The sequence below is a fragment of the Pseudomonas palleroniana genome (assembly GCF_003031675.1).
GTDB classification, from domain to species: Bacteria; Pseudomonadota; Gammaproteobacteria; order Pseudomonadales; family Pseudomonadaceae; genus Aquipseudomonas; species Aquipseudomonas palleroniana.
Window position 1 is genome coordinate 57,672 of record NZ_PYWX01000019.1, and the last position, 56,621, is coordinate 114,292.

Annotated in this window: 50 protein-coding genes and 3 pseudogenes (1 of these 53 only partly in view); 10 read left to right on the plus strand and 43 right to left on the minus strand. The window is 61.9% G+C overall.

From position 1 onward, the window contains the following. Positions 1–51 precede the first annotated feature (51 nt). Together C9383_RS06680 and C9383_RS06685 are read right to left on the minus strand one after the other, a co-directional pair. The gene (locus C9383_RS06680) at positions 52–1,761 is read right to left on the minus strand and encodes an amidase (protein WP_090370739.1); all 1,710 of its coding nucleotides are present in this window, start codon (positions 1,759–1,761) and stop codon (positions 52–54) included. Positions 1,762–1,816: 55 nt separating this feature from the next. After that, positions 1,817–2,605: a helix-turn-helix domain-containing protein gene (locus C9383_RS06685; protein ID WP_090370741.1), complete on the minus strand. Its 789-nt coding sequence runs from the start codon at positions 2,603–2,605 to the stop codon at positions 1,817–1,819. An 83-nt stretch (positions 2,606–2,688) separates the two neighbouring features. Here C9383_RS06685 and C9383_RS06690 point away from each other — a divergent pair, with 83 nt between their 5' ends. After that, a complete protein-coding gene (locus tag C9383_RS06690) occupies positions 2,689–2,997 on the plus strand; it encodes a DUF2834 domain-containing protein (protein WP_090370743.1) in 309 nt (102 codons plus the stop codon). Here the strand turns inward: C9383_RS06690 and C9383_RS06695 are convergent. After that, on the minus strand, positions 2,982–4,154 hold the full coding sequence (locus tag C9383_RS06695; protein ID WP_090370745.1) for a GGDEF domain-containing protein: 1,173 nt from the start codon (positions 4,152–4,154) through the stop codon (positions 2,982–2,984). The two genes, C9383_RS06690 and C9383_RS06695, sit on opposite strands and share 16 nt — an antisense overlap. A 110-nt stretch (positions 4,155–4,264) precedes the next feature. After that, positions 4,265–5,476: an MFS transporter gene (locus tag C9383_RS06700; RefSeq protein WP_090370748.1), complete on the minus strand. Its 1,212-nt coding sequence runs from the start codon at positions 5,474–5,476 to the stop codon at positions 4,265–4,267. A gap of 97 nt (positions 5,477–5,573) precedes the next feature. Between C9383_RS06700 and C9383_RS06705 the strand changes: the two genes are divergently transcribed. Then, positions 5,574–6,395: an AraC family transcriptional regulator gene (locus C9383_RS06705; protein WP_090370750.1), complete on the plus strand. Its 822-nt coding sequence runs from the start codon at positions 5,574–5,576 to the stop codon at positions 6,393–6,395. Here the strand turns inward: C9383_RS06705 and C9383_RS06710 are convergent. Next, on the minus strand, positions 6,352–7,530 hold the full coding sequence (locus C9383_RS06710; RefSeq protein ID WP_090370752.1) for an MFS transporter: 1,179 nt from the start codon (positions 7,528–7,530) through the stop codon (positions 6,352–6,354). The genes C9383_RS06705 and C9383_RS06710 overlap by 44 nt on opposite strands. A gap of 44 nt (positions 7,531–7,574) precedes the next feature. Further along, positions 7,575–8,597 carry an alpha/beta hydrolase gene (locus tag C9383_RS06715; RefSeq protein WP_090370754.1) on the minus strand — a complete coding sequence of 341 codons (1,023 nt, stop codon included), beginning with the start codon at positions 8,595–8,597 and terminating at the stop codon, positions 7,575–7,577. Positions 8,598–8,763: 166 nt separating this feature from the next. Between C9383_RS06715 and C9383_RS06720 the strand changes: the two genes are divergently transcribed. Then, positions 8,764–9,687 (plus strand): AraC family transcriptional regulator, encoded by a 924-nt coding sequence (locus C9383_RS06720; protein ID WP_090370756.1) that lies wholly within the window; start codon positions 8,764–8,766, stop codon positions 9,685–9,687. On the opposite strand, the gene C9383_RS06725 is transcribed toward C9383_RS06720, so the two are convergent. Together C9383_RS06725 and proP are read right to left on the minus strand one after the other, a co-directional pair. Then, complete coding sequence (locus C9383_RS06725; protein ID WP_060752679.1) at positions 9,662–10,168, minus strand: GAF domain-containing protein; 507 nt, start codon at positions 10,166–10,168, stop codon at positions 9,662–9,664. The two genes, C9383_RS06720 and C9383_RS06725, sit on opposite strands and share 26 nt — an antisense overlap. Positions 10,169–10,216: 48 nt before the next feature. Then, complete coding sequence (gene proP, locus C9383_RS06730) at positions 10,217–11,719, minus strand: glycine betaine/L-proline transporter ProP (protein ID WP_060752680.1); 1,503 nt, start codon at positions 11,717–11,719, stop codon at positions 10,217–10,219. Between the two features lie 323 nt (positions 11,720–12,042). On the opposite strand from proP, the gene C9383_RS06735 reads away from it, so the two are divergent. Then, positions 12,043–13,446, plus strand: coding sequence for an MFS transporter (locus C9383_RS06735; RefSeq protein ID WP_090370758.1), 1,404 nt, complete (start codon positions 12,043–12,045; stop codon positions 13,444–13,446). Between the two features lie 32 nt (positions 13,447–13,478). Here the strand turns inward: C9383_RS06735 and C9383_RS06740 are convergent, their stop codons facing one another. The 6 genes and pseudogenes from C9383_RS06740 to C9383_RS06760 form a co-directional block, all read right to left on the minus strand. Next, complete coding sequence (locus C9383_RS06740; RefSeq protein ID WP_090372399.1) at positions 13,479–14,396, minus strand: bifunctional helix-turn-helix transcriptional regulator/GNAT family N-acetyltransferase; 918 nt, start codon at positions 14,394–14,396, stop codon at positions 13,479–13,481. 68 nt (positions 14,397–14,464) lie between these two features. Next, positions 14,465–15,757, minus strand: coding sequence for a PQQ-dependent sugar dehydrogenase (locus C9383_RS06745; RefSeq protein WP_090370760.1), 1,293 nt, complete (start codon positions 15,755–15,757; stop codon positions 14,465–14,467). Next, positions 15,754–16,167, minus strand: a complete 414-nt coding sequence (locus C9383_RS06750; protein ID WP_090370762.1) for a DUF2231 domain-containing protein — start codon at positions 16,165–16,167, stop codon at positions 15,754–15,756. The genes C9383_RS06745 and C9383_RS06750 overlap by 4 nt, the downstream gene beginning before the upstream one ends. Positions 16,168–16,290: 123 nt before the next feature. Then, positions 16,291–17,058 (minus strand): methyl-accepting chemotaxis protein, encoded by a 768-nt coding sequence (locus C9383_RS28605; protein WP_372241657.1) that lies wholly within the window; start codon positions 17,056–17,058, stop codon positions 16,291–16,293. Between the two features lie 87 nt (positions 17,059–17,145). Next, positions 17,146–18,243, minus strand: a pseudogene (locus C9383_RS28610) (cache domain-containing protein); the annotation flags it as partial. Between the two features lie 205 nt (positions 18,244–18,448). After that, positions 18,449–19,009, minus strand: a complete 561-nt coding sequence (locus C9383_RS06760) for a cysteine hydrolase family protein (protein ID WP_090370766.1) — start codon at positions 19,007–19,009, stop codon at positions 18,449–18,451. Positions 19,010–19,132: 123 nt separating this feature from the next. On the opposite strand from C9383_RS06760, the gene C9383_RS06765 reads away from it, so the two are divergent. Next, positions 19,133–19,645: a GNAT family N-acetyltransferase gene (locus tag C9383_RS06765; RefSeq protein WP_090370768.1), complete on the plus strand. Its 513-nt coding sequence runs from the start codon at positions 19,133–19,135 to the stop codon at positions 19,643–19,645. On the opposite strand, the gene C9383_RS06770 is transcribed toward C9383_RS06765, so the two are convergent. Further along, positions 19,632–20,264 carry a TetR/AcrR family transcriptional regulator gene (locus C9383_RS06770; RefSeq protein ID WP_090370770.1) on the minus strand — a complete coding sequence of 211 codons (633 nt, stop codon included), beginning with the start codon at positions 20,262–20,264 and terminating at the stop codon, positions 19,632–19,634. The genes C9383_RS06765 and C9383_RS06770 overlap by 14 nt on opposite strands. Before the next feature lie 111 nt (positions 20,265–20,375). Here C9383_RS06770 and C9383_RS06775 point away from each other — a divergent pair, with 111 nt between their 5' ends. Further along, positions 20,376–21,032, plus strand: a complete 657-nt coding sequence (locus tag C9383_RS06775; RefSeq protein ID WP_090370772.1) for an O-methyltransferase — start codon at positions 20,376–20,378, stop codon at positions 21,030–21,032. Positions 21,033–21,206: 174 nt separating this feature from the next. Next, complete coding sequence (locus C9383_RS06780) at positions 21,207–23,405, plus strand: OsmC domain/YcaO domain-containing protein (protein WP_090370774.1); 2,199 nt, start codon at positions 21,207–21,209, stop codon at positions 23,403–23,405. Positions 23,406–23,559: 154 nt separating this feature from the next. Here C9383_RS06780 and C9383_RS06785 read toward each other — a convergent pair whose 3' ends face one another. Genes C9383_RS06785 through C9383_RS06805 form a run of 5 tightly spaced genes read right to left on the minus strand, consistent with a single transcriptional unit; the run spans position 23,560 to position 27,549 of the window. Further along, positions 23,560–24,726, minus strand: a complete 1,167-nt coding sequence (locus tag C9383_RS06785; protein ID WP_090370776.1) for a cystathionine gamma-synthase — start codon at positions 24,724–24,726, stop codon at positions 23,560–23,562. Continuing rightward, the gene (locus C9383_RS06790; protein WP_090370778.1) at positions 24,723–26,099 is read right to left on the minus strand and encodes a pyridoxal-phosphate dependent enzyme; all 1,377 of its coding nucleotides are present in this window, start codon (positions 26,097–26,099) and stop codon (positions 24,723–24,725) included. The genes C9383_RS06785 and C9383_RS06790 overlap by 4 nt, the downstream gene beginning before the upstream one ends. Before the next feature lie 32 nt (positions 26,100–26,131). Continuing rightward, entirely contained in the window at positions 26,132–26,614 is a 483-nt protein-coding gene (locus C9383_RS06795) for a VOC family protein (protein WP_090370780.1), read from the minus strand. A 52-nt stretch (positions 26,615–26,666) separates the two neighbouring features. Next, positions 26,667–27,053, minus strand: coding sequence for an ester cyclase (locus tag C9383_RS06800; RefSeq protein WP_090370782.1), 387 nt, complete (start codon positions 27,051–27,053; stop codon positions 26,667–26,669). 13 nt (positions 27,054–27,066) lie between these two features. Continuing rightward, on the minus strand, positions 27,067–27,549 hold the full coding sequence (locus C9383_RS06805) for a GNAT family N-acetyltransferase (RefSeq protein ID WP_090370784.1): 483 nt from the start codon (positions 27,547–27,549) through the stop codon (positions 27,067–27,069). A gap of 182 nt (positions 27,550–27,731) precedes the next feature. Between C9383_RS06805 and C9383_RS06810 the strand changes: the two are divergent. Then, positions 27,732–28,255, plus strand: a pseudogene (locus tag C9383_RS06810) (GNAT family N-acetyltransferase). 15 nt (positions 28,256–28,270) lie between these two features. Here the strand turns inward: C9383_RS06810 and C9383_RS06815 are convergent. Continuing rightward, positions 28,271–28,894, minus strand: coding sequence for a LysE family translocator (locus tag C9383_RS06815; RefSeq protein WP_090370788.1), 624 nt, complete (start codon positions 28,892–28,894; stop codon positions 28,271–28,273). Positions 28,895–29,058: 164 nt separating this feature from the next. Here C9383_RS06815 and C9383_RS06820 point away from each other — a divergent pair, with 164 nt between their 5' ends. After that, positions 29,059–29,529 (plus strand): GNAT family N-acetyltransferase, encoded by a 471-nt coding sequence (locus C9383_RS06820; protein ID WP_090370790.1) that lies wholly within the window; start codon positions 29,059–29,061, stop codon positions 29,527–29,529. 25 nt (positions 29,530–29,554) lie between these two features. On the opposite strand, the gene C9383_RS06825 is transcribed toward C9383_RS06820, so the two are convergent. From C9383_RS06825 to C9383_RS06920, 21 genes and pseudogenes are all read right to left on the minus strand, one after another. Next, the gene (locus C9383_RS06825; RefSeq protein WP_090370792.1) at positions 29,555–30,574 is read right to left on the minus strand and encodes an alpha/beta fold hydrolase; all 1,020 of its coding nucleotides are present in this window, start codon (positions 30,572–30,574) and stop codon (positions 29,555–29,557) included. A 135-nt stretch (positions 30,575–30,709) separates the two neighbouring features. Next, positions 30,710–33,310, minus strand: a complete 2,601-nt coding sequence (locus tag C9383_RS06830; RefSeq protein WP_090370794.1) for an autotransporter family protein — start codon at positions 33,308–33,310, stop codon at positions 30,710–30,712. Between the two features lie 248 nt (positions 33,311–33,558). Then, the gene (locus C9383_RS06835) at positions 33,559–34,320 is read right to left on the minus strand and encodes a PIG-L deacetylase family protein (protein ID WP_090370796.1); all 762 of its coding nucleotides are present in this window, start codon (positions 34,318–34,320) and stop codon (positions 33,559–33,561) included. A gap of 181 nt (positions 34,321–34,501) precedes the next feature. Then, complete coding sequence (locus C9383_RS06840) at positions 34,502–35,161, minus strand: glycosyltransferase family 2 protein (protein ID WP_090370798.1); 660 nt, start codon at positions 35,159–35,161, stop codon at positions 34,502–34,504. Beyond that, positions 35,158–35,757, minus strand: coding sequence for an SAM-dependent methyltransferase (locus tag C9383_RS06845; protein WP_090370799.1), 600 nt, complete (start codon positions 35,755–35,757; stop codon positions 35,158–35,160). The genes C9383_RS06840 and C9383_RS06845 overlap by 4 nt, the downstream gene beginning before the upstream one ends. Next, entirely contained in the window at positions 35,754–36,512 is a 759-nt protein-coding gene (locus tag C9383_RS06850) for a PIG-L deacetylase family protein (protein WP_060752708.1), read from the minus strand. The genes C9383_RS06845 and C9383_RS06850 overlap by 4 nt, the downstream gene beginning before the upstream one ends. After that, positions 36,509–37,507, minus strand: a complete 999-nt coding sequence (locus tag C9383_RS06855) for an acyl-CoA dehydrogenase family protein (RefSeq protein ID WP_090370801.1) — start codon at positions 37,505–37,507, stop codon at positions 36,509–36,511. The genes C9383_RS06850 and C9383_RS06855 overlap by 4 nt, the downstream gene beginning before the upstream one ends. A 1-nt stretch (position 37,508) precedes the next feature. Then, complete coding sequence (gene glgX, locus C9383_RS06860; RefSeq protein ID WP_090370803.1) at positions 37,509–39,668, minus strand: glycogen debranching protein GlgX; 2,160 nt, start codon at positions 39,666–39,668, stop codon at positions 37,509–37,511. Between the two features lie 132 nt (positions 39,669–39,800). Beyond that, positions 39,801–40,067 carry a DUF2934 domain-containing protein gene (locus tag C9383_RS06865; RefSeq protein ID WP_060752711.1) on the minus strand — a complete coding sequence of 89 codons (267 nt, stop codon included), beginning with the start codon at positions 40,065–40,067 and terminating at the stop codon, positions 39,801–39,803. Positions 40,068–40,091: 24 nt separating this feature from the next. After that, positions 40,092–42,842 carry a malto-oligosyltrehalose synthase gene (locus C9383_RS06870; RefSeq protein ID WP_090370805.1) on the minus strand — a complete coding sequence of 917 codons (2,751 nt, stop codon included), beginning with the start codon at positions 42,840–42,842 and terminating at the stop codon, positions 40,092–40,094. Next, complete coding sequence (malQ, locus tag C9383_RS06875; protein WP_090370807.1) at positions 42,839–44,923, minus strand: 4-alpha-glucanotransferase; 2,085 nt, start codon at positions 44,921–44,923, stop codon at positions 42,839–42,841. Before malQ ends, C9383_RS06870 begins: the two co-directional genes overlap by 4 nt. Continuing rightward, positions 44,920–46,665 (minus strand): malto-oligosyltrehalose trehalohydrolase, encoded by a 1,746-nt coding sequence (gene treZ, locus C9383_RS06880; protein ID WP_090370809.1) that lies wholly within the window; start codon positions 46,663–46,665, stop codon positions 44,920–44,922. The genes malQ and treZ overlap by 4 nt, the downstream gene beginning before the upstream one ends. Before the next feature lie 19 nt (positions 46,666–46,684). After that, positions 46,685–48,238: a glycogen synthase GlgA gene (gene glgA, locus C9383_RS06885; protein ID WP_060752715.1), complete on the minus strand. Its 1,554-nt coding sequence runs from the start codon at positions 48,236–48,238 to the stop codon at positions 46,685–46,687. 534 nt (positions 48,239–48,772) lie between these two features. Next, positions 48,773–49,726: a D-2-hydroxyacid dehydrogenase family protein gene (locus tag C9383_RS06890; protein WP_090370811.1), complete on the minus strand. Its 954-nt coding sequence runs from the start codon at positions 49,724–49,726 to the stop codon at positions 48,773–48,775. Between the two features lie 25 nt (positions 49,727–49,751). Then, the gene (locus C9383_RS06895) at positions 49,752–50,753 is read right to left on the minus strand and encodes an alpha/beta fold hydrolase (RefSeq protein WP_090370813.1); all 1,002 of its coding nucleotides are present in this window, start codon (positions 50,751–50,753) and stop codon (positions 49,752–49,754) included. Between the two features lie 44 nt (positions 50,754–50,797). Next, complete coding sequence (locus C9383_RS06900; RefSeq protein WP_090370815.1) at positions 50,798–51,241, minus strand: YqaA family protein; 444 nt, start codon at positions 51,239–51,241, stop codon at positions 50,798–50,800. Then, complete coding sequence (locus C9383_RS06905; RefSeq protein WP_090370817.1) at positions 51,238–51,684, minus strand: DUF411 domain-containing protein; 447 nt, start codon at positions 51,682–51,684, stop codon at positions 51,238–51,240. Before C9383_RS06905 ends, C9383_RS06900 begins: the two co-directional genes overlap by 4 nt. An 81-nt stretch (positions 51,685–51,765) precedes the next feature. Then, a complete protein-coding gene (locus C9383_RS06910; RefSeq protein WP_090370819.1) occupies positions 51,766–52,224 on the minus strand; it encodes an SRPBCC family protein in 459 nt (152 codons plus the stop codon). A 91-nt stretch (positions 52,225–52,315) separates the two neighbouring features. Then, entirely contained in the window at positions 52,316–53,161 is an 846-nt protein-coding gene (locus C9383_RS28615; protein ID WP_413037848.1) for a methyl-accepting chemotaxis protein, read from the minus strand. Positions 53,162–53,176: 15 nt separating this feature from the next. Next, positions 53,177–54,310, minus strand: a pseudogene (locus C9383_RS28620) (cache domain-containing protein); the annotation flags it as partial. A 142-nt stretch (positions 54,311–54,452) separates the two neighbouring features. Beyond that, positions 54,453–55,448 (minus strand): aldo/keto reductase, encoded by a 996-nt coding sequence (locus C9383_RS06920; RefSeq protein WP_090370822.1) that lies wholly within the window; start codon positions 55,446–55,448, stop codon positions 54,453–54,455. 117 nt (positions 55,449–55,565) lie between these two features. Here C9383_RS06920 and C9383_RS06925 point away from each other — a divergent pair, with 117 nt between their 5' ends. After that, entirely contained in the window at positions 55,566–56,477 is a 912-nt protein-coding gene (locus C9383_RS06925) for a LysR family transcriptional regulator (protein ID WP_090370825.1), read from the plus strand. Here the strand turns inward: C9383_RS06925 and C9383_RS06930 are convergent. Further along, positions 56,474–56,621, minus strand: partial view of an AraC family transcriptional regulator gene (locus C9383_RS06930; RefSeq protein ID WP_090370827.1) — the final stretch only. Its footprint extends 758 nt past the window's final position; the window shows 148 of its 906 coding nt (coding positions 759–906); its start codon lies beyond the right edge, outside the window — the gene reads right to left on this strand; the stop codon is at positions 56,474–56,476. The two genes, C9383_RS06925 and C9383_RS06930, sit on opposite strands and share 4 nt — an antisense overlap.

Here is a 56,621-nt window from a genome sequence, read left to right on the forward strand (position 1 = left end):
AGGAGAAACGCGTTATCGTTGACGTTTTTCGCGAGCAAGCTCGCTCCTACATCAGTCTACCGCCAGGGGTGGAGTACGCGGGGGAATCACGCGTTTGCTGCCGGTGGCTTCAAACGCCGAAGCGAAGCGCAGCAGTTGCGAGTCGTCATAGGCACGCCCGGCAAAGGTCAGCCCCACCGGCATGCCGATGTCCGCCATCACGCCCATCGGCACGGTGACCGTGGGCACACCCAGGTGGCGAATAGCGAGGTTGCCATTGGCGACCCAAACCCCGTTGCTCCAGGCGATATCGGCACTGGTTTCGTTCACATCGGCATCTGCCGGGCCCACGTCGGCCACGGTCGGGAACAGCACGGCGTCCAGCCCCAGGTTGTCCATCCAGTCTTCCAGGTCAATCCGCCGGGTTTGCTCCAGGCCCCGCAGGCCGTCGGGCACGGTGCTGATCTCATTCCACGGTGTGATGCCACGTTTGGCCATGCGCACGTACTCGTCCATGCCGGCGGCCAGGTCGTCTTCACGGTTGGGCAGGGTGCCTGGGTCGTGCGGGAAGATCTGCGGGCCGTCGACGTCCGCCAGGCGATTGAGGGTCGGGTCGCCATTGGCACGCAGGAAGTCATCGAAGGCCCAGGCCGACAGCTCCCACAGTTCGTCGTGCAGGAATTCCTTGGACACCAGGCCGCGGGTAAACACGGTCGGCGCGCCGGGGCGGTCGCCTTCGCAGTTGGACACCAGCGGGAAATCCACCTCGATCACCTCGGCGCCGGCGGCTTCCAACGCCTGGCGGGCAGCCTGCCACAGGTCGATCACGCTGGCACGGGTGTTGATCTTCTGCCCGGTCGGCCCGCCGATCCCGGGTTTTTCGCTGGTGCCGGCCTCGGGGTCGGCGTTGATGTACATGCGCGGCACGCCGAAGCGTTTACCTGCGAGCGACTCGCGAGGCGCTGCCAGCTCAGCGTAGGAAACCGGGCGCACCGAGGCCACGCTCGGGATCGGTACCCAGGGTTGCAGGCGCCACAGGTCGCCACGGGTGTCGGGGTCTTCGGCAACCACCACATCGAGCACTTCCAGCAGGTCGGCCATGGTGCGTGCATACGGCACCACCACGTCCATGGTCGGCGTCAACGGCCAGTTGCCGCGCACCGAAATCACCCCACGGGACGGGGTGTAGGCACACAGGCCATTGTTGGACGCCGGACCGCGCCCGCTCGACCAGGTTTCTTCGGCCAGGCCGAATGCGGCAAAGCTGGCGGCTGTCGCGGTGCCTGCGCCGTTGGAGGAGCCGGAAGCAAAGGGCGCGGTGAGGTAGTCGGCGTTGTACGGGCTCTCTGCGCGGCCATAAACGCCGCGTTGCATGCCGCCATTGGCCATCGGCGGCATGTTGGTCTTGCCCAGGCAGATGGCGCCGCCGGCCCGCAGGCGCTCGATGGTAAAGGCGTCGCGATGGGCCGTCAGCTTGGCGAAGGCCGGGCTGCCCGAGGCGGCCGTCAGGCCCTTGACCAGGTAGCTGTCTTTGGCGGTGTAGGGGATGCCATCCAGTGGTCCCAAGGTTTCGCCCTTGGCCCGACGCGCATCGGACGCCTTGGCTTCTTCAAGGGCCTGGGGGTTGCGCACGACCACGGCGTTCAAGGCGGTGGCCGTCTGCGGGCCGTCATAGGCATCGATCCGCGCCAGGTAGGCCTTGACCAGTTCAACGGCAGTGGTCTGGCCGGTTTCAAGCGCCGCGCGCAATTGGGCAATGGAGACTTCGGTAACTTGCATCACGTTTTTTTCGCCGCCTTCAGGTGGGAGGTATGGCGGCAGTCTACGGACAGATATTTCACAAAACCAGCGCCGCATAATCCGCGTAGGCGGCACGCATTACTTGCCATGTAGCCGCGTCAGCGGGAATCAGATGTTCGATCCGCAGTGAGGTCAGGGTGATGTCCTGGGGCATGCCGAAGGTGGTGAAGGTCGACAGGAAGTTCAGTTCGCCCCGCTTCGAACGGATACACGTCAGCACCAACGGCGGCATCGACCCGGGCAGTTCGGTGCCGGCCGGTGTCGGTAAACCCGCCAATAACGTAGCCAATCCGGGATTACCCAGTGCTTCGCGGGTTGCCCGTTGCCAGGCCAGGCTGCGGATTTCTTCGGCGTTGATCAGGTGATCGCCCAGGCCACCTGTCTGCAGCAGCGTGGTGAGCAGGTTGATGCCATCGGCCGCATCCGGCGGGATACCCACCAGTTCAAACAACACGCCGGTACTCGCGTTCGCCGCCAACACTTCCCACTGGCTGCCCAGCAGAATCGCTGGTGCAGGGTTGTTGGCATGCAACACATGGCTGACCGCCTCGCGAATCGCCGCCATGGCGGGCGATGCCAACGAGGTGGCGGCGTAGCGGGGGGCATAACCGGCGGCGAGGAATACACGGTTGCACAGCTCCAACGGGGCTTCCAACGCCGTCAGCAGATTATGCAAGGTGCCCGGGCTCGGCTTGGCGCGGCCGGTTTCGATGCAACTGAGGTGACGCTGCGAGACGCCCGTGATCAAGGCCAGGTCCAGTTGGCTCAGGTGGGCGTGGCGGCGCAGTTGGCGTAACAGTTCGCCGGCGCTGACTGTGATGTCCATGGCGTGGTCATGACCTCCGAGGTCATTGCGAGGGCCGCCACCTTATCACTAGGGTGGGCCTCGTTCACTGCAAGGAAGAGTCCATGTCCAGAAGACCTTATATCGCCCTGGCCGCTCTGCTCGGGTTTTCGCTGTACAGCCTGGCGGTGATGTTCACCGCCGAGCAATCGTTGCTGGCATTCGGCTGGGAACTGATGACGCGGCCGGACACGGCGCAGGTCGTGATCGACCTGTACCTGATGGCGGCGCTGGCATGTGTGTGGATGTATCGGGATACGCGGGCCCGGGGGCGCTCGGTGATTGGCGTGCTGCCGTATTTTTTGCTGACGGCGGTGTTCGTCTCGGTGGGGCCGTTGTTGTACATCGTTGTGAACGCCTACCGGGATGAATGAGCGTACGCGCCGGTACGGTCCACCAGGCGAATGCTGTCGCGCCCACCCCGCTTGGTTTCATAGAGTGCGCTGTCCCCCAGTTCAATCAACACCGCGAGGCTGTGCGGCGGTTGGTCGAACAGGTTGGCGCCGATGCTCAACGTGATCGGCGCGGGCGTGGTGAAGGACTGCGAGGCGAATTGGTGGAACTGGGCGCGCAGGCGGCTGCCCAGTTCCACGATCTGCTCGGTCGAGGTGTCGTTGAGCAGGATCACGAACTCATCGCCGCCCAGGCGGGCGGCCAGCGAGCCATCCGGGGCCACGGTGCGAATCATCTCGCTCAAGGTGATCAGCAAGCGGTCGCCGGCGGTATGGCCGTAGAGGTCATTGACCAGTTTGAAGTTATCGATGTCGATCAGCAGCAGCGCGCCCGGTTGTGCCGCTGAAACCTGGGTGAGCAGGGGCGGCGCGTGCAGGTCGAGGGCGCGGCGGTTGTAGAGGGCGGTCAACGGGTCGCGGGCGGCCAGGTGGGCAATCTGTTGTTCGCGGCGGTAGCGTTCGGAACCGGTCATCGACAATGCAATCAGCATGATCGCCATGGCGCCCTCGACCAGGGAGACCTGGATGATCTCGCCCTTGAACGCCGTCAGGTCGATCAAGGTGCCGGGGATCTGCACAGACAGGGCCTTGGCCACATAGAACGCGCCATGGATCAGCAGCACGTAACGCAGTTGCACCGCGCCGATGCTGAGGGATTTGCCATGGGGCCGCAGCAGGAAACTGGCGCACAAGGTGGGCAGTGCCACCAGCAATGACTGCACCGCCAGCATGATTTTGGACCATAGCAGGTCGGCCGGGAGCATCAGCAGTCCGAACCATATGGCCGGCATCAGTAGCCAAAACGCCGACAGTCGCCGCTGGGTAAAGCGTGCCACGCCCAACAGGAATAAAAAGTGCGCGCTGACCAGCAAACCGTTGGCGAACCAGATGCCGATCATCCAGAAGCCGCTGCTGCGCAGCAGGGCGAGGATGGAGCCGAAGCTGATGATGGCGAAGCCGGCGCTCCAGAACAGCAGCGAGGGTTCGCGCACGCTGCGCCATTCAACGGCTAGGTACAGGGCGGCAGCGGCTGCCAGGGCAACGGTGAGTGCCAGAATGGTCGGGGGATCGAGCGTCATTGGGTGCCGGGTCTGCCTGGGTGTGCGCTAAAAGCCAGGATTGTAAGCGCACACGCAGGTTTCTCAGAGCATTCATCGTGCTGGCGTACGGCCAGCCGATGATCGGCGGGTCAGGCGCCTTTGGTCGATGGCAGCAATATCGTCAGGATCCCCACCAGCGGCAGGAACGAGCACAGTTTGTAGACGTACTCGATGCCGTGGCTGTCGGCGAGCAAGCCGAGCAGTGCCGCGCCGATGCCGCTGAAGCCGAACATCAGGCCGAAGAAGATCCCGGCGATCATGCCCACATTGCCCGGCACCAGTTCCTGGGCGTAGACCACGATGGCCGAAAAGGCCGAGGCGATGATAAACCCGATCACCACGCTCAAGACCGCCGTCCAGAACAGGTCGACATAGGGCAGGGCCAGGGTGAAAGGGGCCGCGCCGAGGATGGAGAACCAGATGACTTTCTTGCGCCCGATCTTGTCGCCGATCGGGCCGCCCGCGAAGGTGCCGACGGCCACGGCGCCGAGGAACAGGAACAGGTACATCTGAGAACTGGCGACCGACAGCTGGAATTTTTCGATCAGGTAGAACGTGAAGTAGCTGGTCAGGCTGGTCATGTACCAGTATTTGGAGAACACCAGCAGGGCCAGCACCACCAGGGCGAAGGTCACGCGGCCTTTGGACAAACCATGGGTTGCCTGGCTGCCTTGCTTGAGTTTGAACAGGTTGAGGTGGTTGCGGTACCAGCGGCTCAAGCCATACAGCACCAGGATCGCGAAGACCGCGAACAGGCCGAACCAGGCGATGTGCGTCTGGCCGTAGGGAATGATGATGGCCGCCGCGAGCAACGGGCCGAAGGCGCTGCCGGTGTTGCCGCCGACCTGGAAGGTCGATTGCGCCAGGCCATAGCGGCCGCCCGAGGCCAGGCGTGCCACCCGCGAGGTTTCCGGGTGGAAGGTCGACGAGCCGACGCCGACCAACCCCGCTGCCAGCAGGATCGCCGGGAAGGAACCGACGAACGCCAGCATCAGAATGCCGATCAAGGTGCAGACCATGCCCGCCGGCAACAGCCAAGGCTTGGGATGGCGGTCGGTGTGGTAACCGATCCAGGGCTGCAGCAAGGACGCGGTCAGTTGAAAGGTCAGGGTGATCAGGCCCACCTGGGTGAAGCTCAGCCCATAGTTGGCTTTGAGCATCGGGTAGATCGAGGGCAGCACGGCCTGGATCAAGTCATTGATCAGGTGCGCCAGGGCGCAGGCACCGAGGACGCGCATGACCAGAGGGCTTATCTGGGGCGCAGGGGTTGCAGCGGCGGGTGACGCGGTCAGTGTCGACATGCAGGCATTCCATACAAGGCAGCGTTCCAGGGCTGCCAGTACTTGAGCTGGCTGCCCATTTCAAATTGTTTCGGCGTTCATGCTAGATTCGGCGTAAATGCCTGTCTCGCGAAAATCGGGAGGCAACTATCGCAAAAAGGGCGAAATGATCAAACCATTGGATGAATTTTTGCAGGAGATCGATGAGGGCGACTGGGCGGTGATCAGTTCCGCCACCGATTATCCTGAAAACTGGGTGATCCCGGATCACAGCCACGAAAAACACCAACTACTCTACGCCATCGAAGGCGTGATGGTGGTGCACTCGGCGCAGAACCAGTGGACGGTGCCGTCCAATCGCGGCTTCTGGATGCCCAGCGGGCAAGTGCATTCGCTGCGTTGCGTGGGCACGCTGAAGATGCGCAGCGTGTTCGTGCGCCCGGATGCCTTCCCGAATTTGCCCACCGAGACCAAGGCGGTGAGCATTTCACCGCTGCTCAGTGAACTGATCAAGGCATCGGTGAGTTTGAAGCCGCCTTATGCCGAAGACTCGCGCGATGCGCGGATCATGCACCTGATCCTCGACGAACTGGCGATTCTGCCGGCGTTGCCGCTGTCGTTGCCCCAGCCCGCCGACTCACGCATCAACCATATCTGCCAGGCGTTGCAACAGGATGCCGGTGACGCCTCGACGGTGGCGGACTGGAGCGACCGACTGGGCCTGGATCAGAAGACCATCCAGCGCCTGTTCCGCAAGGAAACCGGCCTGACGTTCGGCCAGTGGCGCCAGCAGGCGCGGTTGCTGCTGGCGCTGGAGCGCATTGCGGTGGGGGAGAAGATCATCGATGTGGCGATCGAGCTGGGCTACGACAGCCCGAGCGCCTTTACCAATATGTTCAAGAAACAGTTCGGCAAGACGCCGAGTCAGTTTTTCCGCTAGGGCGGCCGACCACGGTTGTCAACGAGGCGCGCCGTGCGGCCAGGCAAGCCAGCAGCGCGGCGATACCCAACGACGCCGCGCTCAGCTCAAAGGTCGCTTGATAGCCCCAGTGATCGAACGCCAGGCCGCCGACCGTGGCACCGGCAGTAATCGCCAATTGAATGATTGCGACCATCAAGCCGCCGCCAGCCTCCGCGTCATCGGGCAGCTCGCGCGACAGCCAGGTCCACCAACCCACCGGCGCAGCAGTGGCCACCAGGCCCCAGAAACCCAGCAATGCCGTGGTGGCGACTGGCGAACTGCCCATTACCAACAACGCCACGGCGATCACGGCCATCAACAGCGGGATGGCGATAAGCGCCGGGTAAAGAGCGTTTTTCAGGCACCGTTCTATCAGGAACGTCCCCACAAGGCCGGTGAGGCCGAGCACCAGCAGCATCAATGACAGTGTGGACACACTCACTTGAGTCACGTTTTCCAGGAACGGGCGCAGGTAAGTGAACAGCATGAACTGGCCCATGAAAAATACACTGACTGCGAGCATGCCCAGAGCCACCGAAGCCTTTCTGAGTAAGCGCAGCACGTTGCCGGAATGGGGTGCGGTCTGCATCTTTATCGATGGCAGGCTCACCAGCAGCCATACGCCCGCCAACACGGCGACCGGTACGACGCAAAAGAATGCGCCGCGCCAGCCGATCAATCCGCCGAGAAAGCTACCCAACGGCGCTGCAATGACGGTTGCCAATGCGTTGCCGCCATTGACGATAGCCAAGGCGCGCGGCACCTGGGCCGATGGCACCAGGCGCATGGCAGTGGCGGCCGACAGTGACCAGAAGCCGCCTATGGCCACGCCGATCAGCACGCGGCCGAGCATGAACACCCGATAGTCCGGCGCCAGTGCCACCACGGTTCCCGACAGGATCATCAGTAAGGTCAACCCCAGCAACAGGCGTTTGCGATCAACCCGTGCCGCGACAGCCGCAATGACCAGACTGGTGAGCAAGGCGAACAGTCCGGATACCGAAATGCCCTGGCCGGCCTGACCCTCGGAGATCTGCAGGTCGGCCGCCAACGGCGTCAGCAAGCTCACGGGCATGAATTCAGAGGCGACCAACGCGAACGCCGCCAGAGACATCGCGAACACCGCAGCCCAACCGTGCGTATGAGTGTTAGGGGAGGTCACTTCAAGTTGCCTTTGAAGAAGGCGGTGAGCTTGACGAACGGGATCAGATTGACTCGGTCGTACAGATCCACATGGCCGGCCCCCGGGATGATCACCAATTCCTTGGGCTCGGCGGCACGCTGATAGGCGTCCTCGCTGAATTCGCGAGAGTGGGCATCAGCGCCGGCGATCAATAACAGTGGGCGTGGGGAGATCGTCTCGATGTCGTTGAACGGATAGAAGTTCATGAACTTCACGTTGCTGGTCAGTGTCGGCTGCGTGGTGGTTTGCGCCGACGCGCCGGCCGGGGTGAATTCGCCGCGCGGGGTGCGGTAGAAATCATAGAACTCATCGCCTACCGCATCGCCGCTGAGGGCGTGCGGAGTGCCGCCGGTGTAGACGCTGTCGCCACCCTGAAATTCCACGTAGCGCTGGTTGGCAGCCTGAAGCAGCAGTTGTCGACGTTGCTCCAGCGTTACGCCGTGTTTGAGTCCGTTGCGGTTGGCCGCCCCCATGTCGTACATGCTCACGGTGGCGATGGCCTTGAAGCGTGGGTCGATTTTCGCCGCGGCAATGGCGAAGCTGCCACTGCCGCAGATGCCGATCACACCGATGCGTTCGCGATCAACCAGCGGGCGTGTGCCGAGGAAATCCACCGCGGCGCTGAAGTCTTCAACGTAGAGGTCAGGCAGCACCGCGTTACGCGGCGAGCCTGCGCTTTCACCCCAGAACGACAGGTCCAGAGACAGGGTGACGAAGCCTTGTTCGGCCATTTTGGTCGCGTAGAGATTCGCGCTCTGTTCTTTGACGGCGCCCATGGGGTGGCCGACGACGATGGCTGCGTTCTTGGAGGCCGGCGCAAGGTTTTTTGGCACGAATAGATTAGCCACGACCGGCATGCCATATTGGTTGTTGAAGGTGACTTTTTCGACGGTCACCTTGTCGCTTTTGTAGAAGTTGTCAGCACCGTTGATCATATCGGCTCCCAGTGAAGAAAAAGACGTCAGCAGCACGCTCAGGGCGAGCAAAAGGCTTTTCATGGCGTGATCCGTGAGAAGGTTGGTCCGTGCATTTTCCTGATGTGGCCTGTGGTTCTGTAGTGCGTTTCACTGGATTACTTGCCTGATCCTCTGAGTCTTGGCGTTTGCTGGGGACGTTCATGGGGCGTCCGGGGTAAAGTTCGATGAAGAGAGAAAAGAGCCTTTTATGAAGAACAACCCAACGCCTTTGGATAGCTTGATCCAAGCCATCGGTTCGCAGGTTTGCACGCCGGGTGACCGCCCCATGGCGATCCCGGGCCTGGGCTTTTATCGGCGGGAGCAGCCGGCGGCGCCGGTGGTCTGCATGGTCGAGCCCAGCATTGTGTTGGTCGCCCAAGGTGCGAAGCAGTTGTGGGTGGGCGGGCTGGGTTACGCCTACGACACCTCGCGATTTCTGGTGACCTCGCTGGACATTCCGGCCAACTCCGAGGTGCTGGCCGCCAGCCCGGCTCAACCTTGCCTGGGCCTGACCTTCAAGCTGGACCTGCAGATCCTGGCTGAACTGATCGCCCAGGGTGAGTTGCCGCCAACCCGAGAACGGGCAGCGCTGAAGGGCGTGGGTATCGGTACTGTTACCGAGGGCATGCTCCAGGCGTTCGCGCGGCTGGTGGCTCTGCTGGATGAGCCCGAGGCGATCCCGGTGCTTGCCCCGTTGATTCAGCGCGAAATCCACTACCGCCTGCTCAAGAGTGATCAGGCCGGGCGCCTGCGCAAGATCTGTGCGGTGGACGGTCAGGGCTATCGGATCGCCAAGGCGATTGACTGGCTGAAGCTTAATTACGACGAACCGCTACGGGTGGATGAGTTGGCCGCCCGCGTGCAAATGAGCCCGGCCACTTTTCATCATCACTTTCGCCAACTCACCGCAATGAGCCCGTTGCAGTATCAAAAATGGCTGCGTTTGAACGAGGCGCGGCGCTTGATGTTGAACGAACATCAGGACGTGTCCAGCGCCGCCTTCAAAGTCGGGTATGAGAGCCCGTCACAATTCAGTCGAGAGTACAGCCGGCTGTTCGGCGTGCCTCCCAAGCGCGATGTGGCCGTGTTGCGAGGCAAGCGTGTTGTTACTGTTCGGCCGCCGTTAAGTTAGCGAAGAAGATACAGCCGATCAGCCGCGCAAACAGGCTCAGGGTTTCCGACAGGTTGGGGTCGTCAAACAGCATCGCCCGTGAATCCAGGGCGCACAGCGCGCCGAACAGGCGGCCGTCCGGCAGGAAGATAGGTGCGCCGGCGTAGCTTTCAATGGCGTACTGCTTGACCACCGGGCGGGTTGAAAAACGGCCATCCTGGCTGACTTGCGGGATGAACAGTGCGTGGGGGTTGATGCAGAACTCACTGCACAGGGTGGTTTCCAGATCGAGCACGTCATCCACATGGATGCCCATGTTGGCGGTGTCGTACACGGAGCAGACTATCCACTCCACGTCGGTGAATTTGGCAATGCCGGCGAAGCGCATGTTGGTCAAGCGAGTCACCAATTGCAGGATGCTGGTGGTGGCCTCGATTTCCGCGATGGCGGCACGCTCCTCCGGGCTGAGAAACGAATGGGTCGGGTTGACGCTGGGGATCATGGCTGAACACTCCGATGGCGTGACGGCAGACGCCGCCACGCCAGCCGCTTAGTTGATACGTGGGTGCTGCTCGACCAGGCTCTTGCGCTTGGCTTCCAGCTCGGCAATCTCGGCGTCAATCGCTTCGATCTTCTGTTCGATACTGTCGTGGTGCTCCTGCAGCAACTCCTTGGCCTCTTCTATATCAGAGGCGGCCGGTGCGGCGCCGCGCAGGGGGCGGTTGGCGGTTTCCTTCATGGTCAGGCCGGTGATCAGGCCGATCACGGCAAACGCCATCAGGTAGTAGGCCGGCATGTACAGGTCGTCGGTGCTTTCCACCAGCCAGGCCGTGGCGGTAGGGGTGAGACCGGCGATCAGTACCGAGACGTTGAAGGCACTCGCCAGCGCGCTGTAGCGAATATGGGTGGGGAACATGGCCGGCAGGGTCGAGGCCATCACGCCGATGTAGAAGTTCAGCACGACGGCCAGGATCAGCAGGCCGCCGAAGATCAGGCCGATCTTGCCGCTGGTGATCAGCATGAACGCTGGAATGGCCAGCAACAGCAGGCCGATGCTACCGGCGATGATGAAAGGCTTGCGGCCAATCTTGTCGCTGATAAAGCCAATGAATGGCTGTACGAACAGCATGCCGACCATGATCGCGATGATGATCAGCACGCCGCTGTTTTCTTTGTAGTGCAGGTTGTGCGACAGGTAGCTGGGCATGTAGGTGAGCAGCATGTAGTAGGTCACGTTGGTGGCCGCGACGATACCGATGCAGGTCAGCAGGCTGCGCCAGTGCTTGGTGGCGACCTCCTTGAACGACACTTTGGGGCCGTGGGTCAGGCCCTGGCGATCACCTTGCTCGAGTTTGTCCATGTGCTGCTGGAAGGCCGGGGTTTCTTCCAGCGCATGGCGCAGGTACAGGCCGATGATGCCCAGGGGCAGGGCGAGGAAGAACGGCAGGCGCCAGCCCCAGGCTTCGAACTGTTCCTCGCCCAGCACGCTGGAAATCAACACCACCACGCCCGCGCCGAGCACGAAGCCGGCGATGGAGCCGAAGTCCAGCCAACTGCCGAGGAAGCCGCGCTTGCGGTCCGGGGCATATTCGGCGACGAAGATCGAGGCGCCGGTGTATTCGCCGCCCACCGAAAACCCCTGGGCCATCTTGCAGAGCAGCAACAGGATCGGTGCCCAGATGCCAATGGAGGCGTAACCTGGGATCAAGCCGATGGCAAAGGTACTCAGGGACATGATCACGATGGTGGCGGCGAGGACTTTCTGCCGCCCGTATTTGTCGCCCAATGCGCCGAAGAACAGGCCGCCCAGAGGACGGATCAGGAAGGGGACGGAGAAGGTAGCCAGTGCGGCGATCATTTGTACGCTGGGCGAGGCGTCGGGGAAGAACACTTTGCCCAGTACATAGGCGACGAAACCGTAGACGCCGAAGTCGAACCACTCCATGGCGTTACCCAGGGCCGCGGCGGTGATTGCCTTGCGCACCTTGGTATCGTCGACGATGGTGATGTCTTTCAATCCGATGGGTTTGACGCTTTTCTTGCGTAATTTCATGCGGGCCACTCTAAATCTGAACAGGGGAGGTGCCATCGTTGCGATGGCACCGCTCTGTCAGTTCAGATACAAGCGCATACGAAATAATTCACCACTGATTGGTTTTTTTTGCAGTGGGGATGGCCAGGCGTGCTCTTCGCGGAGTAATCAGCAGCGTCATCCTACAACTACGCCTGCCCGATTCTTCCGATCCCTGCGAGGACCTCAACAAAGCTGAATCTTTCAGATTGACAGCGCTCGGGCTGCTCGATATAAAAGTCATAAGTTGTACGACGACATATGACGTTACGTGTGTCTTACTAAAAACAATAAAAAGTGATGCCATGAACTTGAACGAGCCCCTCAACGCCCAGCGCGTGGGCCAGGCGGTAGGCAACTATCGCTGGACCATCTGCGCGATGCTGTTCTTCGCGACTACCGTCAACTACCTCGACCGCCAGGTGCTCAGCCTGCTGGCGCCACAACTGTCGACGCAATTTGGCTGGAGCAATACCGACTACGCCAACATTGCTGCGGTGTTCCAGTTCGTCTATGCGATTTCCATGCTGTTCGCCGGGCGGTTTGTCGACAGGATCGGCACCAAGGCGGCGTATGTCGTGGCGATCGGCATCTGGTCCACCGGCGCAATCATGCATGCATTCGCGGTACCGATGGGCGAGGGGATCGCGGCGCTCAGCGGGGCCATTGGCCTTGCGGTGATCCCGGTGTCGATTGCCGGCTTCATGCTGTCCCGCGCCGTCCTGGCCATTGGCGAAGCAGGTAACTTCCCCATCGCGATCAAGGCCACCGCCGAGTACTTCCCGAAGAAAGAACGCTCCCTGGCCACCGGCATCTTCAACTCGGGGGCCAACGTGGGGGCGATCCTGGCGCCGATCTGTGTGCCGTTGATTGCCGGGCTGTGGGGCTGGGAAGCGGCGTTCATCGTCATCGGCATGCTGGGGTTTGTGTGGGTCGCGGTGTGGGGCGTGCTTTACCAGAAACCGGAGGAGCAGAAGCGCCTTTCGGCCGAAGAACTGGCCTACATCCGCAGTGATCAGACCCTACAACCCTTTACCCCTGCACCTGCCGGCGCGCCGCAGAAAAAAGTCTCCTGGTTCAAGTTGCTGACCTACCGCCAGACCTGGGCATTCGCTTTTGGCAAGTTCATGACCGACGGCGTGTGGTGGTTCTTTCTGTTCTGGCTGCCGACTTACCTGTCGGCGCAGTACGGCATGAAAGGCGCGGATATCGTGATGCCGTTGGCGGTGCTGTACAGCATGACCATGGTCGGCAGTATCGGCGGCGGCTGGTTCCCCAGTTACTTCATGGCGCGGGGCGATGCACCTTACGACGGCCGGATGAAAGCCATGCTGGTGATCGCACTGTTCCCGCTGGTGGTGTTGCTCGCGCAGCCTTTGGGTTACCTGAGCTTCTGGGTGCCGGTGCTGCTGATCGGTATCGGTGCCTCGGCGCACCAGGCGTGGTCGTGCAATATCTTCACCACCGTGTCCGACATGTTCCCGCAGAAAACCGTGGCGTCCGTGGTGGGGATCGGCGGCATGGCCGGCGGTCTGGGCGGCGTGGTCATGACCAAGATCGGCGGCTGGGTGTTCGACTACTACAAGTCCGTCAATGATATTCACACCGGCTACATGATCATGTTTGCGATCTGTGCGCTGGCGTACTTGGTGGCGTGGAGCGTGATGAAAGCGCTGGTGCCACGCCACAAGGAAATCACCGACCTATAAGTGGTGCGGGGCTTGGGTGACCAGGCCCCGATCTACAGATCACGCGCCCAGGTCTGGCTGACCAAGGGCTTGCCGAAGCTTTGGGTGGGTTCTTCTTCGATCAACTCGAAACCGGCTTTCTGGTAGAGCCTGCAGGCGTCGGTCAGCGCACTCATGGTCCAGAGCACCATGCGTTGGTAGCCGGCATGCCGGGCAAAGCGCAGGCATTCGTCCACCAGGCGCTGGCCGATGCCCATGCCCCGCGCACTGGCGTCCACGTAGAGCATGCGCAGTTTGGCCGTGGTCTCGTCATGACGTATCACGAATACCGAGCCCACCACCTCGCCATCCTTTTCCGCGATCCAGCAGCGCTCGCAACTGGGGTCAAATTCGCGCAGGTACTTGGCGACAATTTCCGCCACCAAGGCTTCGAACTCCCAGTTCCAGTGGTACTCGCGGGCATACAGCGCCGCTTGCTGTTGCACCACCAGGCCCATGTCGCCGGGTTGCGGGTCGCGCAGCAGGTAGCTCGGTGCGCGACCTTGCAGCAGCGTCTGGATGCGCTGCATGGCTGCGGTCAGTTGCTGTTGTTGCAGTTCGGGCAGGCCTTGCAGCAAGGCGATGACTTCCAGCTGGGTTTTCTGTTCCAGGGGCGCGAGCACGGAGCGGCCAAGGTCGCTGAGATGCAGTTGCACCGCACGCGCATCAGTAACCGAGCGCACTTTCTCGACCAGGCCCTTCTTCTCGAATCCTTTGATCAGCCGGCTCAGGTATCCGGCATCCAGGCCCAGCATCTGGCACAGGTCGGCGCTGGTCAGATCGCCACGCGACGACAACTCGTACATCACACGGATTTCGGTCAGGGAGAAGTCGCTTTGCAGCAGGTGTTCCTGCAGTACACCGATCTGGTGCGTATAGAAACGATTGAAACCACGGATGATGCCGGCGCGTTCGGAAAGGGTGGTGGACATGATGGTGCTCAAATAGTTGCCTGAGGCAACAATATGGTTGCCTCGGGCAAGCATGTCAAACCCTTTGCTTACGGATTGCGCGTCACCCGCCAAACGGTGTTGGCCAAGTCATCGGCGATGATCAGCGCACCTTTCGGGTCCACCGTCACGCCCACCGGGCGCCCCCGGGTCTTGCCGTCGTCGCCGCGAAAGCCGGTGGCGAAGTCGACAGGTTCGCCGGCTGGCTTGCCGTTGCTGAACGGCACGAAGATCACCTTGTAGCCCACCGGGTTGTCGCGGTTCCAACTACCGTGTTCGCCGACGAACACGCCGTCGGCGAACTTCTCACCCATTGCGGGGATGGAGAAATCCACACCCAACGCTGCAACGTGGGAGCCCAGGCTGTAATCGGGTTTGACCGCCGCTGCCACTTTCGCCGGGTTCTGCGGCTGTGCGCGGCTGTCGACGTTCTGGCCCCAGTAACTGTAGGGCCAACCGTAGAAGGCACCCTCGCGCACCGAAGTCAGGTAATCCGGCACCAGGTCGGGGCCGAGTTCATCGCGCTCGTTGACCACTGTCCACAGTTGGCCGGTGCCCGGCTGCACCTTCAGCGCCGTCGGGTTGCGCAGGCCGGTGGCATAGGGTTTGTGCGCGCCGGTGGCGGCATCGATCTGCCAGACCATCGCCCGGTCGATCTCCACTTCCATGCCACGCTCGGTAATGTTGCTGTTGGAGCCGATGCCCACGTAGAGCTGGCGCCCGTCGGCGCTCACGGCCAGGGACTTGGTCCAGTGGTGGTTGATCTGCGCCGGCAGGTCAGTGACTTTGACGGGGGGCGCGCTGGCTTTGGTCTGGCCATCGGTGTAGTCAAAGCGCACCAGCGCGTCTTGGTTGGCCACGTAGAGTTTGCCGTCGGCGAAGGCCAGGCCATAGGGGGCGTTGAGATTGTCGGCAAACACGGTTTTCAGCTCATAAGTGCCGTCACCGTCGGTATCGCGCAACAGGGTCAGGCGGTTGCCGCCTTTGACCTGGGTATTGCCCTGGGCCTTGATCACACTGGCAATCACGTCTTTGGGCTTGAGCTTGGCCGCGCTGCCGCCACGGCCTTCGGCGACCAGAATGTCGCCGTTGGGCAGTACCAGGGTTTGACGCGGGATGGCCAGGCCGGTGGCGATGGCGGTGACACTGTAGCCTTCGGGCACTTTGGGTTTTTGCGAACCCCAGGGCGTGGGTTCGGCAATTTTCATGCTCGGCAACAGGCTGCTTTGCTGCTCCGGCAGCTTGGGGTCAGGGCCGTGAGGTTGCGGTCTATCTGCTTCGCCGCCACAAGCACTGAGCAACAGCGCTGCGCTTAACAGGGTCAGGGTGTGGGCAGTCTTCATTGGGCACCTCCCGAGCGCAGGCCGGTCCAGGTGGCGGCCAGCGTCAGCAGCGTCACGATCACCGACAGGACCAGCCCGGCAGGCATGGCGGCGTAGGCGTCTTTGGCGTGCTGGAACGCGTTGATCAGGCCCAGCACCCAGGTTGCCACGAGCAATAGCACGTAGACGGTCGGTTGCCCGGCTTTGTGTTCGGTACGCAGCAGGTTGATCAGTGCGCACAACAGCGCAAGACCACAAAACACCAGCGCGCCGGCGATCAGCCATGAGGCGAAGTTGGCCCACTGAATCTGGTAGGTCTGGGTGTAGGCGATATCACTGAGCAGGGCACCCAGAAACAACGGCACGGTACCGGCGAGCAGCGTCGTGTGCAGCGGCCCGGGGGCGTAGCGATAGGCGGGTAGGGTGGTCATGGGATGGCGGCTCCTTGTTATACAACGCCCCTGGAATCGGGGCAGCGCATAGGAAAGGAGCCCTGCGTTTGTCAGATAGTTCAGTGTATTTCGTATCGAAAGAATGACGGCACAGTGCCCGCGCTAGGACTTGAAGCGCCCGACCAGGCCATTCAGTTCCGCCGACAGGTTCGACAACCGCCCCGAATCATCCTGCGCCGAGTGGGCCAGGGTCTCGACTAAACGTGCCTCGTCATAGATCTGTTGGATATGCCGATTGATCTCCTCCGCCACACTGTGTTGCTCTTCGGCGGCGGCGGAAATCTGCAGGTTCTGGTCGCGGATCTCATTGACCGACAACTGAATGCCTTCAAAGCTGTCGCGCGCGCTCTCGATGGACGACACACTGGCCCGGGACAGGTCCAGGCAACTGCTCATCTTCTGCGTGACTTCCTCGGTCTTGCTGCCAAGGGTGCCGAGCAGGCTTTCTATCTCGCCGGTGGAGTCGGACGTGCGCTTGGCCAGCGCGCGTACTTCATCCGCCACCACCGCAAACCCCCGGCCTTGATCACCGGCCCGGGCGGCTTCGATGGCGGCGTTGAGGGCCAGCAGGTTGGTCTGTTCGGCAATGGCGCGGATGGTGCCGAGGATCTGGTTGATGCTGCGGCTGCCGGCTTCGAGTTCGACCATCGCCTGGGATGACTCGGTCAAGCGGCGACCCAGGCGGTTGACGTTATCGGTGGTCACCTCGATCTGCTGCTTGCCTTCGGCCACCCGGCGATGGCCGTTCTCGGCGGATTCCGCCGCGCCACTGCATGAGCGCGCGACTTCGTTGGCGGTGGCAACCATTTCGTTGAACGCCGTGGACACCAACTCCACGGCTTCACGCTGGCGCCCGGCCGCTTCGTTCATGTTGTGCGCCACTTCGCTGTTGACCTTGGACGCGTCGTGCAAGTTGGTCGAAGCCGCACCGATATGCTGGATCAGTTGCCGGATCGCGGCGAGAAACTTGTTGAACCAGCCGGCCAGCTCGGCGGTTTCATCCTTGCCCTGCACCTGCAACTCATGGCGCAGGTCACCTTCGCCCTGGGCGATCGACTGCAAACCGGTGCTGACCTGGCCAATGGGCTTGACGATCACCTTGGAAAACGCCGCGGCAATCAGCCCGAAGATCAGCACCAGCACCGCCACGATCACGGCGGTCAGGTAGGTCATGCGCGTGGCGGCTGCCATCACTTCGTTGTATTCGATCAAGCCCACATAACGCCAGCCGAGGCCCGGGGAGGTCCAGACGTTGGCCATGTAACGCACGCCGTCGATCACCACCTCGGTGGAACCCTGGGGCGTATCGGCCAACTGCGCATAAGGGGCGCCGAGGTCCTTGAGCGGCTTGAAGTTGTGCGCCGCATTGCGTGGGTCGACCAGCACCACGCCGTCCTCGATCAGCATCACATAGCCGCTTTCACCCAGCTTGATGCTCTTGAGCAATTCGGTGAGGTTCTTCAGCGACACACTGACCACGAACACCCCCTTGGGCTTGCCGGTGTTATCCAGCAACGCCCGTGCGGTGCCCACCAGGGCGACGTCATCCTTGTCGTAATAGTAAGCCGGGGTGCGCACGGTCTTGCCGGGGCTGGCCATCGCCGCCTTGTACCAGGGGCGAGTGCGCGGATCGTATTTGGCCAGTTGCGGGTCATCCGGCCATTTGGCGTAGGTGCCGTCTTCCAGGCCGATGGACAGGATCGCCGCCGACGGATGCGTCGAACCGAAACGCGCAAACTGCTCAATCACCTGCTGGGCCTGCGCCGGCATCGGCTGGCTGGGGGCATTGGCGGACTGGTAGTCTTTCAGCGTGTTCACGGAAGTGTATACAGGATCGGCGGCCATTTGATCGACGTTCTGCACCGTGCCATCGAAGAACTGCCGAATGTTGCCGTCGATCTGGCGGATCTCACGGGTGCTGCCATCAATGAACTGCTCGACCGCCTGAGTGCGCGTATTCATCACGGAGATCACCGCAACCAGGCTTACCGGGATAAAAGCGACGGATACGAAAGCAAGCACCAGCTTATTTTTTATTTTCATCGGGACGACCATCAGCGGGGAGGGCGGCCAAATCACCCTTCCCCAAACTGTGGGTAGGCGATTTGATATCACTGTCTGTTTCGGCTCGATGTGGATAAAGCTTTAGCGGTATTTTGTGTACAACAAGGAATAATTTTGTTCTGAAAAATCGGCTCGATAAGCGTTGTGCAAAGCAGCGATGCGCCGATGCACTTGCATCCGACTCCGACCGACCTTGTCAGCAGTGAGCCAGTAATTGAGTCGTCTCGGCGATCCTGGCGTAATCCATCGCCAGGTTACTCAGCGACAGAGCATGCACGTCCTCGGCCGGCCAGAGGTGGCCGCGCAAGTCGGTTTGATCAAAGGTGTAGCAAGCATCCTCGACGACGATGACATCGAAGCCCAGGTTACCGCCGGATCGCGCGGTGGCTTCGACAGAGTTGTTGGTAATCACCCCAGCAATCACCAATTGCTGGATCGAGCGCATGTGCAGCCAACGCTCCAGGCCGGTTGCAGTGAAGGCATCGGGAACGTTTTTTTCCACGACATGCTCATGTTGGAGCGGTGCCAGCGCGGCCTGGAATTCGCAGCCCGACTGGCCGGGCCAGAACACCGAGCCAGGGCTGCGGGAAATATGCCGGACATGCACGACGGGGCGCCGGGACTGCCGCCACGCGCTGAGCAGGTGCTGTATGTGCAATTCGGCGTGCGGGTTATTGCGTCGCCCAAGCTTGGCGTCATTCATGCCCTGTTGCATGTCGATGATCATCAATGCCGCGTTTGTCGCTAACGGTTCCATGGCATATCCCTTCAATGGAGTGGAGCGAAACATATCAGCGATTGCGCAAATCCAGACAGGGATTTGTTCGAAAGCACCCGGCATTGTCTTTACACTGCGATCGCCATCCCGAGTTGAGATCCTATGCCTGCCCACATCCGCTTCGCGCATCGAGAGGACGCGCCTTTGTTACCCGCCATTGAGCGGTCTGCTGCCCAGGTGTTCCGTGAGATCGACGGGTTGGGCGGGTTGGCGGACAGCGCCACCCTGACGGTCGAGCGTCATCAGCAACTGATCGCTTTATCGACCTGTTGGGTGGTGGTCGACGCCAACGATCAGCTTCAAGGCTTCCTCAGCGCAGAACCCCAGGATGGCGTTTTACATATCCATGAGATGTCAGTTGCGCAAGCCGTCCAGGGCCAGGGCTGGGGGCGCAAGCTGCTGGAGACCGCCAAGGACTATGCCCAATCAAATGCATTGCGTGCGGTGACGCTGACCACGTTCAAGCACGTGCCGTGGAACGCTCCGTTCTACACACGACTGGGGTTCAAACCCGAAACGGACCCGCGTCTGGCGCAAATCCTGGCGGATGAATATGCCCACGGGTTTGAGCCTGGCAGCCGCTGCGCGATGTCGTGGAGCATCAGCCTTGGTTGAGCGTATTCACATAAGCATGAAACATGTCCGCCATGCCGTCCGCGTAAACCGCAATCGCTGCCGGCGTACGCGGGCTGCCTGAAAAGTCCTTGCCCACCGAACTGAGGGTCGTGAGGATCAGGTCGCACGCCAGGGCGCGGGATTCGTCGCGTACCTCGGGCAGCAGTTCCAGCATGAAACGCTGGAACGCCTGGCGACCTGCCGCGCGCACTTGCACGGCTTCAGGCGCATCCCGATACAGTGGCGCTGCGTCGTGCAGAGCCCCGCGCATCTGCGCTTCCTCGCACTCGGAGTGGATGAAGGCATGCACCAGGGTCCGTAGACGCGTCAGTGGTGGCTCGTCGGCAGCGTCGAGGATGTCACACAGCATTTGCGTGGTCTGTTGCCACTCATCACTTTGCAGTCGAAACAGAATCGACGCCTTGTTGGGAAAGTACTGATACACCGAGCCCACACTCACACCGGCCTTTTCCGCCACCCGCGCGGTGGTGAAACGGGTGGCACCTTCTTTGGCCAAAACCTGAGTAGCGGCCTGCAGGATAGCCGCCACCAGTTCGGTGGAACGGGCCTGTTGCGGTTGCTTGCGCGAGGAAATACGCGGGGTCTGGCGGGTGGTCATGGAGAGCTCCGGCTGCTGGGCCAATGCGAATAGCGAAGACGATGAATCACTCGCATACTTTTAATGCGACGAATTAGTCGCATCCTAGCCCCAACCTGACGGAAAGCAACCATGACGACCCTCACCACCGCGCCATTGGCGCCGCTGATCGAACGCCTCTACACCCAAGCCAGTGCGGCCACCAGCCCGATCATCGACAGCGTCTCCCGCGAAGAGCGCGACCGCCTGATGCACAGTAAAACCGAATACCTGGCGCTCTACACAATGCTCAAGGACCTGTGGCTGCCGGTCTCCCGCGACACCGGCAACCTGCTTTACATGCTCGCCCGCAGCAGCCGGGCACGGGCCATCGTCGAGTTCGGCACCTCGTTCGGCCTGTCCACGCTGTTCCTGGCTGCCGCCTTGCGCGACAACGGCGGCGGAGTGCTGGTCGGCAGCGAATTCGAAGCGTCGAAGATCGCCCTGGCACGCGAGCATTTCATCGAAGGCGGGGTGAGCGACCTGATCGAAATCCGTGAAGGCGATGCACTGGTCACCCTGGCCACGGGGCTGCCGGAAACCGTCGACCTGTTGCTGCTCGACGGCGCCAAGTCGTTGTATGGCGATGTGCTGGGCCTGGTGGAAAAACACCTGCGGCCCGGTGCCCTAGTGGTGGCCGACAACACTGACTATTGCCCGGAGTACCTGGCGCATGTGCGTTCGGCGGATAACGGTTACCTGTCCGTGCCCTTTGCCGATGACATCGAACTGTCGATCCGCCTGCGCTGACACTCCGCGCTGGCTGAACGCCAGCCGCACGGCCCGAAGATCATCCCGGTGGTGGGGTCCATCCACCGGCTTGACCCACCGATCAGCAGTTGATCGGCAAAACCCTGAAACTTCCCGGCGAAAATCCTCATAATAGCGGCCATTTTGTTTAGCTCGTTATTCTGGTGTGCCCGCATGGAAATTAAGGTCAACTTTCTCGACAACCTTCGGCTTGAAGCCAAGTTCGATGACTTCACGGTGATTGCCGATCAGCCGATCCGCTACAAAGGCGACGGTTCGGCACCGGGGCCATTCGATTACTTCCTGGCTTCGTCAGCGTTGTGCGCGGCGTACTTCGTCAAGCTTTATTGCCAGACGCGCAATATTCCGACTGAGAATATTCGCCTGTCGCAGAATAATATTGTCGACCCGGAAAACCGCTACAACCAGATCTTCAAGATCCAGGTCGAGTTGCCGGCGGATATTTCCGACAAGGACCGCCAGGGCATCCTGCGTTCCATCGACCGTTGCACCGTGAAAAAAGTCGTACAGGCCGGCCCTGAATTCGTCATCGAAGAAGTGGACAACCTCGATGCCGATGCCCAGGCGTTGCTGATGCCCAACTCCACTTCCTCGACCGGCACCTACATTGCGGGCAAGGACCTGCCGCTGGAACAGACCATTGCCAACATGTCCGGCATTCTGGCCGGCCTGGGCATGAAGATTGAAATCGCTTCGTGGCGCAATATCGTGCCTAACGTGTGGTCGTTGCATATCCGCGACGCGCATTCGCCGATGTGCTTCACCAACGGCAAGGGTGCGACCAAAGAGGGCGCCTTGGCCTCGGCGTTGGGCGAGTTCATCGAGCGGCTCAACTGCAACTTCTTCTACAACGATCAGTTCTGGGGTGAGGAACTGGCCAACGCGCCCTTCGTGCATTACCCGGATGAGCGCTGGTTCCAGCCGGGCCCCAAGGATGAGCTGCCGCCGGAAATCCTCGACGCCTACTGCCTGAAGATCTACAACCGCGATGGCGAGCTGCGCGGTTCGCATCTGTTCGACACCAACTCGGGGAATGAAGAACGCGGCATTGTTTCGCTGCCTTTCGTACGCCAGTCCGACGGTGAAGTGGTGTACTTTCCGTCCAACTTGATCGAAAACCTTTACCTCAGCAACGGCATGAGCGCGGGTAACACCTTGGCTGAAGCGCAGGTTCAGTGCCTGTCGGAAATCTTCGAACGGGCGGTGAAGCGCGAAATCATTGAAGGCGAATTTGCGTTGCCGGACGTGCCTGTCGAGGTACTGGCCAAATACCCGAGCATTCTGGCGGGTATTCAAGGCCTGGAAGCCCAAGGCTTCCCGGTATTGGTCAAGGACGCGTCCTTGGGCGGTGAATTCCCAGTGATGTGTGTGACCTTGATGAACCCCCGCACCGGTGGCGTATTCGCCTCGTTCGGCGCGCACCCCAGCCTGGAAGTGGCGCTGGAACGCAGCCTGACCGAACTGCTGCAGGGCCGTAGCTTCGAGGGCTTGAATGACCTGCCGCAGCCAACGTTCGAAGGCCACGCGGTGACCGAGCCGAACAACTTCGTCGAGCATTTCATCGATTCCAGTGGCGTGGTTTCGTGGCGCTTCTTCAGTGCCCAGTCGGATTATGAATTCGTCGAGTGGGACTTCTCGGGCCATGGCGAAGACTCCAACGCCCAGGAAGCCGCGACCCTGTTCGGGATTCTCGAAGGCATGGGCAAAGAGTCCTATATGGCGGTGTACGAACACCTCGGTGCCACCGCGTGCCGCATCCTGGTGCCGGACTACTCGGAAATCTACCCGGTGGACGACCTGATCTGGGACAACACCAACAAGGCGCTGTTTTTCCGCGAGGACATCCTCAACCTGCACCGTCTCAGCGATGACGAACTGAAGGGGCTGGCCGAGCGCCTGGTGGAAAGCGAACTGGATGACTACACCGACATCACCACCTTGATCGGCATCGAGTTCGACGACAACACCGCGTGGGGGCAACTGACCATCCTGGAGTTGAAACTGCTGATTTATCTCGCCTTGCAGCAATATGAAGAGGCGAAAGAGTGCGTGGAGATGTTCTTGCAGTACAACGACAACACTGTCGACCGCGGGCTGTTTTACCAGGGGGTGAATGCGGTGCTGGAGATGCATCTGGATGAAGACCTGGAGCTGCAGGACTACGAGGCCAACTTCCGCCGGATGTTCGGTAATGAGCGTATGGACGCAGTGATTGGCTCGGTCAACGGCACGTTGCGGTTTTACGGCTTGACGCCGACCAGCATGAAGCTGGAAGGGTTGGACCGGCATCTGCGCTTGATCGACAGCTACAAGAAACTGCACGCGGCGCGGGCCAACATCACCTCAGCCTGACGCCTTTGTAGTGAGCGGGCTTGCCCCGCGCTGGGGGGCGAAGCCGCCCCAACAAGGACGCCGCAGTTTTTCAGGAAGACCGAGGCGCCTGGATTTGGGGCGGCTACGCCCCCCAGCGCGGGACAAGCCCGCTCACTACAGCCATTCGGGGTGTTTAGATGTATGACAGGGCATGGGCCAGGTCTGCGCGTAGATCTTCCACCTCTTCGACCCCCACCGACAACCTTACCAACCCATCGCCAATCCCCAGCTGCGCCCGCGTAGCGGCCGGGATGCTCGCGTGGGTCATGATTGCCGGGTGTTCGATCAGGCTTTCCACGCCGCCCAGGCTTTCCGCCAGGGCGAAGATCCTGACGTTTTCCAGAAAGCGTGTGGCGCCGGCCAGGTTGCTGTTCAAGTCGACTGAAATCATCCCGCCAAACCCGTGCATCTGCCGGCGGGCCAGCTCGTGCTGTGGATGAGACGCCAGCCCTGGGTAATACACCCGTGACACTTGCGGCTGTTGTTCCAGCCAGGTGGCCAGTTCCAGGGCGTTGCTGCAATGGCGTTCCATGCGCAGCGCCAGGGTTTTCACGCCGCGCAGGGTCAGGAAGGCATCGAACGGACCGGCGATGGCGCCGACCGAGTTCTGCAGGAAACCCAGGCGCTGCGCCAACTCCGGATTGTGACCCACAACGGCGATGCCACCGATCACGTCGGAATGGCCGTTCAGGTACTTGGTGGTGGAGTGCACCACAATGTCGAAACCCAGCTCCAGCGGGCGCTGAATCCATGGGCTGGCGAAGGTGTTATCGGCGACGCAGATAATCCCGCGATCCCGGCAGATACGCGCGATTGCACTCAGGTCGGTGAGGCTCAGCAGCGGGTTGCTCGGCGTTTCGACCCAGACCATGCGTGTGTTCGCCTGCAACGCCGCCTCAAACGCCGCGACATTGCTCAAGTCGACGTAGCTGAAGGTGTGCCCGGCACTGCGCTGGCGCACTTTGTCGAACAGGCGAAAAGTGCCACCGTACAAATCGTTGCCGGAGACGATATGCGCGCCGGCATCGAGCAGTTCCAGCACGGTGGAGATCGCCGCCAACCCCGAGGCGAAGGCAAACGCCTGGCTGCCACCTTCGAGGTCGGCGACGCAGCGTTCCAGGGCAAAACGCGTGGGGTTATGCGAGCGCCCGTAATCGAACCCCTGGTGCACGCCGGGGCTGCTTTGCCGGTACGTGGAGTTGGCGTAGATCGGCGGCATCAACGCGCCCGTGGTCGGGTCTGGAGATTGCCCGGCATGGATCACGCGGGTGGCGAAAGCGCTTTTATCGGACTGACTCATGCAAGGGATCTCCGTAGGTGGTTGAGCAGGTCGACGCGGGTAATCAAGCCGTGGAAGCCTGAGGCGTCGGCGATGATGGCGACCAGGCCGCGATCGAGTTCAGCCTGCAACTCAACCAGGCTGGCACTCGGCGACAAAGTGTGCAGGGTGTTGGTCATGGCGCTGGCAACGATCATGGTGAACTCCGCAGCGTCATGATGTAGCCCCAGTAAAATATCGGACTCGTCGATCACCCCGACCAGTTGCTGGCCATCCACCAGCACCGGCAGTTGCGAGACATCGGCCAGGCGCATGCGCTGGAAGGCGGTGAGCAAGGTGTCATCGGGGCTGACGCTGATCACCCGGCCGTCTTCGAAGCGCCGGGCGATCAGGTCGCGCAGGTCGCCATAATGCTTGTATTGCAACAGGCCGGCGTCCTGCATCCATTGGTCGTTATAGACTTTCGACAGATAGCGCGTGCCGGTGTCGCATACGAACGTGACCACGCGCTTGGGCACAGTCTGTTCGCGGCAATAGCGCAGGGCGGCGGCGAGCAGGGTGCCGGTCGAGGACCCGCCGAGAATCCCTTCGGCCTTGAGCAGTTGACGGGCGTGGTCGAAGCTCTCTTCATCACTGATGGAGTAGGCATGACGCACGCTGGAAAGGTCGGCAATCGACGGCACAAAGTCTTCGCCGATGCCTTCCACGGCCCAGGAACCAGGGGTTTTCAACTGGCCGCTGCGGCTGTATTCGGCCATCACCGAACCCACCGGGTCGGCCAGCACTATTTCCAGCTCCGGCTGCACGCGTTGGAAGAAACGGGTCAGGCCGGTGAGGGTACCGGCCGAGCCGACGCCCACTACGATCGCGTCGACGTCGTGCTGGGTCTGTGCCCAGATCTCCGGCGCGGTGCTGGTTTCGTGGGCCATGGGGTTGGCGGGGTTGTTGAACTGGTCGGCGAAAAACGAGCCGGGAATGTCCTTGGCCAGGCGTGCGGCCACGTCCTGGTAGTACTCGGGGTGGCCCTTGCCGACGTCGGAGCGGGTGATATGCACTTCGGCTCCCATGGCCTTGAGGAGCAGCACCTTTTCGGTGGACATCTTGTCGGGCACCACCAGCACCACGCGGTAGCCCTTGGCCCGGCCCACCAGCGCCAGGCCCAGGCCGGTGTTGCCGGCGGTGGCTTCGACAATGGTGCCTCCGGGGCGCAAGCGGCCGTCACGCTCGGCGGCGTCGATCATGGCCAGGCCGATGCGGTCCTTGATCGAGCCGCCGGGGTTCTGCGATTCCAGTTTGAGAAACAGGGTGCAGAGGCCAGTGTCAAAGCGGCTGACCCGGACCAACGGTGTGTTGCCGATCAGTTCGAGTACGGCGGGGCGGGGTTGTACGGGCATGGGGTCACCTGGGGGCTGAAGGGGCCTAGGGATCAACGTCCGGCTACGGCAGCCTCGATGGCGGCGACGTCGATCTTGGTCATGCTCATCATGGCGTCAAAGGCGCGCTTGGCGATGGCCGGGTCGGGATGGCTGATCGCTGCGCTCAACACTCGCGGGGTGATCTGCCACGACACGCCCCACTTGTCCTTGCACCAGCCACAGGCGCTGGCCTGGCCACCGTTATCGATAATGGCGTGCCAATAACGGTCGGTTTCAGCCTGGTCGTCCGTCGCCACCTGGAACGAAAACGCTTCAGTCTGCGGGAACACCGGACCGCCATTGAGGCCCAGGCAGGCAACGCCCATCACCGTGAATTCGACGGTCAACACGTCGCCTTGCTTGCCCGAAGGGTAGTCGCCCGGCGCAAGGTGCACGGCGTCGACGCGGCTGTCGGGAAAGGTCGCGGCATAGAAGGCCGCCGCCTCCTGGGCGGTGCCGTTGTACCAGAGGCACAGGGTATTTTTATGCTTCATCTCAACGCTCCACTGGGTTGATGGGTGCGTGGAGTTTAGACGACGCCAGCCATCACAGCTGTCGTTCGACCGCCGCCTTGTCGATCACTGACCAGACGTGCGCAAATCTGCCGTTGTCGACTTCGTAAAATACGTTCTCATCAAAGACCACCCGCTTGCCGTTGATCGGCAATCCGAAAAACTCCCCACGAGGGTGGACGTTGAAGTTAAGCCGGCTGGCAATCCTGGGCGGGTCGACCACCAGCAGTTGGATGCGAAACACCAGGTCGGGAATTTCGCGAAAGTCGTGCTCCAGCATGGCGCGATAACCCGCGAGCCCCACGGCGGTGGCGTTGTAGGTGACGTCAGGCGCGACGAAATCACCCAGGTGCGCCCAATCCTGTCGGTTGAGGCAGTCGATGTAGCCGTTGTAGAGATCGGTGAGTTCGGTTTTGGTCATCGAATGTTTCCTCTCAAAGGTCCAGGCCCATCTCGATTGCACGGGGCTCAAAGCCCAACTCTGTATATAGACGCTGGGCATGTGTATTGAACCCCCACACCATCAGCCGGATATCTTTAGCCCCACGATCAGCCGCCCAGGCTTTTACCTGCTGCATAAGCCCCCGTCCGATGCCTTTGCCCCAGAACGTTTCGGCAACGCATACCGACCCGACACGTACGAAATCCAGCGGCTGCATCAATGGCCCCGTCGCAGACGACAGGCTGGCCGTGATAAAACCTGCCGCCTGGCCACCCACCTGCGCGAGGAACACCACCTGGCCTGGCCGCTCAAAAAAGCCCAGCCAGTGCGGACGGTCACGGGAGACGTCGAGCGTGGCGCTGGCGTAGATATCGGGACGTGCGGCGTGGTGAACGGCATTGAGTAATTGGCCCAATTCGCAGATGGTCAGCAGGTCGTCTTCGGTGGCGGTGCGGTAGGTGATGGGGCTATCCATTGTGGGGTTTCTATCCTTCAAGCCTGCGTGTCATTTCAAACGACAAATCCTAAGCGCCTACCGATAGGTCGTCTATTGTTGAGCACTTCGGACCATGACTGTCATCAGTGTTTCGTCGTCAGGGGACATATTGAGACGTCAGACTACCTCAAGTTCTCAATGTCCAAACAAGGCATTCATCAATGATTCGCAAGGCATTACCTACCGACGCAAGGGCGATTGCCCAGGTTCATATCAGCAGTTGGCAACAGGCCTATCGGGACTTGATGCCTGCCGAATACCTGACCTCGTTGCAAGCCACTCTGGCTCAGCGTGAGGTGTTTTGGGCTCGCTCGATTGAAGCGGGTGAATCCAACGTATGGGTGGCTGAGCTGGGCAAGCAGGTCGTTGGCTGGATCTCGGTCGGCGCCAGCCGTGATGAAGATGCCGCCCAGGGGCAGGTGGGTGAGGTCATGGCGATCTACGTGTTAGCCGGGTGCTGGCACACCGGTTTGGGCTGGCTTTGTGGAAAGCCGGCGAGCAGTCCTTGAGGGAGCAGGGCTTTCAGCGTTTGACGCTTTGGGTCCTGGCCGGTAATCAAAGAGCTATCCGGTTTTATCGCCGGGCCGGGTGCGTTGAGGAAACCGGGAGCGAGCGCGATCTGCAGAGGGGCGGGACAGCACTGGTCGAGGTTAGATACGGGTTGTCCTTTACCCCACCCCGGTAGTGAGCCCCGACGGCATCATCCCGCCCGGCGTGCGGTCAACAGCACCGTCGCCGCAGCCGACAACAACCCTGCGCAGCAACGATTGAATAGGCGCTTGCCCCGTGGCTCGGCAAACCAGCGGCGCATGTGCAGGCCCATGTAGGCGTAAGCGCTGATGGCGATCCACTCCAGCGCCAGGAACAATGCACCCAGTAGCGCGAACTGTGGCGTGATCGGTTGGCCGGGTACTACAAACTGTGGAAGGAAGGCGGTGAAGATCAGGATGGCTTTCGGGTTGCCTGCCGCCACCAGAAACTCCTGGCGTGCCAACCCCCACAAACCCACCTTGGCCGTACTCGCCTGCGCCTCTGCCTGGGGATTGGCCCGCCACAACTGAAACGCCAGATAAAACAGATACGCCGCTCCCAGAATCTTGATCCCGTAGAACAACAACTCCGAAGTTTGCAGCACTACCGCCAAGCCCGCAGAGGCGAGGGCGATCATGCCGGCGAAGGCCAGCAGGCGGCCGATGCCGGCAAGGCAGGATATGCGGTAGCCGTAGCGTGTGGCGTTGCTCACGGACAGCAGGTTGTTGGGGCCTGGGGCCATGTTCAAGGCGAAGCAGGCGGGGAGGAAGAGGGTGAGGGTGGTGAGGTCCATGTGCACTCCAGTGTCGACTCGGGCAGAGGTGATCATTAGGGTAAGAGAGGGACGGGGGCCGTAACAACTGAACAACACAATTGCGCAGGGCTTGGCTTGATAAACAGATAGAGTTCGCCGTTCAGGGCGCGAGTTGTCTGCGCTGTAAAACGGAAAATCGACTCATGGATCATATTACCTATCGTACGGCCACGCCTGATGACGTTTCGTTGTGCATCCAAATCCGCGGGCTGACGAGAGAAAATGCATTTTCAGAAGAAGCGCTGCGTGCACTGGGCATCACGGTCGAGTCCTGGAGTGCAGACATCGTTGCCGGCAGTTCTATCGGCGTTGTCGCCTGTGTGAACGGCAGGATAGTAGGGTATTGCTTTGGTGAGCGGAGCACCGGCGAAGTCACGGTGCTCGCCCTCCTTGGGGAATACGAAGGGCAAGGGATCGGCAAGTCCTTGCTGGGACAAGTGACCGCTGAACTCCATCACGCAGGCTTTGAACGTTTGTTTCTGGCGTGTGCCAGCGACCCGAATGTACGCTCTTATGGTTTCTATCGGCACTTGGGCTGGACGTGGACAGGAGAGTGCGATGAAGAGGGTGACCATATTCTCGAGTTTGCGATTGCCGAGGGTGGTTTGAAATAGCCGGATTTTTTCCGGCTATCGAGCTTTACAGATGATCCGCATCCACCACGGCCTTGGCGAACGCCTCGGGCGCTTCCTGGGGCAAGTTGTGGCCGATGCCGCCATTGACCTGACGGAACTGGTACTTGCCGGTGAAACGCTTGGCGTAGTCCTCCGGTTGCGGGTGCGGTGCGCCGTTGGCGTCGCCTTCCAGGGTGATGGTCGGCACGCCAATCGACGGCGAGGTGGCGAGTTGCTGCTCCAGTGCCGCGTACTGCGCCTCTCCCTGCACCAGCCCCAGGCGCCAGCGGTAATTGAAGACGGTGATGGCGACGTGGTCGGGGTTGTCCAGGCCCTTGGCGCTGCGGTTGAAGGTGGCGTCGTCGAACTGCCATTGCGGAGAGGCGGTTTGCCAGATCAGCTTGGCGAAGTCGTGGGTGTTTTTCTGATAGCCCGCCGCGCCGCGCTCGGTGGCGAAGTAGAACTGGTACCACCATTGCAACTCGGCCTTGGGTGGCAGCGGGTTCTTGCCGGCGGCCTGGTTGCCGATCAGGTAACCGCTGACTGACACCAGCGCCTTGATCCGCTCCGGCCACAGCGCCGAGACGATATCCGCCGAGCGTGCGCCCCAGTCATAACCCCCCAGCACCGCTTGCTGGATCTTCAGGGCATCCATGAAGTCGATCACATCCTGGGCCAACGCGGCGGGTTCGCCATTGCGCAGGGTTTTATCCGACAGAAAACGCGTGTCGCCATAACCCCGGGCGTAGGGGATCAGTACGCGATAACCCTTGGCTGCGAGCAGTGAGGCAACGTTGGCGTAGCTGTCGATATCGTAGGGCCAGCCGTGCAGCAGGATCACCGCCTGGCCGTTGGCCGGGCCGACTTCGGCGTAGGCCACCTCCAGCAGGCCTGCCTTGATGTGCTTGAGAGCACCGAAGCTGGATTGGCTGACGGCGTGTGGGATATTGGTCTCAGGCATTTCGGCATTGGCCACGCCCACGGCGCCGAGTGGCGACAGGGCCAGGGCCAGGAACAGAGAGCGGCGGTTCAACTGAGTGTGCATGGCGAGCCTCCTACGGCTTGATGTGTGCCTGGCTCTCAGTTGAACGCCGGGTGGTATCTGGCGTGTGTCAGCGATGCGCCTCGGTTCAGGGGTTATGTATCGCAGTGGTCGCCATACACACTGCGATACAAAGACTCAGAAATCGACCTGCACACCCACGGTGCCTGATCGTCCGTTGACGGCATTGCTGTCGAGATTGCTGGTGTAACCCAACTCGCCGTAAACGCTGACATCCTGGGCGACTTTCAGCGTTGCGCCAACTTTCAGCTCCATCGTGGTGGATTTTTGTTGGATGTTGATATCGGTCACGCCGTTATACCTCACGGTACTTTTGCCATCGCCGGTGTGCCACACGTTGGCCCGCACATAGGGTTGCAGCGGCATGCCACGCACCTGGTAGTCACCTCGCAGCCGCGCGCCGAGGCGGGTGGTGACGTTGGTGTCGCTGTGGAACGTGATTGCGGAGGGGCCGTCATTTTGACTGTCCAGTGAGCTGTGCCCCACGATGAACTGGCCCTGGGGTTCAAGTTCCCAATGTGGGCTGATGGAAAACGGCCAGCCGACTTCGGCCGAGGCCGTCACGTCGCGCCCCTTGACCTTCATCTTGATGCCCCGATCAGACTCGCTATGCCCGTCGATCCAGGACTTCATCAGCACCAGGTCGAGGTAGGCACGGTTGGCCCCAATCAACGTCCAATAGACGCCCAGGCTCTTGTTGCGCAAGGTGACGTCGCCGGCATTGTTGTCCTCAAAGCCGTCATTGAAGCCTTTGATACTGCCTTGCAAACGACCCTGGCCAACGAACAGGCCGGCGCGTTGGGTCTGGCCGGTGTCGTGAGCGTGGGCATAGAGATCGGTGCCCAGTTGGTAGCCGCTCCGCGAGCTGTTCAATGTGGGGTTCACCGTCCCGGTAAAACCCTGGCGACCATTGCCGCCATACACCCTGGCCCAGCCGGTGGGGAATACACCGGTCTGTCGCGGTTGGGCCTGGTCACCCTGGCGCTCGTGATAGGTGCCGAGCATGCCTTGCACCATTTGTTGCACTGCGGGATACAACACGGAATAGACGGGCACTTCCTCGCGGTAGAGCGGGATCGGCTTGACGATGGGATTAATCGGGGCCGCCGGGTCTATGGGCGTGACGACAGGGTTCGGCGGCAGCGGCGGGGTGCCCGGTACCGGCTCCGGTAGCGGGGTGACGATGACCGGGTCAGGCGGTTGCGTGACAGGGACGGTGTTGCGCAGGTAATAGTTTTGCTCCGTGCCTGGGGTGACGCCGCCCTTGAACAGGTAGTAATTGAAGGCGCCTGCGGATACCCCGGAGGAGGTAAAGGCAGTGCCAGCGCCGGTCGCGCCGTTGATCGCCTGCACCACCAGAATACCGTCTTGCAAGGTCGCAGCGCCTTTGCCGCCGAGGTTGGTGACGCTGAGGCTGGTGGTGCCGCTGAGGGTGCCCTGGCTCACCACCAGCTTGTCACTGGGCGAACCGTCGCCGTCCAATACGCTACTGAGCGCGAGCCGGCCACCGGTGCCGTTATAGTTACCATTGACGGTCAGACTGTGGGTGGCCGTGGGGTTACCGGTCATGTCGATCAGCCCGCCGTTGTTCAGTGTGGCCAGTTGACCGCTGGTGAAGGGGCTGATGACACCCGTGTCCACCAACAGCGTGCTTGAGCCGTCGACTGTCATCGTGCCAGTTCCGGTGCCGCTGTCTCCCAGTACGAATGTGCCGCCCAGTTTCAGGCTGGAGTTGTTGTCCAGTCGCACCGTCTCCCAGTTGCTAAAGCGTTCCGGGTCGTTAGCCTGAGTGTTATCCAGGGTCAGCGTGTCGTTGCCGGGGCCACCATCGAGTTGCGACGTGGACAACGCCGTACTCTCGCTCAGGTTCTGGAGCAGCGCGGTATCGTTATCGGCCCCCAACAGGATCGCGCCATGAATGAGCCCGGCGTCGCGCCAGATGAAGGTGTCGTCACCCGTGCCGGCGAGAATCTGGCCCATGATCTCTCCGCCAGTGACCTGGATGAAGTCGTCGCCACCGCTGGTGCTGATATTGCCGCCGACATGGGCAGTGCCTGAAATCAGGATGGTGTCTTTGTCGAAGCCGGTGACTACGCTGCCGTCCACATCCCCACCGCTCATATCGAACAGGTTTTTTTCGAGGCGCATGTCCACCCGGCCGATACGGCCACCGGTCATTGTCGCGCGGTCGCCGCTGAGAAACGCTCCTTTGATCCAGCCACCACTTATGTTGAGCTCATCGCTGCCGTCTCCCTGGTCCACTGGTTCGACGATGCCGCCGCTCATAAAGAGCTTATCCGTACCGGCACCTTGGAAGATTGCCCGCGCCTGACCACCACTGATCTGCATCACATCGGCGCCCGCGCCTTGCGTCACGTCACCGTTGATGGTGCCCTTGTTCAGCCGGAAAATATTGGCGCCATCGCCCATATCCACTGAGGCATTGACCTGTGTGCCGGTTGCATCCAGTTGCACCAGATCGCCGCCTGGCCCCAACCGGATATTGCCGCTGATCACCGCATTACCACTGGGGAACAGCACCTGGTTATCGCCCGTCAAGGCGGTGATGCCAGGGGTGGTGCCGCTGGTGCAGGTGAAAATCTGGCCTGAAGGCCCGGGGCTCGTGGTACAGGCCCCTTGGGAAAGAAGGGGCCAGGTGGCGAGCATCGCTGATGTAGCAATGCCCAAGTAAAGCCTGGGTGAAGTTGGTGTGCGCATGATCCGCCCTCGCTCAAGAGGCTCGTTGTCCTGGTACCTGGGCAATCCAGGTAGGGTTCAGGCCATGGCAACGTGAAGCGCGATACGGATCAGGGAATACGGGTTACCTGTTCGAAAACACCGGCCAATGCAAAGGGTTGGCATGGCTTTCTCGACTGCACCTCAACATGTGCAGCACTTTGCGCACCTTAGTCGCAGTTCGCCAGGGTCACCACTGTCAGAAATAACAGGTATAGACGACTGCCCGGCTAGACAAATACGATCTCATAAGGCTCGCGCATCCGTTCGAGCAGCACCTGGGCCATCATCGGGGCGAGGCCAATTTGCGGGTCGCCGGCCAACTGGCTGGCGTAGGCGTGCGCGGCGTGCAGCTTGCGCGCCACGCTCCAGCTGTCCAGCCGTACCTTGCGCGCGCGCTGCCAGGGAATCACCACGCCTTCCCGTGCCGGCCAATGCCAGGCCCAGATGGGTAGTTCATACAACTGCGCACCTACCAGGCTGCACGCCTTGGCGCTGGCCCGGCCGACGGCATCGTGGTCTGCATTGCCGTCGCGGCGCCAGGTGGTGAAGACCACGTCGCCGGGTTGCAGGTAGCGGGCGATGAATTGGCTCATCGGCTGTTCGCGTGCAGGCAGCGCATTGTCGAGGAAGCCACCGCGAATCCATTTCAGGCTGTGCAACGGCATGCCCAGGCGGCGCAGGGCTTCGACGCTTTCCTGTGGCCGCACCACGCTCAGGCGCCTGGCCGGCCATACGTTCGAGCCAGGATGGCTGGCACTGCCATCGGTGATGGAGATCAACTTCAGCGGATGCTCGCGGGTGCTGAGCAGTTGCAGCAAACCGCCACAGGCCAGGACTTCATCGCCAGGGTGGGGCGCGATCACCACCACGCGGGCGCCGGGCGGCACCAGTGAGGTCAAAGAAATGATGGGTATTTGCGCCAGTTGCGGCGCGCTGTTCCAGATTTGCGCGGGGCCGCGACGGCCTTCGCTTAACGAGGCAGGCTTCATGGGGGGTCACATCCTTGTCGGTTGATGCGGGGTCGTGCCCGGTTGACGGGACGACTCCTTTTTATTCACCTCAGGCTCCTGCCTGTAGTGAGTGCGCGGCGTTCCAACCTTGGAACGCTGTGCAAGGCGTTATGAGCATAGACAAGGATCTAGCGCTTTTACATGTCGGCCAGGCGTTTTTTTACGCAAGCTGCACCAGGCTTTTCAGGTAGTCACCGAACCCGCCTTGGGCGCGACAATCCAGGCGTGCGCTGGTGATCACCTGCGGCGAATGGCTCCAGGCGATGGAGGCGCCGCAGCGTTCCAGGTTGCGCACCAACTGCACATCCTCATGGCACGCCAGCGGCTCGAAACCACCGGCCTGTACGTAGGCACCGGCACTCACGCCCAGGTTGGCGCCGTGGATATGCCGATGGCCGTCACGGGCCTCATACGCCTGGTGATAGCGAATTTGCGCCGCCGGGTCGAAACCTTCGCTCCAGGCATCCACCGTGACCGTGCCGCACACCGCATCCACGCCCAGCGCCAGTTGTGCCACCAACCAATCGGGGGCGACGCGGCTGTCGGCGTCCGTGCAGGCGATCCATCGCGCGCCCTGGTTGAGCAAATGTCGCGCACCCACACCGCGCGCCTGCCCCACATTGCGCGCCTGCACCTGCAGGCTGTGTACCTGGTACGCCTGGGCAATCGACGCGCTGGCGTCGCTGCAACTGTCGAGCACCACGAGGATGTGTACCGCCTCGCCGAGCAAGCCTGGGTGACTGGCCGCGATCATCGCCGCCTTCAAGCACTCGCCCAACAACTTTTCTTCGTTATGGACCGGGATCAAAATGCCGATCATCGCAGGCCCTCATGGCTTGCGACCGAGGTGCCATCGCGGCTCCACAGGTCGAGTAGAAAATCCTCTTCGTGATGCTGCACCACCGGGTGCATGCCCAGTCGCTGCTGGAGCAGGGCGTGCACCTGTTCAGCGGTCTGCGGGCAACCCTCGATAAGCGGCCGCCAGTGGCAGGCCAGCAGTTGGCCGTTGGGGGCCAGTGAGGCAAGGGCGCAGTCAATCAGGCGGCGCAGATCAGCGGCGTCCAGGTAGTAGCCCAACTCGCTGAGCACGATCAATTCGAACTGGCCGGTAGGCCATTGTTCGGGCAGGCGGCGTTGCTGCACCTGGGCATGGGGAAATGCCGATAGACGCGTCCTGGCCAGTCCCACAGCCGTCGCCGCGGTGTCGCAACACACCAGTTGATCGCAGCGCGTGGCCAGTTCGGCGCTCAGTTCGCCGTTGGCACAGCCGGGTTCGAAGATCGATGTGTAGTGCGCCCGTGTGAGCACGGCCAGGGTCAGGGCCCGCTTGCGCTGTTCATACCAGCGTTGACGAAAGGCCCAGGGGTCGTCGTTGCCGGCAAACAGTTGGTCGAAATACGGGGTGGCCACGCTCATACAAACACCACTTCAAAAGGTTGCAGCAAGCGTTCCACCACATAAGGCGCCAGCACCGGGGCCAAGCCCGCCTGCGGGTCGCCCTCCAGTTGGCTGGCAAAGGCGTGGATGGCGTGACGCTTGCGGGCGACCGCCTGGGGCGTCATCGGGATCTTGCGGGCTCGGTGCCAGGGCACCTGACTGTCTTCGGGGGTGGCCCAGTGCCAAGTCCACACCGGCAATTCGTACAAGGTCGCGCCCACGGCCTGGGCCGCTTGGGCGCTGGCACGACCGACCGCTTCATGATCGCAATGACCGTCCTCACGCCAGGTGGTAAACACCACGTCGGTGGCCTTGAGGTAGCGCTGGATGAACGCGGCCAACTGCGCTTCCCGCGCCGCGACCTGGCTGTCGGCAAAACCTGCCCGCAGCCATTTCAGGCTGTGCAACGGCAGACCAAGGCGGTGCAGGGCCTGGGCCGACTCCTGTGGGCGCACCACGCTCAGGCGTTCCACCGGCCAGCGGCGCGAGCCCGGATGACTGGCGCTGCCGTCAGTCACGGAAATCAACTGAATGGGCCGCTCCAACGTCGCGAGGACCTGCATCAGGCCGCCACACCCGAGCACTTCATCGTCCGGGTGAGGTGCGATGATCACGGCGCGATGGCCTTCGGGCACCAACTGTTCGACGCTGACCACCGGCAACTCGGCCAGGCGCGTCGATGCCTGCCATTGATGCAACGGCGTGCCTTGGCCGACGATCGGATTGGGTCTCATAACTGCCACCTTCCTGTGGGTTCGCCTGCGACCTGTTCACCCAGGGCGGCCAGGTCGCGTTCGGCGTGACTTTGACGCACATACACCGGCAGATCCGCGATCAACTGGGCGAAGTGCGGGTCCTTGCAATAAGGCCCCGCGCCCACGGCCCGGCCGACGTGGTGGATCACCTGTTCAACGGTGTCCTCAATGCAGGCGCGTGTCTGTTGAGCCAAGAGCCGCGCATCGGCGCTCGGCTGCCGGTCGATCTGTTCGGCACTGGCACGCAGTACACACGCGGCGCTGTTCAAGGCGCTGTCGACTGCGCCGAGATGGGCGAGGGCGTGAGGTTCGGGGCGTTTTGCACACTGCTCACGCAGTACCTCAGCCAGGCGTTGGGCGGCGCCATACCAACAGGCGGCGATCCCGATCCCGCCTTGCCAGAAACCCGGGCGTGACAGGTAATCGCCCGGGCCACCGACCGCGAGGCCGCGGGCCTCGTTGAAGACGATTTCGACACTGCCGGTAGCCGCCATGCCGACGGCATCCCAGCCTTCGTCGGTCACGGTGATGCCGGGTTGATCCATGGCCACCGCGACCAATTGCTGGCGATCTTGCTCATCCCAGGCCGTCAGCAACCCGTGGCTGACCACCGCCGCCCCGGAGCACCAAGCCTTGCGCCCGTCGATCAGCAACCGGTGCCCGTCACGCCGCACCCGCACCTTCGCGGTGGGCGGCTCGGCGGCCCACATGCCCCAGGTGCTGCCCAAGGGCGGCGCGGGGCTGTGCAGCTCGGCGATGATCGCCAAGGCATCGGTATGCCCTTCGAACAACTTGCACAGGCGCAAATCATGCCCAGCCACTTGGGCCAGGCGGCTGAAGCGCGCCAATGTCGCGCCGCTGCCGGGCAACGGCAGCTGGTCCAGGCCTTCCTCCTGCAGCGCCCTCAGCGCCCGGCCGAGGGCCTGCGTATCCGCATAGCCCTGATAGCCTTGAAGGAAATGATGCAACGCCATGTCACACCTCGTCGTCGCGCTGCAGTTCGAACAACAGCAGTGAACGCCCCGTCACCGCGTACTCGTGGTCGAAATCAAAGCGCTCCTGGCCACGTACCGCGGGTTGATTGGTGTCGAGCAGGCAGGTCCAGCATTCACCTTCAGGCACCGGCGGCAGACGGAAATTGACCATGTCGTGGTGCGCGTTGACCACCAGCAGCAAGGTGGCGTCGGCCCCGGCGCGGCGAATCCCGGTTTCCTGGGCGCGGCCATCCATCAGCATACCCAGGCAACGGCCGTGGCTTTCCTGCCATTGTTCGGTGCTCATCTCATTGCCGTCCGGCGCCAGCCATGTGACGTCTTTCACACCGATATCTTCGTTGTAGTCGCCCACCAGGAAGCGGCCCCGACGCAGGATAGGGTAGGCCAGACGCAACTTGATCAGGCGTTTGACGAATTTGAGCAGCGCCTTGCCGTCATCGTCCAGGTCCCAGTTGACCCAGCCGATCTCACTGTCCTGGCAATACGCGTTGTTGTTGCCGTGTTGGGTGCGCGCAAACTCGTCGCCGGCCACAATCATGGGCGTGCCCTGGGCCAGCAGCAGGGTGGCGAAGAAGTTACGCATCTGGCGCAGGCGCAGCGCGTTGATTTCCGGATCATCGGTGGGGCCTTCGACGCCATGGTTCCATGACAGGTTGTTGTTGCTGCCGTCCTGGTTGTTTTCGTCGTTGGCTTCGTTGTGCTTGTCGTTGTAGGAGACCAGATCGTGTAGGGTGAAACCGTCGTGGGCGGTGATGAAGTTCACCGAGCTGTACGGCCGGCGGCCCCGATGGTTGAACATCTCACCGGAGGCGGTCATGCGCCCGGCGAAATCCGCCAGTTGGCCATCGTCGCCTTTCCAGAAGGCGCGCACGGTATCGCGGAAGCGGTCGTTCCATTCCACCCAGCCCGGTGGGAAGTTGCCGACTTGATAACCGCCTGGGCCGCAGTCCCATGGCTCTGCAATCAGTTTCAGCTGGCGCAGCACCGGATCCTGACGGCAGGCGACCAGGAAGCTGTGGCGCTCGTCGAAGCCGTCACGGTAGCGCCCGAGGATCGTCGCCAGATCGAAGCGGAACCCGTCGACGTGCATCTCGTTGGCCCAGTAACGCAAGGAGTCGGTGACCATTTGCAGGACGCACGGATGGCTCAGATCCAGGGTGTTGCCGGTGCCGGAGTCGTTGATGTAGAAGCGCTTGTCGTCGGGCATCAGCCGGTAGTAGGAGGCGTTGTCGATACCGCGCATGGACAGGGTCGGGCCGCGTTCGTTGCCTTCGGCGGTGTGGTTGTAGACCACGTCGAGGATTACTTCCAGCTTCTGCTCGTGCAGGTGCGCGACCATCTCCTTGAATTCTGCGATCTTGCCGCTGGCCAGGTAACGCGGGTCGGGGGCAAAGAACGCGATGCTGTTGTAGCCCCAATAGTTGGTCATGCCTTTTTGCAGCAGGTGCTGGTCGTTGACGAACGCATGCACAGGCAGCAACTCGACCGACGATACGCCCAATTGGCGGATGTGCTTGAGCACATCGTCGTTCATCAACCCGGCGCAGGTGCCGCGTACCGAGTCGCCCACCGAAGGGTGACGCATGCTGATGCCGCGCAGGTGGGTCTCGTAGATGATCGTACGGTCCCATGGCACTCGCACCGGTTGGTCGTTGCCCCAGGTGTGGGCTGGGTCAATCACTTTGCACTTGGGCACGAAGGGCGCGCTGTCGCGTTCGTCGAAACTGAGGTCGTCGTCCGGATGGCCGATGGTGTAGCCGAACAGCGCCTCGGACCATTTGAGTTCGCCCACCAGCTGTTTGGCGTAGGGGTCGATCAGCAATTTGTTGTGGTTGAAGCGATGGCCGTTGGCCGGGTCATAGGGGCCGTACACCCGGTAGCCATAGATCAACCCGGGGTGGGCGTCGGGCAGGTAGCCGTGGAAGATCTCGTCGGTGTATTCGGGCAGTTCGATACGCTCAAGCTCGACCTCGCCTGTGTCGTCGAACAGGCATAACTCCACCTTGGTGGCGTTGGCCGAGAACAGCGCGAAGTTGACGCCCAGACCGTCCCAGGTGGCGCCCAGAGGGAAGGGCAAGCCTTCACGGATTCGCGACGGCTCATTGCCCGACGTCGATGGGGTCTTTTGGGGTTTGCTCATTCGATGTTGCTCCTGCAAGGGTCTTTTTCCGGGCCGAACGAAACCGCGCTGACGAGGGTTCAGCTGAGAAGTTTGAAAAGTGAGTGCACCTCCTGCCGGCGAGACCGGCAGAAGGCTTATGGCGTCACGGGGTTACGGCTTGGGCTTTTTCGGCGCCGCCGGTTTCTTGGCCGGCGGCGGTGCCGGTTTGCTTACCGCTGCCGGTTTGGCTTTTGTCGCAGGCGGCTTGGCAGCGGCCTTCGGTTTGGCGGCGGGCTTAGGTTTGCTTGGCGTCAGTGCTTCGGCTTCCGCCAACTTGCGTGCCATCTCCCAGTGGCGTGCATCTTCGCCGTGAGGCTTGCCTTCAGACTCCCAGATCTGATGCGCCAGTTCGCGTATTCGTTTGTCGTCAGTACTCATCACAATGCTCCTCGCAGAAAATTTTCAGCTTTCTTGATCATCAGGATTGATAAAGACATTGACTGGGCATTCCCCCAGGGCAGTGCTGATCAACAGCTCCTTGTTGGGTGTGACTGCGCCCGTTTGAAAAAGTCCCTTCCAGTTTTGCGTTATGCCGGTAAACGGTAATTTCACCCGCGTATCGCCCCAAACCCGCGCAGGAATATGCGGCCGTTCACTGTTTTCAAGCAGGCGATGGGGCCAGCGTGGCACCACCACCAGTACGCGTTTGCCCTGCTGTTCGCGGTAGAACGCGACCACGTGTTCGGCATGGGTGCCCTCGACCTCCAAGGGCGTGTAGCTGCCCCGGCTGAACACTTCGGGGTGGGCCTTGCGCAAGGCCAGTGCCTGGGCGATCACCGCTTGTTTGATACGCCCATCGCGCCAGTTGGACAAGCCTTCTTCGATGCCCGGTGGTGCCTGCAACGCGCGTTGCCGTGCGCTGAAATCCACCGGACGGCGGTTGTCCGGGTCCACCAGGCTGAAGTCCCAGAACTCATCGCCCTGGTATAGGTCCGGCACCCCCGGCACGGTAAGGCGAAGCAAGGTTTGCGCCAGACCATTCAAGGCGCCGGCCGGTGCGATGGCCTCGGCGGCTTGCGCCAGCGCAGTGCGTAATGGCTGGCCTTCAGGGCTGAGCAACAGGCGCGACAGGAACGTTTCAACCCCTTTCTCATAGGCTTCGTTCGGTGCGCTCCAACTGCTCTGCAACTTGGCCTCGCGCAGGGCCTTCTGTTGCCATTGCCAGAGTCGTTGCTGGTAGCCCTCAAGGTCAGGGTTGGCGTCCAGCGGCCAACTGCCGAGCAGTACTTGATAAAGGATCAGTTCATCGCCGGCCGAGGGGCTATTGCCATCCTCGCGTAACGGCGTCGCCAGGTGGCGCCAGTGCTGCACTTGTTCGGCGTACCACGGTGCGCACTCGCTGATCACCGCCAGGCGCGCACGACTGTCTTCACCGCGTTTATGGTCATGCGTGGCGGTGGCCAGCAGGTTATCGGGAAAGCTCTGCAAGCGTTGTTGGTTGGCGGCATGAAAGTCGGTCAGGGAGGCGCTGAACTGCTCAGTGCTGAAGCCCACATCGTTACGCGACAGCAACACCGCCGAACGATAAAACGCAGTGTCCTCCACGGCCTTGGCCGCGGCCGGCGAGGTCAACTGCTGGAAGCGCACGCAGGCATGCTTGAGTATCTTGCGCTCGCGGCCGCGCGGGCGATTGCGCCAGGGCTGGCCGCCCAACCAGTTTTCCAGGTGGTCGAGCACCGGCCAGTCACCTTCACTCAGGATCTCGCGGGCGCCGCTCATGGCGTGTTGGAAGACACGCTCATCGTCGGCACTGCGGCCCTGGGCGCTGATATAAGTGCGATACACCGGGAAATGCACGATCAGCGCCTGCAACGCACGGCGGATCGCGCCCAGTGTCAGGTCGCGCGTCATCACATCGTCGCGGGCCACTTGCAACAGTGCCTGGGCAACGCTTTCAAAGTCGCCGGCCAGGGAGCCGTTGAGGATTTGCTGGCGCGCCAGCCACGCCTCTTCGATGAATGCCGGGGGACGTTCGCTATGGTGCGTCCATAATTGCGCCAGCGGCTCAAAGCCTTGCGGGTCATGTTGCAGCAGTGACAGCTGGTTCATGAATTCATAGCCGGTGGTTCCGTCCACCTGCCAGTCCTGGCGCAGGGTTTCGCCTTCGCCCAGAATCTTTTCCACGAAGATCGGCACGTGCCGCCCGGGCGCCAGCGCATCCACTCGACGACGCAACTTGCGGCAATAGCCCCGTGGGTCGGCCAGGCCGTCGACATGGTCAATGCGCAGGCCGTCCACCAGACCCTGGCTGATCAGTTCGAAGATCTTGGCGTGGGTGGCCTCGAATACGGCGCTGCGCTCGACGCGCAGGCCACCCAGTTCGTTCACGTCGAAGAAGCGTCGCCAGTTGATGTCGTCGGCGGCGGTACGCCAGCTGGCCAGGCGGTAGGTCTGTTGTTCCAGCAACTGGTGCAGTTGCTCAAAGCCCTCAGGCGTGCGGCTGTCGAACGCCTTGAGCCGCTGTTCGATGGCCGGCGACACTTTGCTCGCGCGCTCGGCAAGCGCCTGCTTGAGCGCGGCCGCTTCGCGGTAGGCATCGTCCTGATAGGCGAGGGCGCTGAAACGGTCGGCCAATGGCTTGAGCGATTCATCGTGGCCGAGAATCACGCCATAATCTCTCGGGCAGATCGGAAAGCGATGTTCGTAATGCTCGACGTAGAAAGCGCCGTGTTCAGCATCGAAATGCAGGGTCAGCGTGCCGCTTTGCAAGGCTTCGCCGTAGTCGCTGCCCAGGAACGGCATCAACAGTTGGCCCTTGAGCAGCGGGTCGGGGGAGTGCCACTGGATATCGAAGAATTCGCTGTAGGGGCTCAGGCGGCCCCACTCCAGCAAGTCCAGCCACCAGGGGTTGTCGGCACCGCCGACGGCCATGTGGTTGGAGACGATATCCAGGATCAACCCCATCCCGTGCTCACGCAAGGTGGCCACGAGGCGGTGCAGGGCAGGCTCGCCGCCCAGCTCCGGGTTGATGCGGGTGGGGTCGACGACATCGTACCCGTGCATGGAGCCGGCCCGGGCGCAGAGCAGTGGTGAGGCGTATAGATGGCTGATGCCGAGCCGGGCGAAATACGGCACCAGCGGCACCGCATCATCGAGGGTGAAACCTTTATGAAATTGCAGGCGTTGGGTGGCGCGTAAAGGGAATGCTTTCATCGGTCACGCTCGTGGGCCTGGTTACGGGCTACGGCCAGCAGTTCGAGGCGGCGGGCGGCACCGGCATTGTCGAGTAGGCTGGACGCCTCGCCGGGCAGGCGGCGGCGCCAATTGGGGTGGGTGTCGGTAGTGCCGGGCAGGTTGGCCTGCTCTTCCAGGCCCAGCGCGTCCTCCAGGGGCAGCAGCACCAACGGTGCACGGGTGTGGCCCAGGTAGCGCACGCTGGCATCGATCATATGGTCGGTCTCATTGCGGATCTCATCGACGAAATTCTGCGGGTCCTGGCTCAACGCCTGACGCAACGCCTGGCGTTCACGCAGGCGGTGTTCGCTCCATTGCTCTACGGTGGGGGCATCGATCAGGCCCAGTTGGATATTCCATTCGATATCGCGGCTGTGCCACCAGCCGTTGAGGGTTGGCAAATCATGGGTGCTGGTGGTGGCCAGGGCGTTATCCGGCCAGTCGAGAATCGGTTTGAATTGGCCATCGTGATTCTGTTCGAACAACAGCACGCGCATGCCAAGGATCGAGCGGCCGCTGAGTTTTTCCCGCAGGCCGTCGGGCACCGTGCCCAGGTCTTCACCCAGCACAATGGCCTGGTGGCGGTGGGACTCCAGGGCCAACAGGCGCAGCATGTCATCCACCGGGTAATACAGGTACGCCCCGTCACGTGGCGACGCGCCGTTGGGGATCACCCACAGGCGTTGCAGGCCCATCACATGGTCGATACGCAGGCCGCCGGCATGTGCGAAGTTGGCCCGCAGCATCTCGATGAAAGCGCGGAAACCGTTGCGCTTGAGGCCCTCCGGGGAGAATGCGGAGATGCCCCAGCCTTGGCCCGCGCGGTTAAGGATGTCCGGTGGTGCTCCCACGGTGAGGTCGGCCAGCAGTTCATCCTGGCGGCTCCACGCCTGGCTGCCGCCGCCGTCGGCGCCGACGGCCAGGTCAGCGATCAGGCCAACGCCCATGCCGCTGCCCCGGGCGGCTTGCTGTGCCCGTTGCAGGCTACGGGCGATCAGCCATTGGCAGAAGGCGAAGTAGCCGATCTCGTCGCGGTGTTTCTCGGCGAACTGGGCCAGGGCCGGGCTCTGCGGGGTACGCCAGTCTTGTGGCCAGTGGCGCCAGTCGAGGTCTTCGCCGGCCGCGGCGCGCTGGGCTTGCACGGCTTCGAAGCGGCAGTGGTTTTCCAGGGCTTCACCGCCGGTCTGGCGGAAACTGAGGAAGTCGGCGTGTTGCGGGTGCTCGCCCTGGCGGAAATCTTCATACAGCGTGCGCAGCAAGCGTTGCTTGGCCTTGGCGGCGGCGGGCCAGTCGATCAGCGGCAGTTGTTCAAGGGCATGCAGTTCCTCTTCCAACCCGGCGGCGGCAACCGCGTTGCGTACTTCACGCTCGCCCAGGATGCACGCCGGGGAGGCATACAGGCTGTTGAGAAACAGGCGGCTGGACGGTGAATAAGGGCTGTAGCGCTCGGTGTCGGCGCTGAACATGGCGTGCATCGGGCTGATCGCCAGGGCGTCGGCACCGCGTTCGGCGGCGGAACGGACCAGGTGCTCCAGGGCCAGGGTGTCGCCAAAACCGCCGTCACCGAGGCGCCGCAGGCCATACAGTTGGGCGCTCAGGCCCCAGGCGCGGGCGGGACGGCTGTCGACCGCCTCGGCCACGCTGTAGCAGTGGTCGGGAGCCACGGCCAGGGTGAAGGTCTGGTCGGCGATATGCACACAGTGGTAGCCCAGGGCAATGATGCCAGGCAGCACGGCATTACCGTCGAGGCGCAACTCCAGGGTTTCACCCTGTTCCAGGCTGACCCGGCAGGGCGTGTCCGGCGCGAAGTAGCGCGCCAGGTCCAAGGGCTCACCGGAGTCGATGGTCATGAGGGGCGGCAGGTGCTTGTCTTGTTGCACCTGCTCAAGTTCCAGCAGGCTGGCGTCGATCTCGGCGTCGGTGTCGGCCGGGTGGCCCAGGCCTTTGAGCACCGCGCGCAGGGCGTCGGGTTTCACATGTTGCGGGCGGCCGTTGGCGTCGATCCAATCGACGGCCAGGCCCGCGCGGCTGGCGAGGATTTCCAGGTTCGCTTCGCTCAAGGGTGATCTCCAACAGGGGTTAGGAAGACGCGTGCGCTGAAGGGCGCCAGCAGCGCGCCCTGGTTGGCCGGCGTTTGGAAAAGACAGGCGTGCGGCGCTGCGTGTTCGAGGGGCTCGGCGCTCAGGTTGAGGTCGATTTGCAACAGGCTGCCGTTGCCCAGCCGCCAGCGGGCGCTGACGGCGCCGTCGGCCAGCACCCGCGCCCCGAGAGCCACGCAGCCGGGCAAGTGGGGCACGATATGTTGGTGACGCAGGCTCAGCAGTTGCCGGTAGAGCTGGGTGTGTTCGTTATCGCTAAACGAAGGGATCGAACGCTGGAAGGTTGTCAGGGCATTGGGATCGGGAATCCGCTCACGCTGTTCAGGGTCATTGAAGGCGGCGAAGTCGGCAAACTCATTGCGTCGGCCTTCGCGTACCGCCTCAGCCAGTTCGCCGTGATGATCGGTGAAAAACAGGAAGGGTTCTTCGGCCGCCACCTCATCGCCCATGAACACCAAAGGAATCATCGGCGACAGCAGCAATAACGTAGTGGCGGCTATCAGGGCCTGGGGTGAACACAACTGATGCAGGCGTTCACCCAAGGCGCGATTGCCGATCTGGTCATGGTTCTGCAAGAACAGTACGAAGGCACTCGGCGGCAGATGCCCGCTGGGCTCACCGCGAGGGTCGCCGTGGCGGTTGGCCTGCCCCTGGTAGATAAAACCTTCGCTCAGGCAGCGAGCCAACTGGGCCGTGGTGTCTGCGGCAAAGTCGCGGTAATAGGCATCGGTCTCGCCGGTCAGCAGCACATGCAGGGCATTGTGGCCGTCGTCGTTCCATTGCGCATCGAAATCCTGTTCCAGCAGGTTGGCCTGGTTGTGCTCGTTTTCCAGCACCAGCCACACCTGGCGGCCCAGGTCGACCTGTTCGCGCACACGCTGCGCCAACGCGTGCAGGAACCCGGGGTTATCGATGGCGTGCACGGCGTCCAGGCGCAAGCCGTCGAAGCGATATTCCAGCAGCCACATCAGCGCGTTATCGAGGAAGAAGTCGCGTACTTCCCGGCGATCGAAATCGATCCCGGCGCCCCAGGGCGTGTGCACGTCCTCTTGAAAGAACGCCTTGGCGTATTGGCCCAGGTAGTTACCGTCGGGCCCGAAGTGGTTGTAGACCACATCGAGAATCACCGCCAGGCCGTGTCCATGGGCGCTGTCGATCAGGTGCTTGAGTTGTTCGGGCGTGCCGTAGGAGGCCTGCGGTGCATAGGGCAGCACCCCGTCGTAGCCCCAATTGCGTTCGCCGGGGAACTGCGCCAAGGGCATCAGTTCGATCGCGGTGAAGCCCAGTTCAGCCAGGCGTGGCAGGTGTTTTTCAACGGCAGCGTAGCCACCCAGTGCCCCGACATGCAGCTCGTAGATCACCGCTTCATGCCAGGGCCGGCCTTGCCAGTGGCTGTTCTGCCAGGGGTAAGCGAGCGGGTCGACGACCCGGCTCCAACCGTGGACATCCGAGACCTGGGCCCTGGACGCCGGGTCGGGGACATCGGTTTCACCGTCGATGTTGTAGCGGTAGCAAGTGCCCGCCGGGCACTTGACCTCTACTTCGAACCAGCCATCTGCCTGGGGCAGCATGGCAATGGATTTTCCGTCTTTGAATTCAACGCTGACATAAAACGCGTCTGGCGCCCACAAGGCAAAACGCGTGTGTTGCGCGTCCAGCATGATTGCACCGTGGGGCCAGGTTTCCAGAGTCCATGACGGCATCTGTGAAGACCTCCCTTGATTACTTGGCCGATTTCCCTAAAGCCTTGGCCACCAGTTGTTCGTAGAGTTCGGCATAGGGTTCCACGGCCTGGCACCAGTTGAACGGTTGAGTCATGGCGCGGCTGCGCATCGCATTGAGCAAACCGGGGAAGGCAAATACCTTGAAGGCGCGGGTGAGAGCGGCTTTATAGCTGTCCACCGTGGATTCATTGAACAGGAAGCCGGTCACGCCATCTTCGATAGTGTCGGCCAGGCCGCCGGTATTGCGCGCCACCGGCAGCGAGCCGAAGCGCTGCGCGTACATCTGGCTCAAGCCGCAGGGTTCGTAGCGCGATGGCATCAACAGGAAATCGCTGCCGGCGAACATGCGGCGGGCATCGGTTTCGTTGAAGCCGATCCGCACGCCCACTTGACCGGGAAAGCGCAGGGCCAGCTCGCGCATGGCCTGTTCTTCTTCCGGCTCGCCACGCCCGATAATGGCGATCTGGCCGCCGTTTTCGACGATAAAGCTGGCCACCGCCTCGGTGAGGTCCAGACCTTTCTGATAGACCAGACGCGAGACCACGGCGAACAACGGGCCGGTGGAGTCGTGCAGGCCGAACAGTTCGCGCACGTGGGCGGCGTTGATGGCCTTGCCGTTCCAGTCACCGATATTGAAGTTGTGGACCAGGTGGGTGTCGGTGGACGTTTCCCAGCTTTCATCAATGCCGTTGGGAATACCGCTGAGCAGACCCTGTTGGGTCTTGCTGGCCAAAAAGCCATCCAGGCCGCAGCCGAATTCGGGGGTAGTGATTTCCTGGGCGTAGGTGGCACTCACCGTGGTGATATGGCTGGAATAGGCCATGCCCGCCTTGAGGAACGACATCTTGCCGTAGAACTCCATGCCTTCCTGTTGCAGGGCATGCGGCGGAATCCCCAGCTCCGGGGTGGACGCCAGGCTGACGACGCCCTGATACGCCAGGTTGTGAATGGTGAACAGGGTCGGCGTGCGTGACCCGCGCCAGTGCATGTAGGCCGGGGCCAGGCCCGCCGGCCAGTCGTGGGCGTGCACCAGGTCCGGGCACCAGTGGATCTGCGCGAGGTTGGCGGCGATGTCGGCGGCGGCCAGGCCCAGGCGGGCGAAGCGGATATGGTTGTCCGGCCAGTCGCGGCCGTTATTGGCGCCGTAGGGCGTGCCTTCACGCTCGTAGAGTTCGGGGCAGATCAGCACGTAGATGACCAGCCCATCCTTGAGGTCCATGCGTCCGATCTTGCACGGCGGCAGCGCGGCGTGACCGCCCAGCTCGCCAATGATATGAATCGGGTTGTCGCTCTCCATCACTTGCGGATAACCCGGGATCAACACTCGCACATCGTGCAGATGCGCCATGGCGCGGGGCAGGGCGGCAGACACATCGCCCAGGCCGCCGGTCTTCACCAGGTCGGCGAATTCGGAGGTGACGAAGAGGACTTTTTTACGATTGGGGTTGTGACTCACGACCGGCCGCACCGTGTTGATGTCAACTAAAGAGCTCGCCCCGCCAACTGGCTGACTAACACGTTCTCCCTGAATACTTGAAACGGCACTGATCATAGTTCTCTCCACGTGTAGGGTCGGTTAGTGGCCCGCTGCCACTAGCTCGATGACCGCATCCTGCGGCCACGCGCACAAGTGCAATACAATTCTGGCAAGGCTTATGCCAGTTGCACGGTTGGCAGAAATAGATTGGATGGGCGGGCATTGGGGGGTTAATCCAGTGTGCTCGCCCTACCTTAAAACTTGACCAGTGGCCGAGTTGGAAAGTTTAGATTTTTTGCGGGGTTTTTGTTTTGGAACGGACCCATCGGTCATGAGTCTAGGACAGATCCCAGAGCCTGTAGGCTTTCTAAGGAAATTTTGTAGGACAAAAAACTTCTAACCCCAAAACCGCAGGTTGTAGTGAGCGGGCTTGCCCCGCGCTGGGTGGCGAAGCCGCCCCAACAAAGACGCCACGGTATTTCAGAACGACCGAGGTGCCTGGGTTTGGGGCGGCTGCGCCACCCAGCGCGGGGCAAGCCCGCTCACTACAGATGACGGAAAACGCCCCACCTCAGTGCAAACCCGCTCCCAGCATTGGTGCAGGGTGCGTCAGCCCAATACGCGAATGGGCGTACCGGCCGCCCAAGCTTGAACATCCTCGATCATCTGCTGATAGAACTGCCGGTAATTCTGCTCGCTCACATAGCCGATATGGGGCGTGGCCAATACGTTGGGCAGGCGGCGGAAGGGGTGGTCCGCCGATAGTGGCTCTTCGCCGTATACGTCCAGGGCGGCCCCGGCCAAGCGACCACTTTCCAGCGCGGCCACTAGCGCCTGTTCATCCACAATCGGCCCGCGTGCGGTGTTCACCAAGCGTGCCGTCGGTTTCATCCAGCCCAGCGCCTTGGCGTCGACCAGCCCGCGGCTGCGCTCGCTGAGTACCAAGTGCACGCTGAGGATGTCGGCTTGTTCAAACAGCGCCTGTTTGCTGACCCAGGTTACACCGCATTGCGCGGCCCGTTCCGGGGTCAGGTTTTCACTCCAGGCGATGACGCGCATACCGAACACCTGGGCAAACTGCGCGACTTTCTGGCCAATACTGCCCAGGCCGAGAATGCCCAGGGTCTTGCCATACAAGTCGCCGCCCAGGCCGACTTGCCAACCGCCGGCACGCAACGAGTTGGCTTCGGCCAGCAGGTTGCGGGTGGCGGCCATGATCAAGGCCCAGGTCAATTCCGGCGCTGCCTGTTTATAGCTGTCGGTGCCGCACACCTGAATGCCCAGGGCCTGGGCGGCGGCAATGTCGATAGCGGCATTGCGCATGCCGCCGGTCACCAGCAGCTTGAGATCAGGCAGGCCCTGCAGCAGCGCCTTATCGAAGGTGGAGCGCTCACGCATCACGCAGATCACCTCGAAGCCCTTCAAGCGTTCGATCATCGTCGCGGTGTCTGCCGGGTAGTCGTGCAGGAAGTGCACCTGGCCAACTGGCGCCAGCCCTGACCAATCCACCACGCCACTGGCCACCTGCTGCCAATCATCAATGACTGCTATCTGTAATGACATTCACCCGTGCCTCGATCAAATGGGATTAAAGGGCGTTCAAACCCTGCAACAGTGCCGCGTGAAACTGGGCCGGCTCCTCCATTTGCGGTGCGTGCCCCAGCCCGGGGAACTCCACCAGGGTTGCGTGGGGGATCAACTGGGCCACCTGCTTGCCCAACACGGCGTAGTTGCCGATCTTCGCCTTGACCTCAGGTGGCGCAAGGTCCTTGCCGATTGCCGTGGTATCGGCGGTGCCGATCAGCAGCAGGGTCGGCATCTGCAAGTCCTTGAACTCGTAGTACACCGGCTGGGTGAAGATCATGTCGTAAATCAGCGCCGAGTTCCATGCGACCTGGGTATGCCCCGGGCCCTGGTTGAGGCCGGCGAGCATATCTACCCAGCGTTCGTATTCGGGCTTCCAGCGGCCGACGTAGTAGGTCTCCTGTTCATACTTGCGGATACCCTCGGCGCTGAGTTTCAACTCTCGCTCGTACCATTGGTCCACGCTGCGATAAGGCACGCCCAGCGCTTTCCAATCTTCCAGGCCTATGGGATTGACCAAGGCCAGCTGTTCGGTTTGTGCCGGGTAGAGCAGTGCATAACGGGTCGCCAGCATGCCGCCGGTGGAATGGCCGAGGATCGTGGCCTTTTGAATGCCGAGCTTTTCCAGCAACTGATGGGTGTTGATTGCCAATTGCTGGAAGCTGTACTGGTAGTGATCGGGCTTGCTGGAGGTACAGAAACCGATCTGGTCCGGCGCAATCACCCGGTAGCCGGCGTCGCTCAGGGCTTTGATCGAACCTTCCCAGGTGGCGCCGCAGAAGTTCTTGCCATGCATCAGCACCACGCTGCGGCCGTTGGCGTGGCCTTTGGCGGGAACGTCCATATAGCCCATTTGCAGGTGTTTGCCTTGGGACTGAAAGTCGAAATGTTGCACCGGATACGGGTATTCAAAGCCTTGCAACTGAGGCCCGTAGGTGGCGGCAAACGCCGGGGCGGTACCCAGGGCGAACAGGCCGGACAGACAGGCAGCGCGGACGAAAGACATGGGACGTGCTCCGAATAGGATGCCCGGATGCTGTTTGGAGGGGATTAAGTGGGGATTAACACCCAGTGCAACGTCAGCGCCGCGAGCACGGCGTAGCGCAGGCTTTTGGCCAGTGTCACCAGGAGCAGGAAGCGCCACAGCGGCTCGCGCATGACGCCTGCGACCAGGGTCAGCGGGTCACCGATAATCGGCACCCAACTGAGCAGCAGCGTCCAGTGCCCCCAGCGCTCATAGTGGCGCCGTGCCTTGTCCAGCTGTTTTGCGCTGACGGGAAACCAGCGCCGGGCCTTGAAGTGTTCAACCCAGCGCCCCAGCCACCAGTTCACCAGCGAGCCCAGTACGTTGCCCAGGGTGGCAATGCCCAGCAGCAGCCAGAGGCTGTAGTGCCCGCTGAGCAGCAGCCCGACCAACACCGCTTCGGACTGCAACGGCAGCAGGGTGGCGGCACCGAAGGCCGCCACGAATAAGCCCAGGTAACCTGCGATCATCGTGCGGGGTAGTCAGCCACCACCACATCGCTGCCGTCCCGGGTCAGGCCGATCACTTGATAGGCCTCGCTGTGACCGTCGACTTCCATGCCGGGCGAGCCCATCGGCATGCCCGGCGCGGCAATGCCGAGCAGATCGTCGCGTTTGCGCAAGGCCAGCACCTGTTCGGCGGGCACGTGGCCTTCGACGAACTTGCCGTCGATCACGGCGGTGTGGCAAGAGCCCAAGCGCGGTGCCACGCCCAGGCGCTGTTTGACGGCGCTCATATCCGCCTCGACGTGGTCGTTGACCTTGAAGCCGTTGCTTTGCAGATGGCTGATCCACTTTTTGCAGCAACCGCAATTTGCGTCGCGGTGCACATCGATCGGGATCAGGTCGGCCGCCTGGGCCAGGGTGCTGGTGAACAGGGCTGAAAGCAGGGCCAAGCGCAATGGGTTTTTCATTCGGGTGTCGTCCAATACCGGGCAGTAAGCCGGGCATTCTCCCTGCTTTTTTGGTTGGGACACTGTTGTAATGTTTCTAAATTATACGAAGGGCGGGTTTTCCAGCCTGCATTTAAGCCGGTCGAGGGCCGTAGCCGAAAGCTGGACCATGCGCTCACGCAAGCTGGTCAATTGCAATTCGGTTTCGTAGGTCAGCACGCGCTTGAACAACGTGCCGCCTTGGTGGGGCACCAGGAAATAGTGAATGGAGCCGTCAACGGCCAGAGACGTGAACACGGTCTTGAATTCGTTGGGCGGCCGGGCGACCTGCACGCGATAACTCATGGGCACCCGCACGCCCATGAGATCGATAATTTCCGTGAAACGAGTGCCGGCCGGCAGTGAACCGCTGGTGCCGGTCTCGGCGCTGAGTGAGGTCGGATGCCATTCGTGCCAGCGATCCGGCTGGGTCACGTAATCGTAGACAAGGTCGATGGGGGCCTGAATAAAACGTTCCTGACTGACCTGCTCCAAGCGGATCGAATGCTCAACAACGTGCATCACACACCTCCTGTGTGGCGGGAATTTGCACTAGGAACTGTCAGAATAGTCCCACTCCCGAGCATTGCACGGGAGTGTTCCGGTGTTTTTTTCAGCGCACCTTGAAGCGACTCATCAACGCAATCACTCGGCCATTAGCGTCCAGAAGACTCTGGGTATTGTTTTGCGTGGCATGCCCGCTATGCACCAGTTCCTCGACCATTTGTCGGATCTGCACCATGCTGCGGTTGATCTCCTCGGTCACTGCGCTTTGCTGCTCGGCGGCCGTGGCGATCTGGGTGCTGAGGTTGTTGATATGGCTGACCGAGCCGGCCATCTCATCCAGGCCGGTGTTGACCCGTGCCGTGGCGTCCGCTGCCGACTGGCAACTGGCCTGGGTGTTTTCCATGGCGGCCACCGACGAACTCACGCCGCTGGTCAAGCGGGCCAGCATCTCGTTGATCTGCGACGTGCTGGCCTGGGTGCGCGCCGCCAGCGCACGCACCTCATCGGCGACGACCGCAAACCCACGACCTTGCTCACCCGCGCGGGCCGCTTCGATGGCCGCGTTGAGAGCCAGCAGGTTGGTCTGGCCGGCAATCGCGCCGATCACCCCCAGGGTCTCGGTGATGCGCGCGGCGTCCTGGCGCATGTTCTCCACGGTATGGGTTGCGCTGGCGACTTCGTCGATCAGAGCGCTGACGCTACTGGACGCTTCGCCCACGACCACACGGGAGTGATCGGCGTGCTCGTTGGCACGCCGGGTGAACGAGGCGGTTTCAGCGGCGCTTTGCGCGACGGTGTCGGCGGTGGAACTCATTTCGGTGATCGCCGTGACGGTCTGGTCGGTCTCGCTGGCATGCCGCATCAGGATCTGGTTGGTGTGCGCCGAGGTTTGCTGCAACTGCTCAAGGCTCGACGACATCGCGCCGGTGGCCTGGGTCACTTCGCCGATCATGTTTTGCAGGTAGACGATAAAACGGTTTACCGAATGACCGATGGCGCCCAGTTCGTCTTCGGCGCGGATGGTGATCCGCCGCGTCAGGTCGGCATCCCCGGTGGACAGGGCGTCGATGTTGGTTTTCAGCGTCTTCATACGCTGTACCAGCTTGCGAATGGCATAGACGGCCAATATCACCAGCAGCAACACCATCGGAATTTGCAGCAGGGCCAGGCTGCTGAGTACGTCATCGCGTTGCGCCGTAATCAGCGAAGTCGGCAGGGCGGTGGCGAGGAACCAGGGCGTGCCCTCGATGGCGCGAAAGTAGAAGGTACTGGCCACGCCCTGGTTGTCGAACTCGCTGCGTTGCAGCGCCTGGTCGCGGTGGGCGAGGGCCTGGCTGACCTGGGCGGCGAACGCCGAGGTGGCGGCCAGTTCGCTGATGTTTTTCAAGACCACCGGGCCGCTGATGCGCGAGCTGTTGCTGATGATCTTGCCGTCGCCCTCGACGATCAGCATCTGCCCGCCGATGTCTTTTTCCTTGTTGGCCACCAGCTCATTGAAGAAACCCAGCGTCACGTCGATGGTGGCCACGCCATAGGCGGCACCGTCACGCTGGATCGCCATGGCGCAGTTGGTGCGCGGCTCCTGGCTGGCGTCGTCCTTGTAGGCGGCGGCCCAGGCACACTGGCCACGGGGGGAGGCGAGGCCGCCCTTGTACCAGCTCTGGTCGTAATAGTTGGGCGCGGCGTCACTGTTCCAGAAGGTGTTGACCGCCAACTTGCCAGAGGCGTCGCGGTGCCAGAACGTGCTGTGTTTATTGCGCCCCGGAGTACGCTGGTTGGGCAACGGCCAGATCCCGCCACCAAACACTTTCAGCTCACCATATTGGTCCACCAGGCCAGGCAGTACCTTATCAATGGCGTCACTGTCGAGCAGGGGAATGGTTTGGGTGATGGTGCGTTGCTGGGCCTGAACCTTGTTCAGCTCGCCCTGGATCTGTTCGGCGACTTCACTGATGCGGTTGAGTACGACCTGTTCTTCGGTATGGCGCAGCTTGGGCGCGACCAACTGGCCGATACCCACGACGGTCAATACAAATAACACCAGGACGAACAGCACCAGAAACAGGGTATAGCGGGCTTGGATGGAGCGCAGTGCAGGCATGGGACCGTCCTTACGAAGCGTTTATTGTCGACGCGGCTTTGTTGGAGCTTCGTAGGGCTATCGGCTTGGGATGACGGAGCTTTAGGTACTATCGTGCAAGAAAGTGGCAGCGCCGGCCGGCGGCGCTGCCAAGTGCTGCGGATCAGATATCCAGCATGGCCATGACTTCTTCCGGGTAGCGCGAACCTGCGGTTGCATCGGCCGGGAAAATCGCATTCAACGCGGCGCGCTCAGCCTCGCTCAGTACGATCGAAACCGCCGCGACGTTCTCCTCCAGGTACTTGCGTTGCTTGGTGCCCGGAATCGGCACGATGAAATCACCCTGCGCCAGCACCCACGCCAATGCCAGTTGCCCGGCGGTCACACCTTTGTCCGCCGCCAGGGTTTGCACCTGTTTGACCAGCCGCAGGTTTTTCGCAAAGTTCTCGCCTTGGAAACGTGGGTTGAAGCGACGGTAGTCATCGGCGGCGAAGTCGTCCGGGCTTTTCAGTGCGCCGGTGAGGAAACCGCGCCCGAGCGGGCTGTACGGTACAAAGGCGATGCCCAGCCGCTGGCAGGCGGCGAGGCAGCCGTTGTCTTCCTGGTCTCGGCTCCACAGCGAATATTCGCTTTGCAGGGCCGTGATGGGGTGCACCTTATGGGCGCGCTCCAGGGTGGCGGCGCTGGCTTCGCTCAGGCCCAGGTAACGGACTTTGCCCTGTTTGACCAACTCGGCCATGGCGCCGACGGTTTCTTCGATGGCCACATCCGGGTCGATACGGTGCTGGTAGTACAGGTCCAGGGTTTCAATGCCCAGCCGCTTCAGCGTGCCGTCGATGGCGTTGCGGATGTAGTCGGGGCGGCCATTCACGCCGCGCAGTGCCGGGTTGGCCGGGTCGCGCACGATGCCGAACTTGCTGGCCAGGAATACCTGGTCGCGCTTGCCGGCGATGGCGTTGCCGATCAGTTGTTCATTGGTATGCGGGCCGTACATGTCGGCGGTATCGAGGAAGTTGACCCCCAGTTCCAGGGCGCGGTGCAGGGTGGCGATGGCTTCCCGGGTGTCAGTGCCGGTCGTGTAGAAATCGGTCATGCCCATGCAGCCGAGGCCGATGGCGCTGACTGTGGGGCCGTTTTTGCCGAGTTGACGAGTGTGCATGGGTTCAGCTCCTGTGTGGGGAAGGTCGCCATTGTTATCCTCGACAAAACTTAGATAAACCGGCTAAAAGCACTATCAGTATTCGTAAAATCTAAATAATCCAGGAGCAACCGTCCCTTGGACCGTTTTAATGCAATGCGCGTGTTTACCCGGATTGTCGAACTGGGCGGGTTTGCCAAGGCGGCTGACAGCCTGCAACTGCCACGGGCATCGGTGACCATCCTGATCAAGCAGTTGGAAGCCCACTTGGGGGTGCAACTGTTGCAGCGCACCACGCGCCAGGTCAGCCCGACGTTGGACGGCGCTGCGTATTACCAACGCTGTGTGCAATTGCTGGCGGACCTGGAGGAAACCGAGGCGGTGTTTTCCACGCGCCGCCAGAACCCGCGCGGAACCTTGAGCATCGATATGCCGTCAGGTATCGGGCGTTTTATCGTGATCCCGGCGTTGCCGAGCTTTACCGCCCGTTACCCGCAGATCGACCTGGAAATCGGCCTCAACGACCGCCCGGTGGACCTGATCCGCGAGGGCGTGGATTGCGTGCTGCGCGGCGGCCCGGCCCTGGATGAATCGCTGGTGGCGCGGCCTTTGGTGATGCTCGATCAAATGACCTTGGCCAGCCCGGATTACCTGGCGCGCATGGGCGTCCCGCAGTGCATCGACGACCTGGCCGGGCATCGGATGGTCGAGTACATCTCCAGCGCCAGCGGCAAACGGTTTGGCCTGGAGTTCCAGATCGGCGATGCACTGCGTCCGATCAACCTGGCCAAGACCGTTGCGGTCAACAGCGCTGACGGTTATTTCGCCGCCTGCGAGGCGGGTTATGGCTTGATCCAGGCGCCGCACTATCATGCAATGGCGCGCCTGGCGCAGGGCACATTGGTGGAAGTGTTGCCCCAGTTGGCGGTGCCGCCGATGGCCTTGACGGCGCTGTACCCACCGCACCGCCAGTTGTCGCTGCGGGTGCGGGTGTTTGTCGATTGGCTGGTGGAACTGTGCGCTCGACCGGGCAATGGCTTGCGGCGCTAGGCTTGTGCCCGGCGATAGGCGCCCGGTTGCTGCCCGGTGACTTTATGGAAAGCCCGGGTAAAGGCGGCGACCGACTGGTAACCCACCGCCAGCGACACGTCGGCCACGGTCTGGTCCTGCTTGAACAACTGGCAGGCATGGCGC

What these genes read in the sequence shown, in the direction of transcription:
- C9383_RS06890 (WP_090370811.1), bottom strand. Translation starts at nt 49,726, where the DNA reads ATGTCATTACAGATAGCAGTCATTGATGATTGGCAGCAGGTGGCCAGT.
- proP (WP_060752680.1), bottom strand. Translation starts at nt 11,719, where the DNA reads ATGAAATTACGCAAGAAAAGCGTCAAACCCATCGGATTGAAAGACATC.
- C9383_RS06795 (WP_090370780.1), bottom strand. Translation starts at nt 26,614, where the DNA reads ATGAAGCATAAAAATACCCTGTGCCTCTGGTACAACGGCACCGCCCAG.
- C9383_RS06770 (WP_090370770.1), bottom strand. Translation starts at nt 20,264, where the DNA reads ATGACCACCCGCCAGACCCCGCGTATTTCCTCGCGCAAGCAACCGCAA.
- glgA (WP_060752715.1), bottom strand. Translation starts at nt 48,238, where the DNA reads ATGATCAGTGCCGTTTCAAGTATTCAGGGAGAACGTGTTAGTCAGCCA.
- C9383_RS06815 (WP_090370788.1), bottom strand. Translation starts at nt 28,894, where the DNA reads ATGGACCTCACCACCCTCACCCTCTTCCTCCCCGCCTGCTTCGCCTTG.
- C9383_RS06715 (WP_090370754.1), bottom strand. Translation starts at nt 8,597, where the DNA reads ATGAAAAGCCTTTTGCTCGCCCTGAGCGTGCTGCTGACGTCTTTTTCT.
- C9383_RS06820 (WP_090370790.1), top strand. Translation starts at nt 29,059, where the DNA reads ATGGATCATATTACCTATCGTACGGCCACGCCTGATGACGTTTCGTTG.
- C9383_RS06910 (WP_090370819.1), bottom strand. Translation starts at nt 52,224, where the DNA reads ATGCACGTTGTTGAGCATTCGATCCGCTTGGAGCAGGTCAGTCAGGAA.
- C9383_RS06780 (WP_090370774.1), top strand. Translation starts at nt 21,207, where the DNA reads ATGGAAATTAAGGTCAACTTTCTCGACAACCTTCGGCTTGAAGCCAAG.
- treZ (WP_090370809.1), bottom strand. Translation starts at nt 46,665, where the DNA reads ATGCCGTCATGGACTCTGGAAACCTGGCCCCACGGTGCAATCATGCTG.
- C9383_RS06825 (WP_090370792.1), bottom strand. Translation starts at nt 30,574, where the DNA reads ATGCACACTCAGTTGAACCGCCGCTCTCTGTTCCTGGCCCTGGCCCTG.
- C9383_RS06835 (WP_090370796.1), bottom strand. Translation starts at nt 34,320, where the DNA reads ATGAAGCCTGCCTCGTTAAGCGAAGGCCGTCGCGGCCCCGCGCAAATC.
- C9383_RS06705 (WP_090370750.1), top strand. Translation starts at nt 5,574, where the DNA reads ATGCCTGTCTCGCGAAAATCGGGAGGCAACTATCGCAAAAAGGGCGAA.
- C9383_RS06805 (WP_090370784.1), bottom strand. Translation starts at nt 27,549, where the DNA reads ATGGATAGCCCCATCACCTACCGCACCGCCACCGAAGACGACCTGCTG.
- C9383_RS06785 (WP_090370776.1), bottom strand. Translation starts at nt 24,726, where the DNA reads ATGAGTCAGTCCGATAAAAGCGCTTTCGCCACCCGCGTGATCCATGCC.
- C9383_RS06685 (WP_090370741.1), bottom strand. Translation starts at nt 2,605, where the DNA reads ATGGACATCACAGTCAGCGCCGGCGAACTGTTACGCCAACTGCGCCGC.
- C9383_RS06710 (WP_090370752.1), bottom strand. Translation starts at nt 7,530, where the DNA reads ATGTCTCTGGCGGCGTTCGCGTTGGTCGCCTCTGAATTCATGCCCGTG.
- C9383_RS06760 (WP_090370766.1), bottom strand. Translation starts at nt 19,009, where the DNA reads ATGGAACCGTTAGCGACAAACGCGGCATTGATGATCATCGACATGCAA.
- C9383_RS06905 (WP_090370817.1), bottom strand. Translation starts at nt 51,684, where the DNA reads ATGAAAAACCCATTGCGCTTGGCCCTGCTTTCAGCCCTGTTCACCAGC.
- C9383_RS06750 (WP_090370762.1), bottom strand. Translation starts at nt 16,167, where the DNA reads ATGACCACCCTACCCGCCTATCGCTACGCCCCCGGGCCGCTGCACACG.
- C9383_RS28605 (WP_372241657.1), bottom strand. Translation starts at nt 17,058, where the DNA reads ATGAACGAAGCGGCCGGGCGCCAGCGTGAAGCCGTGGAGTTGGTGTCC.
- C9383_RS06870 (WP_090370805.1), bottom strand. Translation starts at nt 42,842, where the DNA reads ATGAAAGCATTCCCTTTACGCGCCACCCAACGCCTGCAATTTCATAAA.
- C9383_RS06740 (WP_090372399.1), bottom strand. Translation starts at nt 14,396, where the DNA reads ATGTCCACCACCCTTTCCGAACGCGCCGGCATCATCCGTGGTTTCAAT.
- C9383_RS06765 (WP_090370768.1), top strand. Translation starts at nt 19,133, where the DNA reads ATGCCTGCCCACATCCGCTTCGCGCATCGAGAGGACGCGCCTTTGTTA.
- C9383_RS06720 (WP_090370756.1), top strand. Translation starts at nt 8,764, where the DNA reads ATGAAGAACAACCCAACGCCTTTGGATAGCTTGATCCAAGCCATCGGT.
- C9383_RS06745 (WP_090370760.1), bottom strand. Translation starts at nt 15,757, where the DNA reads ATGAAGACTGCCCACACCCTGACCCTGTTAAGCGCAGCGCTGTTGCTC.
- C9383_RS06865 (WP_060752711.1), bottom strand. Translation starts at nt 40,067, where the DNA reads ATGAGTACTGACGACAAACGAATACGCGAACTGGCGCATCAGATCTGG.
- C9383_RS06895 (WP_090370813.1), bottom strand. Translation starts at nt 50,753, where the DNA reads ATGTCTTTCGTCCGCGCTGCCTGTCTGTCCGGCCTGTTCGCCCTGGGT.
- C9383_RS06845 (WP_090370799.1), bottom strand. Translation starts at nt 35,757, where the DNA reads ATGAGCGTGGCCACCCCGTATTTCGACCAACTGTTTGCCGGCAACGAC.
- C9383_RS06690 (WP_090370743.1), top strand. Translation starts at nt 2,689, where the DNA reads ATGTCCAGAAGACCTTATATCGCCCTGGCCGCTCTGCTCGGGTTTTCG.
- C9383_RS06850 (WP_060752708.1), bottom strand. Translation starts at nt 36,512, where the DNA reads ATGAGACCCAATCCGATCGTCGGCCAAGGCACGCCGTTGCATCAATGG.
- C9383_RS06920 (WP_090370822.1), bottom strand. Translation starts at nt 55,448, where the DNA reads ATGCACACTCGTCAACTCGGCAAAAACGGCCCCACAGTCAGCGCCATC.
- C9383_RS28615 (WP_413037848.1), bottom strand. Translation starts at nt 53,161, where the DNA reads ATGATCGGCGAAGTGACCCAGGCCACCGGCGCGATGTCGTCGAGCCTT.
- C9383_RS06800 (WP_090370782.1), bottom strand. Translation starts at nt 27,053, where the DNA reads ATGACCAAAACCGAACTCACCGATCTCTACAACGGCTACATCGACTGC.
- C9383_RS06695 (WP_090370745.1), bottom strand. Translation starts at nt 4,154, where the DNA reads ATGACGCTCGATCCCCCGACCATTCTGGCACTCACCGTTGCCCTGGCA.
- C9383_RS06855 (WP_090370801.1), bottom strand. Translation starts at nt 37,507, where the DNA reads ATGGCGTTGCATCATTTCCTTCAAGGCTATCAGGGCTATGCGGATACG.
- C9383_RS06900 (WP_090370815.1), bottom strand. Translation starts at nt 51,241, where the DNA reads ATGATCGCAGGTTACCTGGGCTTATTCGTGGCGGCCTTCGGTGCCGCC.
- C9383_RS06700 (WP_090370748.1), bottom strand. Translation starts at nt 5,476, where the DNA reads ATGTCGACACTGACCGCGTCACCCGCCGCTGCAACCCCTGCGCCCCAG.
- glgX (WP_090370803.1), bottom strand. Translation starts at nt 39,668, where the DNA reads ATGAGCAAACCCCAAAAGACCCCATCGACGTCGGGCAATGAGCCGTCG.
- C9383_RS06775 (WP_090370772.1), top strand. Translation starts at nt 20,376, where the DNA reads ATGACGACCCTCACCACCGCGCCATTGGCGCCGCTGATCGAACGCCTC.
- C9383_RS06790 (WP_090370778.1), bottom strand. Translation starts at nt 26,099, where the DNA reads ATGCCCGTACAACCCCGCCCCGCCGTACTCGAACTGATCGGCAACACA.
- C9383_RS06725 (WP_060752679.1), bottom strand. Translation starts at nt 10,168, where the DNA reads ATGATCCCCAGCGTCAACCCGACCCATTCGTTTCTCAGCCCGGAGGAG.
- C9383_RS06735 (WP_090370758.1), top strand. Translation starts at nt 12,043, where the DNA reads ATGAACTTGAACGAGCCCCTCAACGCCCAGCGCGTGGGCCAGGCGGTA.
- C9383_RS06840 (WP_090370798.1), bottom strand. Translation starts at nt 35,161, where the DNA reads ATGATCGGCATTTTGATCCCGGTCCATAACGAAGAAAAGTTGTTGGGC.
- C9383_RS06830 (WP_090370794.1), bottom strand. Translation starts at nt 33,310, where the DNA reads ATGCGCACACCAACTTCACCCAGGCTTTACTTGGGCATTGCTACATCA.